The 54,721-nt window shown below is 67.8% G+C and carries 57 protein-coding genes, 5 tRNA genes and 2 pseudogenes; 23 read left to right on the forward strand and 41 right to left on the reverse strand.

Annotated features, from left to right (window positions below; translation table 11 throughout):
* Window positions 1-79: 79 nt before the first annotated feature.
* From ACFV15_RS11115 to ACFV15_RS11140, 6 genes and pseudogenes are all read right to left on the reverse strand, one after another.
* Window positions 80-1,072 carry an ArsR family transcriptional regulator gene (locus tag ACFV15_RS11115; RefSeq protein ID WP_378350061.1) on the reverse strand — a complete coding sequence of 331 codons (993 nt, stop codon included), beginning with the start codon at window positions 1,070-1,072 and terminating at the stop codon, window positions 80-82.
* A gap of 187 nt (window positions 1,073-1,259) precedes the next feature.
* Complete coding sequence (locus tag ACFV15_RS11120; RefSeq protein WP_378350062.1) at window positions 1,260-1,868, reverse strand: L,D-transpeptidase; 609 nt, start codon at window positions 1,866-1,868, stop codon at window positions 1,260-1,262.
* 151 nt (window positions 1,869-2,019) lie between these two features.
* Complete coding sequence (locus tag ACFV15_RS11125) at window positions 2,020-2,868, reverse strand: mycofactocin-coupled SDR family oxidoreductase (protein WP_378350063.1); 849 nt, start codon at window positions 2,866-2,868, stop codon at window positions 2,020-2,022.
* 121 nt (window positions 2,869-2,989) lie between these two features.
* Window positions 2,990-3,151, reverse strand: a complete 162-nt coding sequence (locus ACFV15_RS11130) for a hypothetical protein (protein ID WP_378350158.1) — start codon at window positions 3,149-3,151, stop codon at window positions 2,990-2,992.
* 80 nt (window positions 3,152-3,231) lie between these two features.
* A pseudogene (locus ACFV15_RS11135) lies at window positions 3,232-3,378 on the reverse strand (alkaline phosphatase family protein); the annotation flags it as partial.
* Window positions 3,348-3,737 (reverse strand): annotated as a pseudogene (locus tag ACFV15_RS11140) (alkaline phosphatase family protein); the annotation flags it as partial. The pseudogenes ACFV15_RS11140 and ACFV15_RS11135, both read right to left, overlap by 31 nt.
* Window positions 3,738-3,893: 156 nt before the next feature.
* Here ACFV15_RS11140 and ACFV15_RS11145 point away from each other — a divergent pair.
* From ACFV15_RS11145 to ACFV15_RS11175, 7 genes are all read left to right on the forward strand, one after another.
* The gene (locus ACFV15_RS11145; RefSeq protein ID WP_378350064.1) at window positions 3,894-4,133 is read left to right on the forward strand and encodes a hypothetical protein; all 240 of its coding nucleotides are present in this window, start codon (window positions 3,894-3,896) and stop codon (window positions 4,131-4,133) included.
* A gap of 31 nt (window positions 4,134-4,164) precedes the next feature.
* Window positions 4,165-4,407, forward strand: a complete 243-nt coding sequence (locus ACFV15_RS11150) for a hypothetical protein (RefSeq protein WP_378350065.1) — start codon at window positions 4,165-4,167, stop codon at window positions 4,405-4,407.
* A 36-nt stretch (window positions 4,408-4,443) separates the two neighbouring features.
* Window positions 4,444-4,528: transfer RNA gene (locus tag ACFV15_RS11155), tRNA-Ser, on the forward strand.
* Window positions 4,529-4,763: 235 nt separating this feature from the next.
* Window positions 4,764-5,024 (forward strand): hypothetical protein, encoded by a 261-nt coding sequence (locus ACFV15_RS11160; protein WP_091288392.1) that lies wholly within the window; start codon window positions 4,764-4,766, stop codon window positions 5,022-5,024.
* On the forward strand, window positions 5,021-5,278 hold the full coding sequence (locus tag ACFV15_RS11165; RefSeq protein ID WP_378350066.1) for a hypothetical protein: 258 nt from the start codon (window positions 5,021-5,023) through the stop codon (window positions 5,276-5,278). The genes ACFV15_RS11160 and ACFV15_RS11165 overlap by 4 nt, the downstream gene beginning before the upstream one ends.
* A gap of 6 nt (window positions 5,279-5,284) precedes the next feature.
* A complete protein-coding gene (locus tag ACFV15_RS11170) occupies window positions 5,285-8,017 on the forward strand; it encodes an FtsK/SpoIIIE domain-containing protein (RefSeq protein WP_378350067.1) in 2,733 nt (910 codons plus the stop codon).
* A gap of 2 nt (window positions 8,018-8,019) precedes the next feature.
* Window positions 8,020-8,388 carry a hypothetical protein gene (locus ACFV15_RS11175; protein ID WP_378350155.1) on the forward strand — a complete coding sequence of 123 codons (369 nt, stop codon included), beginning with the start codon at window positions 8,020-8,022 and terminating at the stop codon, window positions 8,386-8,388.
* A 52-nt stretch (window positions 8,389-8,440) separates the two neighbouring features.
* Here ACFV15_RS11175 and ACFV15_RS11180 read toward each other — a convergent pair whose 3' ends face one another.
* Window positions 8,441-10,912, reverse strand: a complete 2,472-nt coding sequence (locus ACFV15_RS11180; RefSeq protein WP_378350068.1) for an endonuclease/exonuclease/phosphatase family protein — start codon at window positions 10,910-10,912, stop codon at window positions 8,441-8,443.
* Between the two features lie 162 nt (window positions 10,913-11,074).
* Here ACFV15_RS11180 and ACFV15_RS11185 point away from each other — a divergent pair, with 162 nt between their 5' ends.
* A complete protein-coding gene (locus ACFV15_RS11185; RefSeq protein WP_378350069.1) occupies window positions 11,075-12,388 on the forward strand; it encodes a BNR-4 repeat-containing protein in 1,314 nt (437 codons plus the stop codon).
* Between the two features lie 187 nt (window positions 12,389-12,575).
* Here the strand turns inward: ACFV15_RS11185 and ACFV15_RS11190 are convergent, their stop codons facing one another.
* From ACFV15_RS11190 to ACFV15_RS11215, 6 genes are all read right to left on the reverse strand, one after another.
* A complete protein-coding gene (locus tag ACFV15_RS11190) occupies window positions 12,576-12,737 on the reverse strand; it encodes a hydrophobic protein (protein WP_378350070.1) in 162 nt (53 codons plus the stop codon).
* A 16-nt stretch (window positions 12,738-12,753) separates the two neighbouring features.
* Window positions 12,754-13,251 (reverse strand): hypothetical protein, encoded by a 498-nt coding sequence (locus ACFV15_RS11195; protein WP_378350071.1) that lies wholly within the window; start codon window positions 13,249-13,251, stop codon window positions 12,754-12,756.
* Between the two features lie 5 nt (window positions 13,252-13,256).
* A complete protein-coding gene (locus ACFV15_RS11200) occupies window positions 13,257-13,859 on the reverse strand; it encodes a hypothetical protein (RefSeq protein ID WP_378350072.1) in 603 nt (200 codons plus the stop codon).
* Window positions 13,860-14,045: 186 nt separating this feature from the next.
* A tRNA-Ser gene (locus tag ACFV15_RS11205) sits at window positions 14,046-14,136 on the reverse strand.
* Window positions 14,137-14,225: 89 nt separating this feature from the next.
* Window positions 14,226-14,690 carry a nucleoside deaminase gene (locus tag ACFV15_RS11210; protein WP_378350156.1) on the reverse strand — a complete coding sequence of 155 codons (465 nt, stop codon included), beginning with the start codon at window positions 14,688-14,690 and terminating at the stop codon, window positions 14,226-14,228.
* Entirely contained in the window at window positions 14,687-15,169 is a 483-nt protein-coding gene (locus tag ACFV15_RS11215; protein WP_091288401.1) for a tRNA adenosine deaminase-associated protein, read from the reverse strand. Before ACFV15_RS11215 ends, ACFV15_RS11210 begins: the two co-directional genes overlap by 4 nt.
* 76 nt (window positions 15,170-15,245) lie before the next feature.
* Between ACFV15_RS11215 and ACFV15_RS11220 the strand changes: the two genes are divergently transcribed.
* Together ACFV15_RS11220 and ACFV15_RS11225 are read left to right on the forward strand one after the other, a co-directional pair.
* Window positions 15,246-16,475, forward strand: coding sequence for a M20 family metallopeptidase (locus tag ACFV15_RS11220; RefSeq protein ID WP_378350073.1), 1,230 nt, complete (start codon window positions 15,246-15,248; stop codon window positions 16,473-16,475).
* 8 nt (window positions 16,476-16,483) lie between these two features.
* Window positions 16,484-17,461 carry a prephenate dehydrogenase gene (locus tag ACFV15_RS11225; protein ID WP_378350074.1) on the forward strand — a complete coding sequence of 326 codons (978 nt, stop codon included), beginning with the start codon at window positions 16,484-16,486 and terminating at the stop codon, window positions 17,459-17,461.
* Here the strand turns inward: ACFV15_RS11225 and ACFV15_RS11230 are convergent, their stop codons facing one another.
* Together ACFV15_RS11230 and ACFV15_RS11235 are read right to left on the reverse strand one after the other, a co-directional pair.
* On the reverse strand, window positions 17,462-17,662 hold the full coding sequence (locus ACFV15_RS11230; RefSeq protein WP_378350075.1) for an antitoxin: 201 nt from the start codon (window positions 17,660-17,662) through the stop codon (window positions 17,462-17,464).
* Window positions 17,663-17,670: 8 nt separating this feature from the next.
* Window positions 17,671-19,572 carry an FUSC family protein gene (locus ACFV15_RS11235; protein WP_378350076.1) on the reverse strand — a complete coding sequence of 634 codons (1,902 nt, stop codon included), beginning with the start codon at window positions 19,570-19,572 and terminating at the stop codon, window positions 17,671-17,673.
* A 73-nt stretch (window positions 19,573-19,645) separates the two neighbouring features.
* On the opposite strand from ACFV15_RS11235, the gene ACFV15_RS11240 reads away from it, so the two are divergent.
* Together ACFV15_RS11240 and ACFV15_RS11245 are read left to right on the forward strand one after the other, a co-directional pair.
* Window positions 19,646-20,095 (forward strand): SRPBCC family protein, encoded by a 450-nt coding sequence (locus ACFV15_RS11240; protein ID WP_378350077.1) that lies wholly within the window; start codon window positions 19,646-19,648, stop codon window positions 20,093-20,095.
* A gap of 97 nt (window positions 20,096-20,192) precedes the next feature.
* Window positions 20,193-20,957 (forward strand): polysaccharide deacetylase family protein, encoded by a 765-nt coding sequence (locus ACFV15_RS11245; RefSeq protein ID WP_378350078.1) that lies wholly within the window; start codon window positions 20,193-20,195, stop codon window positions 20,955-20,957.
* Window positions 20,958-21,085: 128 nt separating this feature from the next.
* On the opposite strand, the gene ACFV15_RS11250 is transcribed toward ACFV15_RS11245, so the two are convergent.
* The 6 genes from ACFV15_RS11250 to ACFV15_RS11275 all read right to left on the reverse strand — a co-directional run bounded on the left by ACFV15_RS11250 (window position 21,086) and on the right by ACFV15_RS11275 (window position 26,781).
* On the reverse strand, window positions 21,086-23,653 hold the full coding sequence (locus ACFV15_RS11250; RefSeq protein ID WP_378350079.1) for a CHAT domain-containing protein: 2,568 nt from the start codon (window positions 23,651-23,653) through the stop codon (window positions 21,086-21,088).
* 72 nt (window positions 23,654-23,725) lie between these two features.
* Complete coding sequence (locus ACFV15_RS11255; RefSeq protein WP_091288409.1) at window positions 23,726-24,196, reverse strand: hypothetical protein; 471 nt, start codon at window positions 24,194-24,196, stop codon at window positions 23,726-23,728.
* A complete protein-coding gene (locus tag ACFV15_RS11260; protein ID WP_091288410.1) occupies window positions 24,193-24,798 on the reverse strand; it encodes an RNA polymerase sigma factor in 606 nt (201 codons plus the stop codon). Before ACFV15_RS11260 ends, ACFV15_RS11255 begins: the two co-directional genes overlap by 4 nt.
* Window positions 24,799-25,096: 298 nt before the next feature.
* Window positions 25,097-25,276, reverse strand: a complete 180-nt coding sequence (locus ACFV15_RS11265; RefSeq protein ID WP_378350080.1) for a hypothetical protein — start codon at window positions 25,274-25,276, stop codon at window positions 25,097-25,099.
* A gap of 160 nt (window positions 25,277-25,436) precedes the next feature.
* Window positions 25,437-26,135 (reverse strand): SGNH/GDSL hydrolase family protein, encoded by a 699-nt coding sequence (locus tag ACFV15_RS11270; RefSeq protein ID WP_378350081.1) that lies wholly within the window; start codon window positions 26,133-26,135, stop codon window positions 25,437-25,439.
* A 10-nt stretch (window positions 26,136-26,145) separates the two neighbouring features.
* Window positions 26,146-26,781, reverse strand: coding sequence for an NAD(P)-dependent oxidoreductase (locus tag ACFV15_RS11275; RefSeq protein WP_378350082.1), 636 nt, complete (start codon window positions 26,779-26,781; stop codon window positions 26,146-26,148).
* Between the two features lie 90 nt (window positions 26,782-26,871).
* Here ACFV15_RS11275 and ACFV15_RS11280 point away from each other — a divergent pair, with 90 nt between their 5' ends.
* The gene (locus ACFV15_RS11280) at window positions 26,872-27,468 is read left to right on the forward strand and encodes a TetR/AcrR family transcriptional regulator (RefSeq protein WP_378350083.1); all 597 of its coding nucleotides are present in this window, start codon (window positions 26,872-26,874) and stop codon (window positions 27,466-27,468) included.
* Here ACFV15_RS11280 and ACFV15_RS11285 read toward each other — a convergent pair.
* Window positions 27,443-27,943 carry a GbsR/MarR family transcriptional regulator gene (locus ACFV15_RS11285; RefSeq protein WP_378350084.1) on the reverse strand — a complete coding sequence of 167 codons (501 nt, stop codon included), beginning with the start codon at window positions 27,941-27,943 and terminating at the stop codon, window positions 27,443-27,445. The two genes, ACFV15_RS11280 and ACFV15_RS11285, sit on opposite strands and share 26 nt — an antisense overlap.
* Before the next feature lie 95 nt (window positions 27,944-28,038).
* Between ACFV15_RS11285 and ACFV15_RS11290 the strand changes: the two genes are divergently transcribed.
* Both ACFV15_RS11290 and ACFV15_RS11295 read left to right on the forward strand, forming a co-directional pair.
* Window positions 28,039-28,935, forward strand: a complete 897-nt coding sequence (locus tag ACFV15_RS11290; RefSeq protein ID WP_378350085.1) for an ATP-binding cassette domain-containing protein — start codon at window positions 28,039-28,041, stop codon at window positions 28,933-28,935.
* Entirely contained in the window at window positions 28,932-30,566 is a 1,635-nt protein-coding gene (locus tag ACFV15_RS11295; RefSeq protein ID WP_378350086.1) for an ABC transporter permease, read from the forward strand. Before ACFV15_RS11290 ends, ACFV15_RS11295 begins: the two co-directional genes overlap by 4 nt.
* A 43-nt stretch (window positions 30,567-30,609) precedes the next feature.
* On the opposite strand, the gene ACFV15_RS11300 is transcribed toward ACFV15_RS11295, so the two are convergent.
* The 4 genes from ACFV15_RS11300 to ACFV15_RS11315 form a co-directional block, all read right to left on the reverse strand.
* Window positions 30,610-31,083 (reverse strand): hypothetical protein, encoded by a 474-nt coding sequence (locus ACFV15_RS11300; protein ID WP_378350087.1) that lies wholly within the window; start codon window positions 31,081-31,083, stop codon window positions 30,610-30,612.
* On the reverse strand, window positions 31,076-31,642 hold the full coding sequence (locus ACFV15_RS11305; RefSeq protein WP_378350088.1) for a SigE family RNA polymerase sigma factor: 567 nt from the start codon (window positions 31,640-31,642) through the stop codon (window positions 31,076-31,078). The genes ACFV15_RS11300 and ACFV15_RS11305 overlap by 8 nt, the downstream gene beginning before the upstream one ends.
* Window positions 31,642-31,926: a hypothetical protein gene (locus ACFV15_RS11310; RefSeq protein WP_378350089.1), complete on the reverse strand. Its 285-nt coding sequence runs from the start codon at window positions 31,924-31,926 to the stop codon at window positions 31,642-31,644. Before ACFV15_RS11310 ends, ACFV15_RS11305 begins: the two co-directional genes overlap by 1 nt.
* A 156-nt stretch (window positions 31,927-32,082) precedes the next feature.
* On the reverse strand, window positions 32,083-33,288 hold the full coding sequence (locus tag ACFV15_RS11315) for an Ig-like domain-containing protein (protein WP_378350090.1): 1,206 nt from the start codon (window positions 33,286-33,288) through the stop codon (window positions 32,083-32,085).
* Between the two features lie 396 nt (window positions 33,289-33,684).
* Here ACFV15_RS11315 and ACFV15_RS11320 point away from each other — a divergent pair, with 396 nt between their 5' ends.
* Window positions 33,685-33,888: a cold-shock protein gene (locus ACFV15_RS11320; RefSeq protein ID WP_020669570.1), complete on the forward strand. Its 204-nt coding sequence runs from the start codon at window positions 33,685-33,687 to the stop codon at window positions 33,886-33,888.
* 85 nt (window positions 33,889-33,973) lie between these two features.
* Here ACFV15_RS11320 and ACFV15_RS11325 read toward each other — a convergent pair whose 3' ends face one another.
* Window positions 33,974-34,396: a hypothetical protein gene (locus tag ACFV15_RS11325; RefSeq protein WP_378350091.1), complete on the reverse strand. Its 423-nt coding sequence runs from the start codon at window positions 34,394-34,396 to the stop codon at window positions 33,974-33,976.
* Between the two features lie 635 nt (window positions 34,397-35,031).
* Between ACFV15_RS11325 and ACFV15_RS11330 the strand changes: the two genes are divergently transcribed.
* From ACFV15_RS11330 to ACFV15_RS11355, 6 genes are all read left to right on the forward strand, one after another.
* Entirely contained in the window at window positions 35,032-35,283 is a 252-nt protein-coding gene (locus ACFV15_RS11330) for a hypothetical protein (protein ID WP_378350092.1), read from the forward strand.
* A 79-nt stretch (window positions 35,284-35,362) separates the two neighbouring features.
* The gene (locus tag ACFV15_RS11335) at window positions 35,363-36,127 is read left to right on the forward strand and encodes a hypothetical protein (RefSeq protein WP_378350093.1); all 765 of its coding nucleotides are present in this window, start codon (window positions 35,363-35,365) and stop codon (window positions 36,125-36,127) included.
* Window positions 36,128-36,272: 145 nt separating this feature from the next.
* A tRNA-Glu gene (locus tag ACFV15_RS11340) sits at window positions 36,273-36,345 on the forward strand.
* Between the two features lie 22 nt (window positions 36,346-36,367).
* Window positions 36,368-36,441, forward strand: a tRNA-Asp gene (locus ACFV15_RS11345).
* Between the two features lie 40 nt (window positions 36,442-36,481).
* Window positions 36,482-36,555: transfer RNA gene (locus ACFV15_RS11350), tRNA-Phe, on the forward strand.
* Window positions 36,556-37,558: 1,003 nt separating this feature from the next.
* A complete protein-coding gene (locus ACFV15_RS11355; RefSeq protein ID WP_378350094.1) occupies window positions 37,559-38,380 on the forward strand; it encodes an SAM-dependent methyltransferase in 822 nt (273 codons plus the stop codon).
* Here ACFV15_RS11355 and ACFV15_RS11360 read toward each other — a convergent pair.
* From ACFV15_RS11360 to ACFV15_RS11405, 10 genes are all read right to left on the reverse strand, one after another.
* Window positions 38,361-39,233 (reverse strand): UbiA family prenyltransferase, encoded by an 873-nt coding sequence (locus ACFV15_RS11360; protein WP_378350095.1) that lies wholly within the window; start codon window positions 39,231-39,233, stop codon window positions 38,361-38,363. The genes ACFV15_RS11355 and ACFV15_RS11360 overlap by 20 nt on opposite strands.
* A complete protein-coding gene (locus ACFV15_RS11365; RefSeq protein ID WP_378350096.1) occupies window positions 39,221-40,399 on the reverse strand; it encodes a cytochrome P450 in 1,179 nt (392 codons plus the stop codon). Before ACFV15_RS11365 ends, ACFV15_RS11360 begins: the two co-directional genes overlap by 13 nt.
* A gap of 41 nt (window positions 40,400-40,440) precedes the next feature.
* Complete coding sequence (locus ACFV15_RS11370) at window positions 40,441-41,883, reverse strand: prenyltransferase/squalene oxidase repeat-containing protein (protein WP_378350097.1); 1,443 nt, start codon at window positions 41,881-41,883, stop codon at window positions 40,441-40,443.
* Between the two features lie 124 nt (window positions 41,884-42,007).
* Window positions 42,008-42,142 (reverse strand): hypothetical protein, encoded by a 135-nt coding sequence (locus ACFV15_RS11375; RefSeq protein ID WP_378350098.1) that lies wholly within the window; start codon window positions 42,140-42,142, stop codon window positions 42,008-42,010.
* Window positions 42,143-42,172: 30 nt separating this feature from the next.
* The gene (locus tag ACFV15_RS11380; protein WP_378350099.1) at window positions 42,173-42,475 is read right to left on the reverse strand and encodes a ribbon-helix-helix protein, CopG family; all 303 of its coding nucleotides are present in this window, start codon (window positions 42,473-42,475) and stop codon (window positions 42,173-42,175) included.
* Window positions 42,472-42,795: a hypothetical protein gene (locus ACFV15_RS11385; RefSeq protein WP_378350100.1), complete on the reverse strand. Its 324-nt coding sequence runs from the start codon at window positions 42,793-42,795 to the stop codon at window positions 42,472-42,474. The genes ACFV15_RS11380 and ACFV15_RS11385 overlap by 4 nt, the downstream gene beginning before the upstream one ends.
* A gap of 46 nt (window positions 42,796-42,841) precedes the next feature.
* The gene (locus ACFV15_RS11390; protein ID WP_378350101.1) at window positions 42,842-45,622 is read right to left on the reverse strand and encodes an EAL domain-containing protein; all 2,781 of its coding nucleotides are present in this window, start codon (window positions 45,620-45,622) and stop codon (window positions 42,842-42,844) included.
* 94 nt (window positions 45,623-45,716) lie between these two features.
* A complete protein-coding gene (locus tag ACFV15_RS11395) occupies window positions 45,717-45,917 on the reverse strand; it encodes a hypothetical protein (RefSeq protein WP_378350102.1) in 201 nt (66 codons plus the stop codon).
* Entirely contained in the window at window positions 45,914-46,801 is an 888-nt protein-coding gene (locus ACFV15_RS11400) for an SPFH domain-containing protein (protein ID WP_378350103.1), read from the reverse strand. The genes ACFV15_RS11395 and ACFV15_RS11400 overlap by 4 nt, the downstream gene beginning before the upstream one ends.
* A gap of 37 nt (window positions 46,802-46,838) precedes the next feature.
* Complete coding sequence (locus tag ACFV15_RS11405; RefSeq protein ID WP_378350104.1) at window positions 46,839-47,495, reverse strand: rhomboid-like protein; 657 nt, start codon at window positions 47,493-47,495, stop codon at window positions 46,839-46,841.
* A gap of 233 nt (window positions 47,496-47,728) precedes the next feature.
* On the opposite strand from ACFV15_RS11405, the gene ACFV15_RS11410 reads away from it, so the two are divergent.
* A complete protein-coding gene (locus ACFV15_RS11410; protein ID WP_378350105.1) occupies window positions 47,729-48,241 on the forward strand; it encodes a serine/threonine protein kinase in 513 nt (170 codons plus the stop codon).
* 13 nt (window positions 48,242-48,254) lie between these two features.
* On the opposite strand, the gene ACFV15_RS11415 is transcribed toward ACFV15_RS11410, so the two are convergent.
* The 4 genes from ACFV15_RS11415 to lanKC form a co-directional block, all read right to left on the reverse strand.
* Complete coding sequence (locus ACFV15_RS11415) at window positions 48,255-49,997, reverse strand: ABC transporter ATP-binding protein (RefSeq protein WP_378350106.1); 1,743 nt, start codon at window positions 49,995-49,997, stop codon at window positions 48,255-48,257.
* Window positions 49,994-51,661: an ABC transporter ATP-binding protein gene (locus tag ACFV15_RS11420; RefSeq protein WP_378350107.1), complete on the reverse strand. Its 1,668-nt coding sequence runs from the start codon at window positions 51,659-51,661 to the stop codon at window positions 49,994-49,996. The genes ACFV15_RS11415 and ACFV15_RS11420 overlap by 4 nt, the downstream gene beginning before the upstream one ends.
* Window positions 51,662-51,771: 110 nt before the next feature.
* Window positions 51,772-51,921 (reverse strand): SapB/AmfS family lanthipeptide, encoded by a 150-nt coding sequence (locus ACFV15_RS11425; protein ID WP_378350108.1) that lies wholly within the window; start codon window positions 51,919-51,921, stop codon window positions 51,772-51,774.
* 39 nt (window positions 51,922-51,960) lie between these two features.
* The gene (lanKC, locus tag ACFV15_RS11430) at window positions 51,961-54,513 is read right to left on the reverse strand and encodes a class III lanthionine synthetase LanKC (protein ID WP_378350109.1); all 2,553 of its coding nucleotides are present in this window, start codon (window positions 54,511-54,513) and stop codon (window positions 51,961-51,963) included.
* Between the last annotated feature and the right edge of the window lie 208 nt (window positions 54,514-54,721).

The raw sequence follows: 54,721 nt of genomic DNA on the forward strand, positions 1-54,721 counted from the left end.
GCTCAGAGCTGACGAACGCCACATTGGGAGGCTGAAACCTGACGAAAGCCACATTGGGATTTTTTTCCCAGGCCGCGGGCTAGGCGACGATCGTCGCGCCGAGTGAGGCCTGGCGGGTCAGGAGTTCGCGGCCCAGTTGGGAAAGGGTGTGCTTGACGGCCGTGCCCGCGCGCTGGGTTTCCAAGAGGCCCGCCTCGCGCAGGATCGAGGCGTGGTAGCTCGCCGAGGCGAGGGAAATCCCGGCTTCCTTGCTCAGCTGGGTGGTGTTGCAGCCGGTCGCGGCCGCGCACAGGACTTGGGCGCGGGTCGGGCCGAGCAGGGCGGCGAGTGCGGCCCAGTCGAACTCGCGGCGGGCGGTGCCCGCGGGGTCGAGCCAGGTCGGGTCGTGTGCGATCGGGTAGACGAGCACCGGGGGCAGGCCGGGGTCGGCGAGCAGGGTCGGGGCGCCCTCGCAGAAGAAGGCGGGGACCAGGCGTAGGCCGCGGCCGTTCAGGTAGAGGTCGCCTTGGACGTGGTCGCCGCGCAGTTCGAGGATCGGTGCCTGCCAGCGCAGTGCCGGGTGGAGGCCGCTGAACAGAGCCTCGACGCCACCGTTGAGCAGGACGCGGGCGCGCGCCGCGCGGTCGCCGCCGACCTGCTTTTCGATCTGGGACCAATGGGGCTGGATGGCCGTCCGGTGATACTCGGCGAGACCGCCGACGAGGTCACGCAGCGTAGCCGAACGCGGTTCGCCGAGCGCCTTCGTCCACGATGGACCGTTGAGCAGTGAGAGCTCGGAACGCAACCGCGGCACCGGCGTCGTGAGGACGGCTTCGAGCCCGGCGTCGAGGCCGCGAGCGCTTTCACCCGGCGTCAGGAAGTCCGGCGAGTAACCGCGCGCCGGGGCGATCCGGCACAGCTCGCGCACCTGCGCGGTCAGTGAAACATCGGCTGCCCAACGGCCGAACAGCGGATGGTCGACAGGGCCCTGCAAAGCATGCAGGCTGAGCAGCAGCTCCCACAGCGGATCAGGGGTCTCCGCCAGCGTCACCCGCGCGAGGTCGGCACCGCTGAAGTGGATCCGCAGCGACATGTGTCCCTCCGCAGGTCAGACCCTTTCAAGCCAGGTCGAAAGGCTTGCCACCTGGCAATGTCGACTATTGAATCATGCGCGTCGGGTGGCGGGCGGTGGTGACTACTGGGGGGCATCACCACCGGAAAACAAAACGGCGCGCCCGGGACCGCGAGGATCGCCGAACGCGCCGTTTCAGGGTCTGGGGTTACGGGACGACCTGCACCACGTCACCGACGCTCAGGCTGCTGAACAGCTTCGCGGAGGCCGCGGGCGACAGGTGGACACAGCCGTGTGAGTACACCGACAGGCTGCCGGTGTGGAACGCGATCCCCGGTGAGAAGAACACCGAGTTCGGCATCGGGGCGTCGAACTGCTTCGAGTGGTAGTTCTTCACCTTGCTGCTGACGTGGAAGGTGCCGATCGGCGTCGGGTTGCCCTTCCGGCCGCCGAGCGCGCCGACCGGGCCGTAGACGACCTGGCCATCCTTGAGAAGCCAGACCTTCTTCGCCGAGACGTCGAAGCAGACGTCCACGTTCGCCGCGCACGGCACACCGGCCGCGGCCTGCGGCTTGGGTTCCGGCTTCGGCGCGGGCTTCTTCGAGGTGGTCGGCGCCGGCTTCTTGGACGAGCTACTCGACGTAGGCGAAGGCGTGGGCTCAGCCGACGATGAGGACGACGACGGAGCCTCCGTCGTCTGCGGCGCGGCGTTCGCCGCCACCGGCACGGTGTCGACATTGCTGGGCGCACCGCCCGAACACGCGGTCAACACCACGGCCGCCAAAGCCGCCGCCACCCCCGCCAAGATCTTCTTCACGACGTCGTACCCCCACACTCAGAGTTGCTCTCCCTGTTCACACCCCAAGACGGGTGTAGCCCATTCGGGGTTGATCCACAAAGGTCACGATTCGGCGACGCACGACAAAGCGGGCCTTACCCCAGTGGGATAAGGCCCGCTTCACAAGCCGTTAAAGGCCGCGCTGGACCAACGCGCCACCGTCAACCTTGAGGTGCAAGGCCGTCACGTAGCGGGACTCGTCCGACGCCAGATAGGTCACCGCGTGCGAAACGTCGCTCGACTCCACGTACGGGATCGGCATCGCCTGGAACGTCGCGAAAGCAGGCTCCGCGTCCTCGCGGGTCGGGTTTTCCAGATCCGGCCGGAACGTCTCGTACATCGGCTGGCTCTGCAGCAGCGGTGTGTTGCAGTTGGTCGGGTGCACCGCGTTGATGCGCCTGCTGGTCGGCGCGAGCTGCACCGCGAACGCGTTCACGTACTGCACCAGTGTCTGCTTGGCGAAGGAGTACGCCGCGCCGCCTGGCCCGGCGGGCCCGGTGTCGCCGTAGCCGGGGATGAGACCGGCCGCGGAGCCGATCATGATGATCGAAGCGCCCTCACCCAGGTGCTGCATCGAGGCGTGCACGGTGTTGATCGCACCGTTGAGGTTGATGTCGACGGTCTCGGTGAAGTTGATGATCGGGCGCCCGGCGCCGATCGGCGAAATGCCCGCGTTCGCGATGACCACATCGAGCTTGCCCAGCTCGGCGACACCCTCGTCGATGGCGGCCTGCAGCCCGACGCGGTCGCGGACGTCCGCGACCTTCGCGACGATCCGCTGACCGGTCTTCTCGACCAGCCGCACCGTCTCCTGCAGGTCCTCTTCCGTCGCCAAGTCGTATTCGGGGGATTCGACGTTCGCGCAGATGTCGATCGCGATGATGTCCGCGCCCTCTTCCGCCAACCGCACAGCGTGGCTGCGACCTTGCGCCCGCGCCGCGCCGGTGATCAAGACGACCTTGCCTTCCACCCGGCCCATCGGCCCTCCATCTGCTCTGTTCTCCGGCTTCTTCGCATGCATCATGTGCCTTGCCCCGACCGAACTCCGAGGAATCAGGCGGCTTTAAGGGGCCCCTAAAAGCAAATCGGGGTGGACGGCGTCAAGAAGCCGGGTCAGTGACGCTCGCCGCCCCGTTCTCGACGTGCCCGGTGAAGCGGCGAAGGAAGCCGTCGGAGGTGTTCGCGGAGGCGGTGAGGTCGTACCACCAGTCCGCCGCGCTGATGGTGAAGAGGTCCTCGGCCGTGTACCGCCACGGGGGCACCCGGAAGCCCAGCCCGATCGGCTTCCCCTGGACAACTCGCCCGTGGTGACCACAGTGGACAGTGCGTCGCTCGACGAGGTCGGCGGCATCGGCGGCGGGACGTGGTCGAAGAAGCCGCCGCCCTCGTCGTAGTTGAGCAGGAACACCGTCTTCGCCCAGACGCCGGGGTTCGCGGCCGGCCCCGGTGGTCGGCGTGCTCGGACAACGCCGCGGGCGCGACGATCCACGAGACCTGCGGCAGTGTCCCGACGGCGATGTCGTCGCCGAACGCCTTCACCAGATCGGGAACGGTCGCGAGCCCCTTGTCGTACAAAGGGTTCCCGGCGCGCAGGCCCTTGAAGTTCTTGAACCAGGCCAGCGCGTTGTCCTCGAAGTTGCCGGTCTCCTGGTGGACCTTCCAGCCGACCCGGCCGACCGCAGTCGCTCGGCGTAAGTAGTGGTCGCAGATCGTGAAAGCGTTCGCGAGCTGGTGGTAGAAGTCGAGGTCCTGGCGCTGCAGTAGCCCATGCCGAGCGCGGGCTGGCGCGCGATGGAACGGCAGGATGTGCCCGCCGAGGAAACGGCGACGGCTGATCTCTTCCGCCATGAGAGGCCTCCGATCGTTTGGTAAAACATCCGGACCAATTACTTACCGTCAAGGTGACCCCGACCAGGAATCCCCGATGAGCGGGAGGTGAACATCAGCCGACACGCCGGACGTGCCTTCGCCGAGCGCCACCGGGCAGCGCCGTAAACTCGCGCCATGCCGAAGCGCCTTGGCCTGAACCTCTCCGATGACACGCACGCCCAGATCAAGCAGCGTGCCGACGCCGCGGGCATCTCGGTGAACGCCTGGATACTCGCCGCCATCGAGCGCGAGACGTTCCGGCAGCTCTGCCAGGAGACCAACGCCTGGTGGGCCGAGCGCCCTGAGCTGGCCGAACGCGAGCACCGGGACTACTTCAAGCGCCTGAACGGTGACCGTGACTCGTCGGCCGCGTAGGGGTCAGATCCGGACGGTCGACGCTTCCCGAATGGTGCTCATCTACTCCGGCAACATGTTCAACGACCTGCCGGACGTGCCGTACGTGCTGACCATGGAGGTCTCCACCCGCCGCGACCCGATGGACGTCGAGCTGCCGGACGGCAACCGCGTCGCCTACACCCGCCTCGACCGCGTGCCCAAGTCCGCGCTCGGCGACCTCGTCGGTGAAGTGTCCGCCGAGCTGCTCGAAACCATCAACACCAGGCTGTTCATGGTGCTGACGACCCAGTAGCCAGAGCGCCTGACCCCGTCCGGTAAGCTTCTCCACGGAGGATTGGCCGAGCGGCCTAAGGCGCACGCTTGGAAAGCGTGTTGGGTTCACGCCCTCGCAGGTTCGAATCCTGTATCCTCCGCAGCCGCAAGGCCCTGGATGTTCCGGCATCCGGGGCCTTGTCGCATTTGCTTGAAAAGACAGGTGACGGACCGTATGGCCCTATGACCCGGTGATCCACCCCGACCTGTACCCTCCGCATTACCGAGGCACACCACGGCCCCCGACGTAAAAACGTCAGGGGCCTTGTTTGATTCCCCCTATATCCTTGCCATACCGAAACATTCGGTCGACACACCACTAGGAGACCCGCCCCCATGGCCGGAGTGGAAGAGGTCCGCGCTGGTATCGCGCTCGCGAAGGACAAGGCATCGGCTGGTATCGCGGCGCTACAGCAGGCCAAAATGGCACTAGAGGAAGCCCAGCAGACGCTCCAGCAGGCCACTTCCGGCAGCAGCCAGTCCGAGGTCACCCAGTCGCTGGGACTGTTCGCCGAGGCGATGAACCAGATCGACGGGATCGCGAGCACGATCGAGGCGGCGAACTCCTCGGCCGAGTCCTACTCGGCGCGGCTTTGACCGGCGCGGGCGGGATCGAAGAACTACACCAGCTGCTCCAGGCCGTCCAGGCAGGCGTCGTCGAGGCCTCCGCGCAGTTCGAACGGGCGAAAGCCTTGCTCGAAGACGCTACGCGAGCCATCGTCGAAGCACAGGCGAAGGCCGAACCTTGGCTGCCGCCTGAGCTCGCGAAGGCCATCGAGGGACTGGACGCCCAGCTCACCAAGATGGCAGGCGTGAACGAACTGCTTACCGCGTACCAAAGCCGGTTGTAGGGAGACATGGCGAACAGGGCCGAGGAACAGCGCAACCGTGTCCGTACCGCGTTGGAGCGGGTCCGGTCCCAGATCGCGTTGGTGCTCGGCGCCGCCGCCAACGCCAGGCAGGCGGCGGAGGCCGAGCTCGCCAAGCTGGAGCTCGAACGGGTGATAGTGCGCGCGGGCATCAACCAGGTGACCCCGCAGCAGCAGGCCGAATGGAGCCGTCACCCCGCGTCCGCCGAGGTCTTCTCCGCGCTGCGTGCCATTCGCGGGCAGTTCTACACCGACTGGACCGCCGGGCCCAACGCGTTGCGGGAACTGGTCGCCGCGAACGCACCGGGCCCGGCCGGGCGGCCGCCGGGTGATTGGCTCGGCCGCGTCGGCGCGAATCCGGGATTGTCGGCTCCGGGGTTGTGGCGAATCGGTTCGGCGACCGCGGAAGGTCAAGACATTTCACGGGTGTTCGATGTCGCCGTCCCCCTTTTGGACGAAGCGCACCTTTCGATCACTTCGGCGCCGAAAACGCGGGAAGCGGTCGACGCGATCGTCGAAAACCTGCTGATGCGGGTGCTGAGCACGTTCGAACCCGGCGCCGTGCGCATTCATCTCTGGGATATCGGGCAGCTGACCGCGATCCTGCCGAGCCTGTACCCGCTCAGCCGCACCAGCGCGCTGACGCTGTACGACCCGAGCAGGCTCGAAGACCTGCTCGACGAACTCGCCGGGCATATCCGGCGCATCCACGCGACCGGCATGCAGGCCGGATACACCACGCTCAGCGAAATCCGGCGCGAGACCGGGCAGCGCACCGAGCCGTGGCGCATCGCCGTGCTCTACGGCAACGGCGAAACCCTTGACCACGAACAAGCACGCGAGCTCAAGCGGGTGGCCAGCGGCGCGCTCGCGGCCGGGATCTCGCTGATCCTGATCGACGTGCCGACGGCGTTGAGCACCTCGGTCGAGACGATCGACCTGCTCGACTCGCGGCGCGCGATGAGCAGCATGACCGGGCACGACCTGGTCGTCGACCTGGACACGCCGCTGCCGTCTTCGCAGGTCACGCGGGCCGCACGGGCGATCGCCGAGGCGCTGATCGCCAAGCAGGGCGGGCCGCGCTCGTTCGCCGACCTGCTGCCGACCGAGTTCGGCAAGGAGAGCTCCGCACGGGAGCTCCGCGCGCCCGTCGGGTTCTACGAGGGCGAGCCGGTCGACGTGGTGATCGGCGACGCCAGCCCGCATGTGCTGATCGGCGGGCCGAGCGGGTCGGGCAAGACGAACTTCCTCTACGCGCTGCTCGGCAGCATGGCCGCGCGGTATTCGCCGAACGAGCTGGCGCTGTACCTGCTGGACTTCAAGGAAGGCGTGTCGTTCGCCGGGCTCGCGCCGGGGCGCAAGGACGCGAGCTGGCTGCCGCACGCGCGGCTGGTCGGGATCAACGTCAACACCGACCGCGAGTTCGGCTTGGCGCTGCTGCGTTTCCTCGCCGAGGAGCTGCGGCGGCGGTCGGCCGCGGCGAAGGAGCACGAGGTCACCAACCTCGCCGACCTGCGCGAACAGGACCCCGAGGGGCACTGGCCGCGGATCGTCGCGGTGATCGACGAGTTCCAGTACCTCTTCGCCGGGCGTGACGCGGTGACCGCGCAGGCGACCCAGCTGCTCGAGGACATCGCGCGGCGTGGGCGTTCACAGGGCATCCACCTGGTGCTCGCGAGCCAGGACGTCGCGGGCATCGAGGCGTTCTGGGGCAAGCCGGCGGTGTTCGAGCAGTGCACGCTGCGGATCGCGATGCCCAAGGCGCGCCGGGTGCTGGCCGACACGAACAACGCGGCCGTCGCCGCGCCGAAGTGGCACGCGGTGATCAACCACGATTCCGGGGTGGCGCACGGGAACCAGCTCGCGCACGTGCCGGACGCGAGCAGCAAGGACGTGTTCGTCAAGCTGCAGCACAAGCTGTGGGAGCGGCATTCCGACGGGCCGCGGCCACGGCTGTTCGACGGCGCGCATTCACCCGAGCTGGACCGTTTCCCCGCGTTCACCCGCCTGAAGCCGAATTCCAAGCCGCGGGCGCTGGTCGGTCAGTCGATCGACGTGACCGAGGCGGCCTGCGGGGTGGAACTGCCGTCCGCGCCGGGCCGCAACATCGCCGTGCTCGGTTCCGCTGCCGCCGAGGCGTTGTCCATTATGGACTCTTCGGCGCGGTCACTCGCTCGCCAATACCGGCATGGCGCGGTCGAGTTCATCCTGAGCTGCCCGATCGAGTCGTGCGTGCCCGCGGTGACCGAGCTGCTGCATCAGCTGCGGGCGGAGGGCCACAGCGCGACGTTGCTCGACGAGTTGTCGCCTCGGCTGACCGAGCTGTCCGAAGGTTTGTCCACTTTGGATACTCCGAAAGTCTTGCTGCTCTACGGTGTCGACGCCTCCTTGCCCGCTCTGGAAGCCAAGGCGCCTGGCGTCATGAAGAGCGGCCTCGATCACCTGCGGGTGCTGCTCAAGCAGGGTCCTGGACATGCCGTGCACACCATCGGCTGGTGGCGCAGTGTTTCCCGGCTCAAGGACACGCTCGGGTTCGCGGGCACCGACGACATCGGCACCTGGGCCGCGCTGGACGTGCAGGGCAACGAGCTGGCACCGTTCGCGGCAGGCATGGTCGTGCACTGGTCGCCGCGGCCTGGTCGCGCGTTGTTCTTCGACCGCAGCACGCATGGCGCACCGGAAGTGATCATCCCGTTCCAGCGGCCGGATGGTGGAGCATGACGATCGACGACAACGCGACCGCGGCGATGCGCTACAAGGAGATCGTGAGCATGGCTCGCGGCTCCGCGGAGCAACTCCGCAACTGGGAACTCGCCAGGGCGGACGAACTCGAGTACGCCAAGGCCGAAGCGGCGGCGGCCGTCACCGCCGCCACCGAACGCGAAGCCTGGGCCTCCGAGCGCGCGATCCGCTGGTGGCGCATGGCGATCCACAACGTCAACCGCCTGCCATGGCTGGAAACCGGCGGAGACCCGGAGCCCGCGTCCAACGCCCGCCCCCAGTACCTGGAGCGCTACCTCGAAGAGGTCAAGCCCTCCTACCAGGAGCTCGTCCAGGCGGTACTGGCCCTCGGCTGGCGCGCCAAACGCTAAAGAGGTCGTGAGTGGTATGGCCGGTTAGAACCGGCCATACCACTCACGAGCACTACGGCTTGGGCAAATACTTGCCGAGCAGCTGGTCCAGGTAGTCGAGCAGGTCGTAGAACGCGTCACCGATCGCGTTCCCCGTGCTCGGCCGAAACCGCAGCACCTGCGGGTCGTGGTCACTGGCCTGCTGGACGAACTCGGCGTTGATGTGCACGACGTCGTAGTCGAGGCCGCGCGTGGCCTTGGACGCCAGGATGTGGTCGAGCACCTGGGACTGGCCCTCGAACACGTAGCTGTACCGCTCGCTTTCCGGCACCGTCGCGATGAGGTCGGTCAGCGCGCCACCGGCGGTCAACGTCTTCACCGCGGGCGAGAACGGGTAATCGTTCAGGTCACCCGCGACGATGATGTTCGCATGCTTGTCCGCGGCCAGCAGCTGGTCGACGAAGCCACGCAGCACGGTCGCCTGCTTCGCACGCTGGACCTCCGAGCTGCGCGTCGGCGGCTGGAAGCGGCCGTGCGTCGGCTGGTCGCCGCCCTTGGAGTTCATGTGGTTGGCGATGACGAACACCGTGCGGCCACCGAAGACGAACTCGCCTGCCAGCGGCTTGCGGCTCGACGTCCACGCCTCGTTGGCCGGGTCGACGCGACCGGGCGAGAGCGTCAGCTGTGCCTTGCCGTGCACCTTCTTGACGCCGACCGGCGTCACCGCGTCACCGCCCGGACGGTCCACAAAGGACACGCGAGCCGGGTTGAACAGGAAGCCGACCCGGATGTTGCCGCCGGGCTGGCCACCGTCGGTCAGGTCCTGCGGGTCGATCTCGCGCCACTGGTAGCGCGGGCCGCCTGCCGCGACGATCGCGTCGGTGAACTTCTGCAGCGTCTGGTCTGCCGCGACGACACCGTCGCCGTTGCCCTTCGGGCCGTTGTTGTCCTGGATCTCTTCCAGCGTCACGATGTCCGGCGACGCGAGGCTGTCGACGATGCCGTGCGCGAGCTGGTCGAACTTGGCCTGCGTGTCCAGCGGCGAGAGGTTCTCGACGTTGTACGTGGCGACCGCGAGCTCGCCGGTGCGCTGCCCGCGGGTGGTCTCGCGCTGCAGCTTGTTGTCCTTCTCGGCGCCGAGCACCGAGGCCTGCAGCGTCGGGCCGCCGAAGTTGCTGTACTCGATCGGCCCGGAGGTGACCCCGGTCAGCACGTCACCGGTGTTGACCACCGGGAACGGGCGCTGGTCGAACGGGATCAGCGACTGCACCTTGAGCACGCCGGAGTTGAGCTTGTCGTAGTCGAGGTAGACCGAGCCGCCGCGCACCGACGGGTGCTGCTCCGGCTTGGCGGTGATGTACAGCTCGTTGAACGAGGTCGTCGGGCCGACGACCCGCGCGTCCGTGAAGCTGACGATCTCACTCTCGTGCGACTCCCAGAAGTCGAGCGAGTACTTCGACGGCTCGAGCGGCAGCGCCTCGATGTTGCCGCCAACCTGCGGCGCGACGGCGTCCGGGACCATGCTCGACACGACCGGGGTCGCGCCGGGCAACGGGTTGCCGCTGGAGTCGACCGTCCAGGTGGCAGGCGAAAGCTCGGTCAGCGACTGGAAGTTCGAGGTGGTGGGCGCGTCGGGGTAGAACTCGCGCACGGTGCCCGCGACGGTCACCGCGTCGCCGACGGCCACGGCCGGGGTGGTCGAGCCGGTGAAGACGAACAGGCCCTCGCTGGTGCGCGGGTCGGCGTCCGGCTGCGAGTCGGTGATCCAGAAACCACGTACCGAGCCGAACGGGCGGACGGCGGTGACCACACCGGTCACGTTCGCGACCTTCTGGTCCTTCAGCGGCGAAATGCGCGTGGTGCCCTGGATGTCGTGGACCTTGGCGTTGGTGGGAGCCGGTCCGGGGTCGCCGCCGGTGCTCTCGCCCTTGGTGTTGGTCGGGGTGGGCGCGACGGCGGTGAAGTCGGCCGCGTTGTCGTCGGTGTCGGCCAGCGAGACGGCACGCGCGACGGCGTTGGTGTTGCTCGGCGCCGGAGCCGGCGAGGTTTCGCGGACGACCGCGCCGCCGAAGCCGACCAGGTCCTTGATGCGGGTGTCCGCCGCGCAGTCGGCCGCGGTCTTGCAGGTCAGCGCGGTCGTGCCCTGGACGAGCGCGATCGTGCCCGCGGTGGCGGACATCGCGATGGCGCCGGTGGCGTCCGGGGTCGGCAGCGCGACGGTGCCGCCGGCGCCCTTGCCCTCGGCGACCAGGTAGCGCTTGCCTGCGGCGACGCTGCCGGTGAGCGCGGTCGACTGCCAGGTGCTGGACGCACTCGGCGAACCCGGCAGGTACTGGACGCTGAAACCGTCGAGGCTCACGGGCGCCGCGCCACGGTTGGCCAGCTCGATGAAGTCGTTGGTCAGCGTCGCGCCGCTGTTGCCGCCTCCGCCGTAGACCTCGGCGATCACCGCGTCCGCGCTGGGTGCCGCGATGGCGGTGGAGGCGCCCAGGACAAGGCCGCTTGTGACGGCAAGAACTAACAGACTTCGTCGGGAGTTCGTCACCCTGAGTCCCCTTATTCACTCGGACGGTCGACGAATAATCCCCCGAACAAGTGAGTAGCGGGAGGCCAATAAGGCAACAATTCGTGACTACTTCCCTTGGCTCCATCCATCGTGGAAGGATGAGGGTCCGCCGCCTGGGACCTGTTCAGGAGGCGTTTCTTTATGCCCATGCTGCCTTGGCTGGTGTCGCTCGTCACAGCCGCGACCGTCCCCGTCGTGGACCCCCAACTGCCCGCCGATGGCTTCAGCGTGATGACACCGGCGACCTCGGTGGCCTCCCGCAGCGACCGCAGGCCGGTGGCGGGCGGGGTATATGACCCGGTCGCGGACCAGACATTCATCTCGTGGTCGGGCAAATCGGCCGACACTTACGTGCAGGCGTACGACCACAAGAAGAAGACGTGGACGTCGCCGAAGAAAATCTCCGGCGGCGAGTCCGATTCGCACAACTACCCGACGATGGTCTTGGCCGCCGACGGGCATCTCCTGATCTTCCGCGGCATGCACAACACACGGACGGTGATCAACCGCGCGCCGAACGTCCATTCGCTGGACGGCACCTGGACCGAGACGAAGGTAGCGGCGGGTAATGCCGCGAGCTACCCGATGCCAGTCAAGCTCAACGACGGCACGCTGTTCCTGTTCTACCGCGAGACGACCAACCAGATCGATCCGAAGGCCGCTGCCGACTTCCGGCCGATGAAGTACATCGTGTCCAAGGACAACGGCAAGACGTGGAAGAACTCGGTCCAGCTGACCGGCAAGCCATGGGCGTTCGGCTCGAAGGGCCGCGCCGACCACATGGACGAGATCTACGTCGGCCAGCTGCGCCTTGTGCCCGAGACGGGCCGCATCCAGTTCGCCTACACCCTCGCGGGCGGCGGGCCGACCCAGCACAAGCACGACGTCTACCACCGCAACGTCTACTACGCGTCCTTCGACCCGGTCAGCCTGAAGTTCTACTCGGCGGCCGGGCGCGACCTCGGCACGCAGGTCGACGACAGCGAGCAGGAGCAGTACCTCAAGGTCGCCGACACCCCACTCGAACTCCCCGGCGGCGCGAAGTCGCCGGACTACATCCTGCAGGTGGGTTCCCAGTCCGGTAAGCCGTTCGTCCTCTGGTTCCAGTTCGACTCGAAGGGCGTCCCCCTCGACTACGCGGCAACCTGGAACGGCACCTCATGGGACCGCAAGCAAGTCACCACAGGCCTGCGCCTCCGCGAAGCCGAACCGCTCGACGCTCTCACCTGGCGCGTCTACGGCACCCGCGACAACAAGCCGAACATCGAGACGTTCCTGCTCACCCCCGGCAACACCTGGAAGCCGGAAACCACGATCACCACAGCGAAACCGGTCCAGCGCATCGAGGTCATCACCGGCTTCCACGACCCGGCGCGCATCCTGATCTCGGGCGCCTCGACCGACCGGGACGTCTCCGTCGCCGACGGCGACATCTACGTGGCCGGGTACAACTAAAAAAATCCCAATGCGGCTTTCGTCAGCTCAGAGCTGACGAAAGCCACATTGGCGTGCTGAAACCTGACGAATGCCGCATTGGGATTTTTTCCAGGTACCCAGAGCGCCCGAAAGTACCGAAAGACGCATTGGGGCAAAAAGGTGGAGGAGCGGACCGCGTTGTCCGCTCCTCCGGGTCTCGTAATGGTTACCAGCGATACCAGCGGCCGCCGCCGGTGGCCGGGCGGATGAAGAAGCCCAGCAGCCACAGGATCAACACGATCCCAGCTATCCACCAAAGCGCGTGCACCGCGAATCCGGCGCCGCCCAGTACCAGTGCCAGCAAGAGAACTACGATCAGCAGACCCATTTTACTAACCTCCCGGTTACGCGCTCAGCAGCTGGTTGAAGAAGGAGCGGTAGCTCCGCAACGCCACCCGAAGGTCCTCGGTGGGCGCTTCTCCTTGCTGCCATTGGGATTCGAGCTCACGCTTGTGCTCGGCGAAGGTCGCGGCCAGCGACTGCATGATCGCCGCGACCAGCTGGTCGGCGTCTTCGACGGCTCGTCTCGGGTCGTCGACGAAGGCGGCCTGCAATTCCTGCCACTGCGCACGGAATCCTTCGACTTCTTCCTGGCCGAACAGTTCCCTGGCGGGTTCGTCCTGGCGGGTTTCGTTGATGGGCGCGTTCTCGTCGGAACCGGCCTCGACTTCACCGCGCTCGGAGACTTCGCCTACCTCCGAGACTTCACCGTTCCCCGAGACTTCATCGCGCTCCGAGACCTCACCGCGCTCCGACTCGTAGTTGTCCGGTTCGACCTCACGCGACTCGTGTGCGTGACCGGCGTCCAACAGATCCTGCGTGTTCAATCCGCGTTCTTCCATCTCGTTCACCTCCGCTGCTCGTCGGCGTGATGCGCCTTGTCGTGATGCCCGTTGTTCTGGTGCCGATCGTCGGCGCCGTCGGTCAGCAGGTCCTCGAAAACGTTGCGGTAGCGCACCATCGCCTCACGCAGCCGCTCCGTCGAGGCCTGGCTGTGCTCGTGCTCGGACAGCGTGTCGTGCGCCGCACGGTACTGCTCGAGCGTGCGGGCGTGGCGCACGGAAAGGTCCGCGGCCTGCTGTTCGTAGCCGCCATCGGTGGGATAACCGCGCTCGGCCATCAGTTCGCCCAGCACCCGGTCGGCTTCGGTGAGCGCACCGGAGGGCCGGTCTACGAACTGTTCTTGGATCAGAGCCCAGCGCTGCGTGTACCGCTCACGCGCGGAGGCCGACAAGGGCTTGATGTCGAGCTCCTTGTGCCGCTTCTCGCGCTCGACGAGCTCACGCTCTGCCGCACGCGGGCTTTCCTGCTCCTGCACGGCCCGCTCGTACTCCGGGCCGAACTGCTCTTTGAGGTGGCGACGACGCGTCTGCTTTTGGAACAGGACTGCGACCAGAGCCACAATCACGACCGCCGCGACCACGAGGATGACAACCACTGTCGTGGACATCGGTTTCTCCTTGGGTTCTTTTACCCCTACTCCAAAGAGATTCCCGCTCGCGGGCTTCGGAAACTACGCCAGACGGCGCAACCCTGCTCGGCATCCGCCGCGACCGTCCACAAGCGACAGTCACGGTGAGACGCGTACGAAAAACGCCGGGTGGGTCACTTGGACTCACCCGGCGTTTCGTACCGCTGGCGGTGGCGGTGGGATTTGAACCCACGGACGGGGGTTACCCGTCACACGCTTTCGAGGCGTGCTCCTTCGGCCGCTCGGACACGCCACCGCCAAGAAATATACCCGACCGCCTGAGTGCGCCTCGAAGGGGTCCATGTCTTGCTCATCCGGCGCTCTGAACAGCGCCGATGCGTGAAATCAGGCGTGGCCCCCGCCACGCTGGCCCGCGAAAAACTGCCCCAGCAGCGCGGCGCACTCGCTCTCGAGCACACCGCCGAACACCTCGGGTCTGTGGTTCAGTCTTCGATCGCGCACGACGTCCCACAGTGAGCCGACCGCGCCAGTCTTGGGCTCCCAGGCGCCGAACACGAGCCTGGCGACGCGGGCGAGCACCAGCGCCCCGGCGCACATCGTGCACGGCTCGACGGTCACCGCCAGTGTGCAGCCCTCGAGGCGCCAGCCGTCGCCGTGTCTTCGGGCGGCGGCGCGGATGGCCAGAATCTCGGCGTGGGCCGTGGGGTCTTCGAGCTCTTCGCGCGCGTTGCGGGCGGTGGCGAGCACCGAACCGTCCGGCCCGAAGACGACCGCACCGATCGGGACGTCGGCACCAGAACCTCGCGCCACCTCCAAGGCGGCGCGGACGGCGTCTTCTGGGGCTCTCAGATCTCGTCCAGCAGCTTGGTGAACTCGCTGTCGAAGCCACAGCGCTGGGCGATCATCTGCAGTTGCTCGTCCGGATAGAGGTCCACCTCTCCGACGATAACCTCAAGCTCGACGCCCGGCAGGCCGAGATCGGCGAGAATCTCGAGATCGCCCTCCGGCCAGACCGACTCGTCGTCCTCGTCCGGCGGATCGACGCGCAGCAGATCGAGCACGTCGGCCGCGATGTCGTAGTCGAGTGCCGCCGCCGCGTCGGACAGCAGCAAGGATGGACCTCGCGGGCTGGGCCGGACGATCACGAAGAACTCGTCGTCCACCGCGAGCAGCCCGAACGAAGCACCGGTCGACCGTAATTTCCCGAGTTCCGTGATCGCGGCATCGAGCTCGGACAGCGCACCGGAATCCAGCGCACTGCACCGCCACTTGCCGTCTTCACGGACCACGGCCACCGCGAACCCCGTGATGGGCTCTTTAACCGCCATGCGCACACCGTATTCCCGTCTCCGGATGAGCGCACACACGGTGCGCCGACAGGCCGTCAGGTGCCACTATCGGGACATGACCGGACCCACCGACCTGCCGACCCTCCCGGACGCCCGCTTCGCCGGTTTGCTCGACGAGGCCAAGGCGCTGCAGGACAAGACCGTCTCGCTCCGCCGCGAGATCCACCGCCACCCGGAGCAGGGCCTGCACCTGCCGAAGACGCAGGAGGCGATCCGCAAGGCGATCGAGGACCTCCCGCTCGAGATCACCCCCGGCAAGTCGACGACCTCGCTCACGGCCGTGCTACGGGGCGCGAAGCCCGGTCCGGCGGTGCTGCTGCGAGGTGACATGGACGCGCTGCCGCTCCAGGAGGACACCGGTCTCGACTTCGCTTCGGCGACCGACGGCACGATGCACGCCTGCGGCCACGACACCCACGTCTCGATGCTCGCCTCGGCCGCGCGGCTGCTCGCCGCGCACCAAGACGAGCTGGCAGGCTCGGTCGTGTTCATGTTCCAGCCCGGCGAAGAGGGCTATCACGGCGCGAGGCACATGATCCACGAAGGCGTGCTGGAGGCGGCCGGTGAACGCGTCGAGCGCGCGCTCGCGCTGCACATCTTCAACAGCGCGAAGTCCGGAGTCATCCAGACCAGGCCGGGACCGCAGCTGGCGTCGGCCGACAGCTTCGTCGTCCGCGTGACCGGCAAGGGCGGGCACGGCTCCGCGCCGCACGACGCCATCGACCCGGTGCCCGCCGCGGCCGCGATGGTCGGCGCGCTGCAGACGATGATCACGCGCAAGGTGAGCGTCTTCGAGCCTGCCGTGCTTTCGGTCACCCGGATCACCGCGGGCACGACCAGCAACATCATCCCGGAGACGGCCGAGCTGGAGGGCACGATCCGGACGCTGTCGGAGCAGACCCGCGCGTTCGTCCGCGCCGAGCTGCCCAAGGTCTGCGAGGCGATCGGCGCCGCGCACGGCTGCCGGGTGATGGCCGATGTGGAACCGGGCTACCCGGTGACGGTGAACGACGACCACCTCGCCGAGCACGTGCTGTCACTGGCCGCGGAGGTGCTCGGCGCGCGGTACGCCGAGGAGATGCCGTACCCGGTGATGGGCGCAGAGGACTTCTCCTATGTGCTGCAACGGGTTCCCGGCGCGTTCGCGTTCCTCGGCGGCTGCCCGCCCGATGTCGATCTCGCCGACGCGGCGCCCAATCACTCCAACCGGGTGATCTTCGACGAAGCCGCCATGGCACACGGTGTCGCCTTGTACGCCGCGTTCGCTCTGGACGCCTTGCGCTGAGTGGCAGGATGAGCGGCGTGCGAGACGTATGCGTCATCGGTCTGGGCTTGATCGGCGGATCGCTGCTGCGCGCCGCGACGGCGGCCGGCAGAACGGCGTTCGGTGCCACGGCGTCCGAAATGGACGCGGACGCGGCGAGCAGACAGGGCTTCGACGTCACCGCCGACGTGGCGGTCGCACTGCGCCGCGCGGCCAAACAGGACGCGCTCGTGGTGCTGGCCGTGCCGCTGCCCGCGGTCGAGGACGTGCTGCGCCAGGTGTACGAGTACGCCTCGAACTGCCTGCTCACCGACGTGACCAGCGTCAAAGGGCCGGTATTGGACTCGGTCAAGCGGCTGGCGAAGTGGAACAAGTTCGTCGGCGGCCACCCGATGGCAGGCTCGCAGGAGTCCGGCTGGACGGCCACCGACCCCGAGCTATTCCAAGGCGCACCCTGGGTCGTCTGTGTCGAAGAGGACACCGACCTGCAGGCGTGGGCCGAGGTCGCGCAGCTGGCGATCGACGCCGGCGCGCACGTGATCCCGCTGCCCGCCGACTCGCACGACGAGACGGTCGCGCGCATCTCGCACCTGCCGCACCTGTTCGCCGCGATCCTCGCGACGATCGGGGCGCAGGGCGGGCCGCTCGCGATGGCACTGGCCGCCGGCTCGTTCACCGATGGCACGCGGGTGGCGCAGAGCCGTCCCGACCTGGTGCGCGCCATGACGGAGGGCAACAGGGCCGCGTTGCTGCCGATCGTCGACGAGGCGCTCGGCAGGCTCGGCGCGACCCGCGGCTCGTTGGCGTCGACCGGCGGGCTCGCCGCGACGATCAACGCCGGTCACGAGGGCGCGCAGATGTTCCAGGCCAGCAAGAACGTGCAGCGGGCCGGGGTGCGGGTGAGCCTGACCGCCGATGACGCCAGGGACGGCCTCATCGCGCTCGGCGAGCGCGGTGGCCGCATCACCGCCTTCGACGGGGACACGGCCATCGGCGAGGTCAGCTAGCTACTTCGGCTCGTCCGGGGTTTCGTCGTACTTGTTGATGAAGTCCTTGGCCTTCCCGGTGACCGAGTCGATCTGGTCACCGTGGCCGAACTTCGACTTCGCGAAGTCACTGGCCTTGTCGAGGCCGTCCTCGATCTTGTCGCCGTGCTCGCGAAGAGCTTCCTCTGCCTTGTTCTTCAACGCGTCGAAATCGATGCCCATGGCCCCCATCAAACCCGATCCGGCTCCGGACCGCGCACCGCGTCGAACGCGGCGGACACCTGATCCGCGACCCCGGCGAGCCGCTCGCTCTCCGGGAGCGGCATCGTCACCGGCCAGCGCTCCTCGCGGATGGCCGCCGCCAGCTCGGCCAGCGCTGCCTTGACCAGCTCGACCTCGGCGGGATCGGGCAGGTCACCGCTGTGCACGACGACCTGGGTGACGGCGTCGGTCACCCGCTCGAGCCCGGCGATGACCGGCCACCACGCGACGGCCTGGCGCCCGTTCGGCGACGGCTCGACGACGACCTGCTGGAACGCGGTCCGCAGATCGGCGAGTGCCCGGTAGGCCTTGCGGCGGGCGCGTGAGCGTTCCAGCCGGTCTTCACCCGAGACGGTGAGCGCGCGCTCGACGTACTTCGAGACGACGCCCATCGCGTCCGCGAGCAGCCCGCCGACGCGCGGCCTGCGGCTGCCAGGCCAGAGCAGATAACCGAAGAGCAGCACGATCGCGCAGCCGAGCACGGTGTCGACGAGCCGTGCGGTGGCGACCGACCAGGTCCCATTGGTGGACAGGTCGGTCTGCAAGATGATCAGCGGGGTGACGAACGCGCTGAGGATGCCGTAGTTGCGGACCTTCCCGATCGCGACGCCGCCCGCGAAGAGCCCGATCAGCACCACCAGCGCCCAGCCGTGCACGCCGAACCCGAGCGCCACGGCGCCGATCGCGACCCCGGCGACCGTGCCGATCCCGCGCAGCACCGCGCGGCCGAACACCGAGCCGAAGTCCGGCTTGAGCACCAGGCCGACGGTCAGTGTCAGCCAGTACGACCGCTCCAGCGGGATGAGCCAGCCGACCAGCTCCGCCAGCGCGACGCAGTAGGACAGCCGCAGCGCCGCGAGCCAGGTCAACGGACCGGAGACCAGCGAAGACGCCCACTCGCGCAGGCGGCGCAATGGTGAGGTCGGCGTGCCGCGCTTGCGGTCGTCGCCCTTGCCGATGCGGATCAAGCCGTTGTAGAGCGCTTTCGTGCCGGAGTCCGCGTCCGGCGGCGGCTTCGGTGCCTGTGGCAGCGGCTGGTTCGCGAGCACGGCGGCCGCGGCGGTGGTGAGGTAGTCGATGACCTCGGCGGGCGCGCGGCGTCCGGTGTGGACGAGCGCGACGGCGGCTTCGACGGCCTGTGTCGTCGCCGACAGCAGATTGAGCAGCTCGCGGTAGGCGGCGTCACGGCCGGAAAGCCAGGAGCGCGCGGTCAGCAGGCGGTCGTAGCCGGTGTTCATCGCGGTCGTGAGCTGGTTGCGGGCGACGCGCGCGGTCGCCTCGTCGGCCGCGGAGAGCATCGCGGCGAGTTCGATGTAGACGTGCGCGACGGCGTTGCGTTCCGGGCTGGTCGCGCGGAACGTCCAGCTGGCCAGCGCGACGACCAGGCTCCACGCGGCGCCGAGCAGGAAGAGGCCGAGCGCGTGCTCGACGCGGACCCCGGTGGCGTGCTGGCCGGTGCCGAGCACGCAGAAGACGAACATCTGCAGCCCGGCGACGGACGCGTTGCTGCCAGCCGCGCTGATCAGCGCCGATATCCCGGCTACGAGCACGACGGCGATCGCGGACGCGGCGACGCTCGGTCCGGTCAGCAGCCCGACGAAGTAGCCTGCGGCGGCCGCGCCGCTCGCACCTGCCAGCCGGATCGCGCGGTAGCGGTACGGGCCTGCCGACTCGGAGAGGACCGCGGGCAGCGCGCCGGTCGAGAGCATGGTGCCGACGGTGATGTCGCCGATCCAGAATCCGACGGCGAGCGGGACGGTCAGCGCGAGCACCGCCCTGACCACCATGTTCCAGGGAATGGGAACCGGCTTGCTGCGCAGGAGCTGGACCAGCCAATGCGGCGCGGCGAAATCGGGGCGCGTCGTGCTCACGTGACCATCTTGACCTATCGGCGGGCGGCCGGATTAATTATCGTCGCGTCAACAACCGTTTCGGGAGGCTCAAGTGGGCAAGACGTTCGGCTTCGAGGTCAACCGCACGAGCACGGCGACGGCGGCGACGCTGTTCCGGCTGGAGACCGACGGCGGCCGCTGGTCCGATTGGGCGAAACCGGTGATCGTCCAATCGAGTTGGGAACGCGAGGCCGCACCGGTCGGCGGGGTCGGCGCGATCCGCCGGGTCGGGCTGTGGCCGCTCCTGATGCGCGAGGAGACGATCGAGTACGAACAGGACCGTCGCCACGTCTACGCCTTCGCGGGCCCGCCGGCGCCGGTGAAGGACTACCGCGCGGAAGTGTTCTTCACCCCAAGGGATGACGGCGGCACCGACCTCCGCTGGACCGGATCATTCACCGAATCGTTGCCAGGCACCGGAAGTGTGCAGCTGGCCGTCCTCAAGACCGCGATCCGAGTCATCTCGGCACGTTTGGTTGCAACAGCGGAACGTAACTCATGATCACCTGAGACAACCCACGATCGCGTGACACGTCCTCCTATCGGGTAGTTCTTGCCCGACAAGGGCTGTTTCTTTTTAAAGAACCAGGGGACGTGTCATGCCAAAAAGGACACGAGTGGGGTGCGCACTCGTAGTCGTTCTGTCGCTCTTGGTGAGCTGTTCGACGCCGGATCCACAGCCGGACAGTCAACAGCGCAACCCGGCGCCCGGAGCGGCGCCCGCGCCGGTGAACGCGGCGCCGTACCCGTTCGGCCAGGTGCAGCAGAAAGCGCCGCCGGTCGCGGACGGCAAGGTGCCGGTGGTGCGCAGCATCAAGACCGACAAGCCGTACGTGTTCATCACCATGGACGACGGCGCGGTGCCGGATCCGCAGGCGCAGCAGCTGATCCAGCAGTCGGGCGCGCACCCGGTGCTGTTCCTGAACCAGAAGCACGTGAAGGGTCACGAGGCCTACTTCAAGGGCCTGCTCGACTCGGCGGGCGCGTCGCTCGGTGACCACACGGTCACCCACCCGAACCTCAAAGGCAAGCCGTATGACTTGCAGCACAAGGAGATCTGCGACGACGCCGACGACTTCGCCCGCGAATTCGGCCAGCGCCCGAGCCTGTTCCGCCCGCCGTACGGCAACTACGACCAGACGACGCTGAAGGCGGCGGCCGACTGCGGCATGCGCGTCGCGGTCCTCTGGACGGCCGCGGTCAACGACGGCGTGGTCCAGTTCCAGGTCGGCGACAAGCTCCGGCCGGGCGACATCGTCCTGATGCACTTCCGCAAGACCTTCGCCGAGGACTTCAACGCCTTCATCGCCCAGGCCAAAAAGGACGGTCTCACCCCCGTCCCGCTCCCCGACTTCCTAGGCTGACCCGCCGCCTGATCCGGCGAAAAAAATCCCAATGTGGCTTTCGTCAGCTCTGAGCTGACGAAAGCCACATTGGCGTGCTGAAACCTGACCAATGCCACATTGGGATTTTTTTCCCAGGGTCGGCGGGGTCAGCCGGCGCCCAGGCAGAGGAAGGGGCGCCGGAACGGGTCGACCGCTGTGGCTTCGGCCAAGGCGGTGGCCGGGGGAATGCCGGCCGCGAGTTGGCGGTGGAGGTCGGTCATGGCTTCGGCCGCGGCGCGGTCGCCTACGCGGGCGATGGCGCCGATGACCGTGCGGGAGCCGCTCGCCAGCAACGTCCCCGCGAAACCCAGTGCTTCTTCGCCGGGGCGGATGTGGCTCATGGCGAGTTCGCACGCGGCGAGCACGACGCGCTCGGGTGGGTGGGTCAGGCGGGAGGTCTCGTGGGCGAAGAGCGGGCCGTCGACCAGTTCGAGGCGGGAGAACAACGCGTTCGCGGGCTCGTGGGCGCCGTGGGCGACCAGGTGCGCGGTGCCGGAGCCCTCGAGCGCCTCCAGTACCGCGGCGCTCGTCGCGGACGTGCCGTCGATCAGCTGGGCGCCGGGGTAGACCGCGCGCAGCTGGCTCACCTCGCCGATCGCGCCCGGCACTCCGGGACCGCCTGCCAGCAGTACCGGCGAGGCGTGCGGGCGTTTCATCGCGGACAGCCAGGCCGTCGCGGACGGCGCGACCGTGAGCGGACGGCCGCGCAGCGACGGCAGCACCGCCCACGGGAGCACGTACAGCGGTCCGATCGGGATGATCACCAGCTCGCGGTCGGCGAACTGTTCGGTCAGTGAGGCGCGAAGCAGCTTGTCGAGCTTCTCCGCGCGCCGGGAAGCGGAACCGGCGACGGCTTCGGCGAGCATCTGGGGCAGGTGGTCGGGCGCGAGTGCGTCGAGGTCGGCGTGCAGCTGCTTCACCGTTTCGATGACCTCGGCGCGGTCGCCCAGCTTGGTGAGGCTGAACTCGCCGTCACGGATGATCACGCAGAAGAGCGTCTCGCCGTCGCTGACCACGCTGGCGAGCACGCGGTCGCCCAGCGCCTCGACGATCTCGTCGTTCGTCGCGACCGGCCGCGGTTTGCCCCACGGGCTTGTGTACCAGCCGAGCCTGCCTGCTTCGCCCTGCAGCGCGCTGTAGCGCTTTTCCAGCGCAGCCACGGATTCGCCTTGCAGCCGCTTGCGCTGGATGGTGCCCTGCACCTGCCGCATCTCGGTGATGTGCCTGGCCAGCACGGGATCCTCGATCACCGGCAACGGCTCGTAACGGTAGACCTGCGCACGCGTGAGCTCCTGCCAGGCGAACAGCTGCCTGGCCTGCGACTGGTCACGCCTGCCGCCGAGCACCAGTCTCACCGCGAGCCTGCCGAGCTCCTGGCCGTGCACGGCGGTGCCGCACACGAGGTCGAGGCCGCCCATGCGGTCACGGATCGCGCTGAGTTCGGTGAGCCCGGCACGTGCCTGCGCGAGCGCCGCGCGCCGCCGTCCGGTGGCGACGGCGAGTTCGGCGCGGCACAGCCGCAGCAGCATCCGGTGGTCGATCGGGGTGGTCTGACGGGGCTTCGGCACCTGAGACAGCAGGGTTTCCGCTTCGTCGACCGCGCCGCGACGCAGGTGCAGCCGAACGGCCAGCAGCCGTGCGGCCGCAGCCTCGTCTCGCAGGCCGAGCTCGGCCAGCCGCGGCGCGAGCTCGCTCAGCTCGCGTGGCAGCCGCGGTCCGGGCTTGCGTGCCTTGTTCGCCAACGCGGCGAGCGCGCCTGCGCGCAGCCTGGCCAGCGAGGCGATCTCGGCCCACCGTGCGTTGCCACGGCGCGAAAACCGCCGTCGCGCGGCGGCCGCGTACTTGCGGGCCAGCGCGAAATCGCCTTCCAGTATCGCCGCGGCGGCGCGGGCGACCTCGGCCTCGGCGATGTCCTGCGCGGCCTTCTTCCTGATCAGCTCCGGCATGATCTCATCGAGCTGGGCAGCCGCTTCTTCGGCGAGACCGGCCGCGAGCAGCGCGCGTGCCTGGTTCAGCCGCAGCAGCGGAAGCCAGCCTGGCCAGATCGAACGGTAGATCTGGCCCGCCTGCTCGTAGTTGCGCAGCGCCTCGGGGATGTCGCCTTCGAGCTGCGCGAGGTCACCCAGCCCGTGCTTGGCCTTCCCGGCGAGGCCGTGGTGGCCGTGTTCTTCGGCCAATTCGAGGCAGCGCCGCAGATCCGCGCGCGCGGATTCCGGGTTGCTCATCAGCACATGGACGTACGAGCGGTTGAGCAGGTCCGTGGTGAGCAGGAGCTTGTCGTCCTCGACCTCGGCGTCGACGCTGGGCAGCAACGCGTCGAACAGCGCGACGGAGTCGGCGAGACGACCGATGCGCGCGAGCATGATCGCACGCTGGAGCCCGACGGTGAACCGCAGCGTGCTGCGTTCCTTGCAGTCGGGCATCCGCAGCCGCATCGACTCGGCCGTGTCCAGGTGCTTCAGCCCCGACGCCGGCGACTTCGTCTCCGCTTCGGCCGACGCCAAGGAGATCAACACCTTCGTGCTGATCTCCAGCCAGTTCACGTCATCCTGGACCTGCTGGCCGAGGACCCGCAGAGCCTGGTGCAACAGCTTCGCGGTGACCGCGGGCCGGGAGTCCGCCGACGCTTTCTTGGCACGGTCGTAGAGATCACGTGCCGCTTCCACGGCTCTCATGAGTTCACAAAGCGGCCCAGGCACGCCCTATGGGAGCACACCTGTGCCTGCATCGGGAACGACCGTCCGGGTCTACAGGACCACTGTGGGCGTCACCACTGTCCGACGGCTCGCGAGATCCCCCAAATGCACGAGGATCTGCGTCGTTCCGCAGGGCACGTTGTCCAGCACGAACCGGCCGCCCTCATCGGCGGTCGTCTCCGAAGAGCCGTGCTCGGCCACCCGTACTTCGACGCTGTACTCGCCCGCGGGCACCAGCCACCCGTCGATCCGGTTCTTCCGCCCGACCTTGGTGAGGTTGATCATCACGGTCAGGTCACTGACGGTGAAGGTGATCGTGCCCTGGTCGCCGCTGCCACGGACACCGGCGAGCGCGTCCATGCTCTCCCAGCGCGCGACCTCGACGTCGAGGTTCTCCAGGTCTATGGCGAACTGGACCCGTTCGACCAGCCCGGCCGGTGGCGGGTCCATCTCGTCGAGAAACCTGTCCAAATCGGCCAGCAGTTCCTCGTCGCTCGGAAAGATCCTCCCGATCTCGTTCATCGGCTGCCCCCTTCACTGGCAAGCAATTCGCGCATCGTGTTGAGGCAACGCCCCCTGGTCGGTCCAACGCTTCCGCGCGGCATGTGCATGGCCTCGGCGACCAGTTGGTATTCGGCCCGTCCGGAAAGGACGGTCAGTCGGAGCAGTTCCTGGCACCGGTCGTTCAGCTGGAGGAACGCCTGCCAGAGGCGGCGGTCCCGGTCGGCCCTGATGGCTTCTTCCTCAGGTGCGGGCTGCGTGCTCGGCATCGACTCGGCGAGCTCGTCGCTCAGCGGGATGGGCGGTGTCTTGCGGCCGTGCGGACGCTGAGCCTCCCGCCGCGTCGTGGTGATCAGCCACGCGGCGAGCGCCCTGGGATCCTTCATCCCTTCGAGATGGCTGAACAAAGCCAGCCATACGGTCTGCACGACGTCCTCCGCGGTGTGCCGGTCCAATCCGTTGCCCCGCGCCACGTGCCAGACCAGCGGGGTCAGATCGGCGACCAGCCGATCCAGCGCCGATCGGTCGCCGGCACGGGCGGCCTGCATGCAGGCGGCATGCAACTCCGGGCCGGTCAGGCCTTCCCATGGCGGGTCCACTTCGGCTGTCTGGACGTCGGTCACCGTATCTGCCTCACTTCGAGTTGCTCTTCAAGTCGGCGTTGGCAGTATCGCGGGCTCTTCATCAGAGAGGAGCAGGCAGGTCACTCTGGGATACACAGGTCGCTCAACTGTCGTAGTGGTTCATGGAAGCACGGAAGGCCGGCCCGCGTCGACAGAGTCAACGCCGGACCGGCTCCCGCTTCCTCTTTTCAGCCCGCTCCCCAACGGGCCATCCCCGAAATCCCCTCCCCCGAGCGAGACTTCGAGGAGGTGGCATCCGGCGGCCCCCCTCGACTGCCGGACACCACCTGCCTGAGGCTTAGTTGACCGGAGGCGAGTGCGGGTGCCAGTTCTCCGGCGAGACCAACGGCTGCGGCTTCCGCGTCTCCGGGTCCGTCGGCTCCGGGTCCTCCGGCGGCGGCGAATGCGGGTGCCAGTTGTCGAGGCCGTCGGTGGTCGGATCCTCCGGCAGCTGTTCTGTCGTGGTCTCGGTCGACATCGCGTTACCCCATTCCCTCTCGGCTACTCCATAAGACGCAGTTATCTCGTCTGCAGATACACGGAGCGCAAACTTTTTCAGGGAAATTCAGGGTTGCGGAAGAACCGCAGGTCATGCGTCACCCTATTGCGGCTCGATGCCAACAGCGGGTGACCGGCGACTACCGCGCGGTAGCCGTTTGCGCGAGTTGTGTCGCCCAGTCCCGATAACCGGTTGGACCTGGGTGGAAACCATCTTCCGCGAAGAGGTCGCCGGAGAGGATCTCCGACGGCATGGGCGCGTGGCCGACACCCGGTACGCGGGTGAGCCGCGCGGCGGCCTCGTCGAGCGCGGCCGACCTGGCGCCGAGTACCGCGCGCAGTGGCTGCGGGAGCACCGGGAACCGGTCCATCGGCGGGACGCCGGCGAGCAGCACCGGAACCGGGCCGAGTTCGCGGCGGACCGCGACGACGAGCCGCAGCAGGTCGCGGCGATAACGCCCGGCCGAGTGAAGCTCGATCGTGTCGTTGACGCCGAGCGCGATCACCACCAGATCGGCCGGCTCGGCGGCGGGCAGCAGTTCCGCCAAAACGACGCGAGCGTTCGCGCCGGTGCGGCCGACCGCCTGCCAGCGCACGCCGCGTCCGGTCCGCTCGGCCAGTGCCAAGGCCAGCTGACCGGTCAACGCCTCTTCGTGCGACGCGGCGCCGACGCCGTCCACGGTGGACTCACCGAGCACGAGCAGCCGAAGTGGATCGCCGCCCGGCACGGACCCGGTCACCGGGCCGCTCGCACCCGGCAACTTCGGGGTCACGCGGCGCACGTGCAACGCCTGCGCGAACAGCACCGGGGCGAGTAACACCGCCGTCAGTACACGCATGGAGCGGACTTTAGCCGTGCGCGATGGAAATAGTGGCCTTCACCAGGGAGTCGTCGGCCACAGTCCGGAGTAGATAGTCGGCGACGTCGGCGCGCGCGATGCTGAACGACCCGCGTACGTTGCCGTCGGCGCTGCTCCTGATCCGCCCGGTGCGCTCGCCGGCGGTGAGCCGGGGCGGCCGCACGATCGTCCACGCGAGGTCGCTCGCGCGAACCAGTTCTTCCATCTCTTGCATGTCGCGATAGCTCTCCCTGAGCACGCGCCACAGCAGCGGCTTGACCAGCGAGCGCGTGAAGACGCCGTCCCCGTCGGTGACCAGCCCGCTCGCACTGACCACGACATACCGGTTGACGCCTGCCTCGCGCATCGCCGCGATCGCGGCGCGCGCGCCGTTCGCGCACACGGTGGTCGGACGGCGGTCACGCGCGCCGAGCGTGGAGATGACCGCGTCCCTGCCGGTGACCGCCGGGGCCAGCGTGCTCGGGTCGAGCTCCTTCGCTGTTACGACTTCCAGGCGAACCTGCGGCTCGACGGCGAGCCTGGAAGGATCTCTGACGACGGCCGTGACATGGTGATCCGCCGCCAATGCCTGCCTGACGAGGTGGGTGCCGACCCCGCCGGTGGCGCCGAGAATGGTGAGTTTCATGACCGGACTCCAGGGGTTAGTAAACACTCACCCGCTATAGTGGGTAAGTGGTCGCCCACCCGTCAAGAAGACACTGAGGGGGCTCTCAGCATGGGTAGTCGGGAAGACATTGTCGCGGCGGCGGCCTCCATCATGCGAGAACAGGGCTACGCCCGCGCCACCACCAAGGAGATCGCGCGCGCGGCAGGCTACTCGGAAGCCTTGCTGTACAAGCACTTCAAGGACAAGACCGAGATCTTCCTCTGCGTGCTCACCGAAGAGAACCCACCGCTGGCGGCGATCGTCGAGGAGCTGATCGAAACCGCGGGCGAGCAGCCGATCGAGGCCAACATCACCAGGATCGTGCGCGGCGCGCTCGATTTCTTCCTCGGCAGCTTCCCGATCGGCGTCTCGGTGTTCTCCACCAAGGAGCTGCTCACCGCGCACCGCGAGCGCCTCGCTGAGGTCGGCGCCGGGCCACGCAACCCGATCGACGGGGTCGCGCTCTACCTGAGCAAGGAGATCGAGCTCGGCCGGATCAATCCGGACGCGGACCCGGAAGCCGCCGCCTCTCTGCTGCTCGGCGCCTGCTTCCACCACGCGTTCCTGTGCACCTACGAGGCCGTCGAGCCCGAGAAGTCCACATTGGACGAGCTGGCGACCACGCTGGCGAGGACCGCGCTCAGCGGGCTTCGGCGGCTTCCTTAGCCTTCTGCAGCTCGTGCCAGCGGTCGAACATCGCCGGGATCTCCTTGATCACATAGGCGAGGAAATCGGCCATCACCGACAGCCGCTTACCGGCAGGTGTCTCGTCGCCCAGCGTTGAGACACCCTCGGTCGCCGCGTCGCGCCACATGATCATGAAGCGGTCACGCTTGAGGAACGCGGCGTACCACATGTCGTCGAACACCCGGTAGTGATCGCGCCGCCCGCCGGGTTCACGCTCACGGGCGACCATGCCGACCTGGTCCAGGTACCGCACGGCGCCGGAGATCGCGGCAGGGCTGACCTGCAGCTGATCCGCCAGCTCCGCGGCGGTCAGCTTGCCGCTGTCGGTCACCATCAGCGCCGCGAACACGCGCGACGGCATTCTGGCCAGCCCGATCTGGGTGAGGATCAGGGCCAGGCTTTCCACGTATCGGCGGACGGCGTCTTCGTCTCGCTCATGCTCAGGCGTCGTCATCGAGACCCATCCTTCCGGAACCGGCTACCCCCGTCACTCGTTCCATACGTTTTCTTAACTTCACAACTTTGTGAAACGAGTGTAGCTTCCGAATTATGGAAAACGCCATCTCCATCTCCGGCCTCCACAAGTCCTTCGGCCGGACCAAGGCTCTCAACGGCCTCGACCTGCAGATACCCGTTGGGGAGGTGCACGGCTTCCTCGGCCCGAACGGCGCGGGGAAGTCGACCACCGTCAGGGTGCTGCTCGGGATGCTCCGCGCGGACTCCGGTGACGTACGCCTGCTCGGCGGCGACCCGTGGAAGGACGCCGCGAGCCTGCACCGCCGTCTCGCCTACGTGCCAGGCGACGTCAACCTCTGGCCGAACCTCTCCGGCGGCGAGGTGATCGACCTGCTCGGGCGGCTGCGCGGCGGGCTCGACCAGAAGCGCCGCAAGGACCTCATCGAGCGGTTCGACCTCGACCCCAAGAAGAAGGGACGCACCTACTCCAAGGGCAACCGGCAGAAGGTCGCGATCGTCGCGGCGCTGGCGTCCAATGTGGACCTGCTGATCCTCGACGAGCCGACCTCCGGGCTGGACCCGTTGATGGAGGCCACCTTCCAGTACGCCATCCAGGAGGAGCGCGAGCAGGGCCGCACGGTGCTGCTGTCGAGCCACATCCTGGCCGAGGTGGAAGCCTTGTGCGACAAGGTGAGCATCATCCGCAACGGGGTGAACGTGGAGACCGGCACGCTCGCCGACCTGCGCCACCTCACCAGGACCTCGATCACCGCCGAGCTCGCCGGCCCGCCGAACGGGCTGACCAGGCTCGAGAACATCCACGACCTCAAGGTGGAGGGCAACCGCGTCCGCTTCGACGTGGAGACCCGCTCGCTCGACGAGGCGCTGCGGCAGCTGACCCAGGTCGGCGTGCGCAGCCTGGTCAGCCAGCCGCCGACGCTCGAAGAGCTCTTCCTGCGCCATTACACGAACGAGGCGAGCGCGAAATGACCGCGACACTCGACCGTCCCGCCGTGTCCGCCCGGTCGCACGGGCTGACCGGCACCTGGCAGCTCACCCGGCTCGCGCTGCGCCGCGACCGGCTCACGATTCCACTGTGGATAGTCGTGCTCTCGCTGTCGCCGATGAGCTCTGCCAAGGCTTACGAAACGTTGTACCCCACCGCCGTCGAACGCGCCGGACTGATCCACGGCGCCGGCGCGAACCCGTCGATCGCGGTGATCTACGGTCCCGCGTTCGACCTGTCGACCGCGGGCGGGTTCACCGCATGGCGGCTTGTCGGGTTCATGGCGCTGATGGTCGGCTTGATGGCCGTGTTCACCGTGACCAGGCACACCCGCGCGGAGGAGGACAGCGGCCGCGCCGAACTGCTCGCCTCCGGCGTGGTCGGCCGTTACGCCGCGCTGACCGCCGCGGTCATCGTCTCGATCGGCACAAGCGTCGGCATCGGCCTGGTGACGACGGCTGGTCTCATCGGCACGAAGCTGCCCACCGAGGGTTCGATCGCGTTCGGCGCGGCCGTGGTGCTGGCCGGGCTGGTGTTCACCGCGATCGCTGCGGTCGCCGTCCAGGCGGCCGAGTACTCCCGCACCGCCAACGGAATCGGCTCTGCCGCCGTCGGCATCGCGTTCCTGTTGCGCGCGATCGGCGACTCGACGACCGACGCGAAGTGGATCTCCTGGCTCTCCCCGATCGGCTGGACCCAGCAGATGCGCGCCTACGCGGGCGAGCGCTGGTGGGTGGCGCTGATCGGCGTCGCCGCGGCCGTGGTGATCGGCGGAGTCGGCTACGCGCTGCTGCCGCGACGCGACGTCGGTGTCGGCATCATCCCTGCCAGGCCTGGACCGGCCGAAGCGGCATCGAGCCTGCGCAGCCCGTTCGCGCTGGCGTGGCGGCTGCATCGCGGCCCGTTGATCGGCTGGACCATCGGCATGGCCGTGTGCGGTGCGGTGTTCGGGTCGATCGCGAGCGGCATCGGCGAACTGGTCGGCGGAAACGGCCAGGCGCAAGAGATCTTCCAGCGGATGGGTGGTTCCGCGGCACTGGTCGACGCGTTCATGGCTGCCATGGTCGGGATGTTCGGCATGGTCATCGCGCTCTACGGGGTCCAGGCGGCGCTGCGGATGCGCGGCGAGGAGACGGCCGTGCGGCTCGAACCGCTACTGGCAACTCAGGTCGGCAGGCTTCGCTGGGCGAGCAGCCACTTGGTGTTCGCTTTCGCGGGGTCGGGCGGGATGCTCCTGCTCACCGGCGTGATGCTCGGCCTCGGCAATGGCCTGCGCGCCGGCGACGTCGGCGGCTCGGTCGCCGACACCGTGGCGGGCACGCTCGCGGTGCTCCCCGCGGTCTGGGTGATCATCGGCGTGACGGTCGCGATCTTCGGCCTGCTGCCGAAGTACTCGGGCGCGGGCTGGGCCGTCGCCATGGTGGCCTTGCTGCTCAGCTTGTTCGGCCCCGTGGTCAACCTGCCGCAGGCGGTGCTGGACATCTCGCCGTTCTCGCACGCGCCGAAGATCCCCGGCCAGGCGTTCACCGCGACCCCACTGATCTGGCTGACCGCGATCGCGCTGGCCGCACTGGTCGCCGGCCTCACCGGCTTCCGGCGCCGCGACATCGGCTGACGCGATAAAGCGGGCTTTGTCCCACACCGGGATAGAGCCCGCTCTATCCCGGGCCGGGCCTGGTGGGCTTGGTCGTCGTCGCCGACGGCGCTTCGCCGGTGTTCGGGGTGGGCACGTTGGTCGCCTCGGTGGTCCGCTTCGGCGTACTCGTCGTCGTGCGGGACGGGCCGACCGGGCCGCCCGGCCTGCCTGCCGAAGGCGAAGGCTTCGACGTCTGCCGCTCGGGCGTCGTGACGTCGGGACCCGGCGCCTCCGAGGGGGACGGCGGCACGCTGGTCGTGCTCAGTCCAGGACCGGCGGGCTGGACGGGAACAGGAGTGACCGGCGATTGGGTGAACACGACCGCGACGGCGATGATCGCCGCCGCGGTCGTCGCGGTCGTCCCGGCCACCGCCCACCGCTTGCGGCGAAGACGGACCTTGGTCCCGTGCTCGATGATGTCCTGGGCGGTCATCCGCAGTTCCGGGCCGTGCACAGCACCGGCGCCACTGATCGCCGCCTTGAGGTCGTCATCCATTCCGGCTCACCTCCTTTCCACACTCCTGCAGTGCCAGTTCACTGAAATGCGGGCCCAGCCGCTTGCGCAACGTCTGCAGGCCGCGTGCGGCCTGGCTCTTCACGTTGCCCGTCGAGCAGCCGAGCGCCGCCGCCGTCTCCTCGACACTCAGATCGTCGAAATACCGCAACACCAGCACGGCACGCTGTTTCGGCGCGACCGCCGAGAGCGCGTGGCGTACGAGCATCGCCTGTTCGCCGCCGGAGTCCTCGACCGGGAGTTCCGGCGGCTCGTCGGTGAGCCGTTCCCGTTTACGCCAATGCCGCCGGTGCTCCGAGAGAAAGACCCGGAGCACGATCTTGCGGGCATAAGCGTCCAGCGCGTCGTGCTTGGACAGCCTCGGCCACGCCAGGTAGAGCTTGAGAAGCGCTGCCTGGGTGATGTCCTCGGCCTGATGCCAGTCGCCGCACAGCAGGAACGCGGTGGACCGCAGGCTGTGCGCACGCGCGCCGAAGTACCGGGCGAACTCGCCATCGTATGGCGAGCCCTGCCCGGTCGACGGTTTACGGCTCAAGACCACTAGGCCGCCGTGATCGCCGGCAGGTGGAGGTCACCGGTGGGGCCCGCGGGAACGGCCTTCGGGACACGCGGCTTGCCGGGAGCGGGCACGACCTCGGGCCTGGTGGCGCGAGTCGGCTCGGCAGGAGCGGGCTTGGTGGTGGTGCGGGTCGGCTCGCCAGGCGCCGCCGTCGGCGCGGGCTTGGTGGTCGAAGTCGATGGCTGGTCGGCGAAGGCCGCGCCCCCGGTGATCAGCCCGCCAGCGAGCAGGAAACCGCCGAGCGCCACTGCGATACGGATACGCAAAACATCTCCTCGGGTGCTGGCGCCGCGCTCTGCTCGCGACGCCTGTGCGTTAGACATGCTTCGAGGTCACCGCCGGGTTGCATCGAGTTTTCGGAGTGAAAAGACAACGGCCGGGAAGTCGAGGTTCGACTTCCCGGCCGCGGCGCGAAACATCGCTCAGCTGTTCAACGCGGAGAGCTTGGTCCACTCTTCCCAGGTGTAGGTCCAGTCCGAGTAGTCCCCGTCCTTGGACGTCAGCTTCTGCGTGCTGCCGGAGATCTCGACCGGGTCGCCGGTCATCGTGCCGTCGAAGTACTCCTTGGCGTTCTTCGGCGACAGGTTCAGGCAGCCGTGCGAGACGTTCTTCTTGCCCTGCGCCCAGATCGACGCGGCCAGGCCGTGGATGAACTCGCCGTTGTTGGAGATGCGCACCGCCCACGGGACCACGACGTTCTCGTAGCCGTAGCGGGGGTTGCTCATCGCGTACGAGGACTGCTTGCCCATGACCACGTGCGTGCCGCTCTTGGTGACGCGGCCGGGGTCGGAGTCGAGGCCGTAGCTCACCGGGTACTCGGCGATCTGCTGGCCCTCACGGATGACCTGCATGGTGTGCTCGGTGGTGTTGCCGGTGACGACCTGCTTGCGGCCGATCTTGAAGTCGGCGGTGACGTCTTCCTTGCCATAGGTGCCTTCGGCGAACTTCACGCCGTAGAGCTTGGCTTCGACCTTCACCGTGGTGCCGGACTTGAAGTACTCCTTCGGCCGCCAGTGCACGGCGGTGTCGCCCTCGAGCCACGCCCACGAACCCTCGGTCTTCGGGGTGGTCTCGACCTTCAGTGCCTTCTCGACGGACTGCTTGTCCGCGACCTTCCCCTTGAACGACAGCACGATCGGCATCGCGACGCCGTACTCCTGGCCGTCGCCCACGTTGATGCTCGCGGAAACCTGGCGCTTCGGCTTCACCGTGGTGAAATTGCCGGAGATGTCGACCTTCTTGCCGTCGGCGCCGGTCGCGTCGCCCGCCCAGGTGTAGGTCTTGCCGTAGCCGAGCTGTTCCCCGACGGTCCACGACTTCTTGTCGGCCGAGAGCTCACCCTTGACCTGTTTGCCCTCGGGGTTGGTCAGCGTGACCGTGCCGATGGTGCCGTCCGCGACGGTGATCTGGGCGGGCTCACCCGGCGCCACATCCTGCGCGCCCCCAGCGGGTTTGACCGTCACCTTGGCCGCCTGCGGCGTCTGGCCCCCGCCAGACTGCTGCTGCCCCGTGCCCGTGTTGTTGGTTTGCGGTTCACTCCCGCTGCACGCGCTCAACGCCAGCGTCAGAACCAGTCCAGCGACGATGGCAGGCGCCCACCTACCACGTGCGGAGTTTTTGACTATCACCCGAATGCCCCTATTCTCCCCATCTACCCACCAATGACGTCCGACCCGGCACGGGCGTTGATCTGAATTCATGTGACGAACGTCACGCAATGATCGGGGTCGGCGACGCGTCAGCTTAACGGGTGCGTCGGGTGTGAACGGTGGGGCCATACGACGTTCCGGTGACCTTGGCCCGGAGCATGGTTCATCCAGCGTTCATGGGGTTCAAATTTGGCCTGATCCCGGTACTCTGCACTCAGGCCGTCGTTTTGCGTGTTCGTGGCTTCACACTCGCGGAACTTCTGACGCGAGCCATGAGCCGTGACGTGCTCTTTGCTCACTCGTTGGAACCGCCCGGGACGGTCTGGGTGTCGCTTCGGTGGCACTCGAAGCGGATTTGCAACGAGGAGTACAGCGGTGGCGCAAGGCACTGTGAAGTGGTTCAACGCGGAGAAGGGCTTCGGCTTCATCGCGCAGGATGGCGGCGAGGGCGACGTTTTCGTGCACTACTCGGAGATCGACGGGCGCGGTTTCCGCACCCTCGAAGAGAACCAGCGGGTGGAGTTCGAGGTCGGTCAGGGCCAGAAGGGCCCGCAGGCCCAGAAGGTTCGCCCGATCTGAGATAAGCCCTTCGGCGTCTTAGACCTGATGAAAGAAGCCCCCCGGCTCGCCGGGGGGCTTCTTTGTTGTTGCGGTGTCCGTGGGTTCAGCTTCGGGCGGCCGGCTCGCGCCACAGCTGCTCGTCGAAGCGGAACTGGTCGGTGTGCGCCTCTTCGTGCCGGCGCTGCTGGGCGGAGTTCGCCTGGCTCTCCCAGGAAAGCCGCTCCAGGATCCAGTCCTGCGCGAGCGCGCCCGGCGTCATGCCGCGCTCCTCGGCGGCGGCCTTGAGCTGCTCGCTGGCGATGAGGCTGACGCGGAGCTGGTACACCTGGGCTTCGCCGAAGCGCTTGCCGCTGCCGGTGCTCTCTTTGTCGTTCTCGGGCGCGAGCGCCGCGAGGTAGCTCGTCAGCTCGTGGTCTTCGGCCACCGCGGTCTCCGCTTCCTTGACTGCGGAGTTGCGGTGACGACCATTGCCGACGGCCTTGAGGTTCGTCCGGGTGCTGAGTCGTCCAAGCGAAGGAAGGGGCACCCGGCCACGATAACGGTTAGGTCTCGGCAAGCCAACGACTGTGGGCTACGACACACGATTTTTCTGCTCGATCGGAGCAACCACCCACCCCATTGGCGCAATCGTCCCATCACCCCACGGAACAGTCCCTGTTCAAAAGCCCAATATCAACTTCACTGAAACGGCTCGCCGACTGCAGCGGAAGCGCTTTGAACCCAACGTGAAGTGCTTTGAAACTGAACCACGCTGGGTCGAGACGTGCCGCACCGTGGGGGGTCCGGGGGGCTCGGCCCCCCGGGATAAACAAGGACTCTGCGAAGGCGCGAAGCGCCGAGCAGAAATGGAGGGGCCCCCGCGCCAGGGGGAGGAACGCGGGGGCCGGAGGGGATCTCCACAGGCGCTGACCGGGGGTGTGTCAGCACGTCGATTGTTGCACGAGTTCGGCGGGTCTGCGAGTGGTGCGTGAGAAAAATGCAGATGAGGTGTCACTTACGCGTTGCCTCTGATTCATGTTGCCGATTTGCGGGAAGCACGTTGGTTAGTCACCTAGCGTCGAACACAGCGTGGTCAAAGGTTCACTCTGCGGGGGGCTGCGAGCGAGCGCGTCGGCTAGCTAGCCTCGCGGCCAAGCAACCGCGAACCGCATGGAGGAGCCAATGAGCGGGTCTCTCGAAGTTCGGCAGTTCCTCATCCGGTATGAGGGTGGCGATGGCGGCGGCCAGGCCGTGGGTGGCGTGCCCGCCCAGCGGACGAGCCAGGCCGACGCCCAGCGCGTTTCGGACGATCAAGTGCGCAGGGCGCGGCTGGCGGTCGCGCACGGCGCACTGGACGTCGACGACTGCATCCAGTTGCTCGACATGCTGGGCCTGACGCTCGACGACGACGGGCAAGCACCCGTCCAGCGCTGATCAAGATCTACGAGAAGGGCCCGCTGGTTCGCGCGGGCCCTTCTTTGCACGCGTTGAATAACAGTGTTATGTTCGGGGCATGCCGACCGCCGAAATCGTCAAAGAGATCCGCCCGATCGTCCAGGTATGGGGCGGCAAGTTCATGACCTCACCGGAGCTGGCCGAGATCGAAGCCGAGAAGGGACTCGGCCAGCACTCCCTCTACCTGCGCGGCCGCTCCGCGATACTCGGCGACCCGTCCCCGCAGGTCGCCCGCGCCCTGTTCGGCATCTTCCCGCCGTGGCTCTTCGACTTCGCGCTGCCCGCGGCCACCGCGGCCATCAGCGCCCCCGACGCCGTCCGCGCCTACCTCGACGCCAACGCCCGCTGGTCCCGTTCCCACCTCGCCGACATCAAAGAGCCGGAGCGCTTGGCCGAACTCCTCTTCCGCCTCACCCACGCAGCCGACCCCGGCGGCCTCGCGCTCTTCGCGGGCTGGCAAACGGCCGACCGCCCCGAAGACCCGTACGAGCGAGTCGGCCTGGCACTGATGATCCTGCGGGAGTACCGCGGCGGCATCCACTTCACCGCGCTGCGCGCGGTCGGCCTCACCATCCCCGAAGCCGTCGTCGCCGACCCGGAAGGCGGCCGCGAGCGCCTGCTCCGCACCGCGTGGGCCCCGCACGACACCGACGAGCTCATCGCCGCCGCGAACAAGAAGCCGGACCTCACCGAACGCTGGCAGCAAGCCGAAGACCTCACCGACGCCCGCATGACCGAACTGCTCGACTCGGCACTCGACGAACCCGAGCGCGAGGACCTCCTCTGGCTCCTGCGCGGACTCGACGCCGCCGCGAAGCCGTGAAACACTGTGTTTGCGCTGCTCTCAGCCTCGGGAACACGTTAGTGACCCCCAGTGGAAAGGGCCCAAATGCCGGTGCCCTATAGTTAACCTCGCTCCCAGGGGAGACCTTGAGAGCGCGGTCGGTCGGCTTGCCGAAGCAGACCGGGCTCCCATCGTCCAGCGGCCTAGGACTCCGCCCTTTCAAGGCGGCAACGCGGGTTCGAATCCCGTTGGGAGTACGCAGTACAGTAAGACAAGTAAGGCCCTGTGGCGCAGTTGGTTAGCGCGTCGCCCTGTCACGGCGAAGGTCGCGGGTTCGAGTCCCGTCAGGGTCGCAAGATTGCTTGACTCGAAAGCTAGGCGCTTCGGCGTCTCGCCCAGGTAGCTCAGTTGGTACGAGCGCTCGCCTGAAAAGTGAGAGGTCGCCGGTTCGACCCCGGCCCTGGGCACCCGCTCATTGGCTCGCAATGTTCGCGCTTACGCGCTCCCATTGCGAGCCGGTGCTGTTTCTTGTGGGGGCCGAGCCCCCACACCCCCGCCGGAGGGGCTGCGCCCCCCGGACCCCCTCAGTTGTCCATCGGATTTTCGTTGGTGGCTGGGGTTTTTCTTTTGGTTGGTGCTTTGGTGGGGCGGGGGTTGGGGGTTCGCTCCCCTTCGGGATCGCTACCCACTCGCCCTCACCTTCATATGGTCGCGCTCGCTCGTCCCGCGCCGACTACGCCCGTGCTTGGCCGTCCCGCTCTGGCTCATCCCTGCGCTCGGTCGTCCTGCGCTGCCCACGCCCGTGCTTGGCCGTCCCGCTCTGGCTCGTCCCGACGCTCGGTCGTCCTACGTGCCGCGCCCGTGCTCGCCGTCACTGGCGACTGCCCCCGTCGGTCGTGCACCTCCGCCTTCCCCGCGGCCGTGCTCGCTGTACGTCCTGCTTCGCGGGGCCGCGGTCGGCCACTTCTGGGGCTACCGTTGTCGCTCGCGTGCCCTGGCCCGCTCGCCTACGTTGGCCTGGCCGGGTGCTTGCTCAGCCTCTCGTGTGCTGAGGCCGCGCTCGCGGCCCCCTGGCGCTCGCCCGTCCGCGCTCGCCCGCCCGGGCGTTTGCCCCAGTCCGCCGTGTCCCACGCCCAGGCATCCCTTGTCTCACGCCCGGGTTGGCGTGCGGTGCGCGCGCTTCGGTGTGTCGCCCGCTCGTGGACGCGTGGCGTCCGGCTGCGTACGCGTGTAGTCCGTTCACGTGTGGGTGGTGGGCGGCTGAGGGCGGGGTTTGGGGGTGGGGGCGGGTTTTCGGGGATTTGGGGACTGGGGTGTCAGGGTGGGGTTTACGTGGGGGTTTTACTGGGAGTGGTCGCTGAGCTTGGTTTTATCACTCGTGTGGGTGGCATATGAGGGTTCTGTTGGGGTGGATGGGTTTCGCGGGGGCGGATAGGGTGGCGGCAACTTTGTGCAAGAGGAGTACCTGGAGTGGCACTACCTGTTGCGGCTGCTGACGGCCATGCGCCCGAGCACCCGAGTATCGCGCGGATCAATGACTGCTGGCTTGAAGGCGCCCACCACGGGGACGGCGATCTCCTGTTCGCCAACCACATCGCGGTGTGTGCGCCTCATGTTCCCTACCTGGTAAGAGAAGAACGCGCGTTGCTCGCGCGGATGGTCCGCTACCTCATCGGGCATGGGGTGCGGCAGTTCGTCGACCTCGGTTCGGGAGTGCCCGCCTCGGGACATGTGCATGAGATCGCGCAGGCGCTGGCGCCCGCGACGCGGGTCGTCTATGTGGACTCGGATCCCGGCATCGCCGCCGAGGGGCGGGAACTGCTGGCCGGCAATGAAAACGCCGCGTACCTGTGCGCCGACATCCGTGAACCCGACGCCGTCTTCGGCGCTCCCGAGTTCGGGCAGCTGATCGACCTGGCCGAACCCGTCGCCGTGCTGATGATCGAGATGCTCATCAACTTCCCTGACACCGAAAATCCACGCAGGCTCGTCTCGTCCTATGTCGAACCGCTGTGCCCTGGCAGCTATCTCGGGTTGTCGCACTTCGGGGACCACGAGGAGCTGGACAAGGGGCTCAACATGTTCAGCCGGATGTTCGGGCAACCGCCCGCGGTGACCCTGCGGGGACGCGAACAGTTCGCGAAGTTCTTCACTGGGATGGAAATCGTCGAGCCTGGTGTCGTACCCGTGCCGCTGTGGCGGCCGTCGGAAGACGAGGTCGGGCACAACCCGGACCGCGCGCACGTGCATGCCGGCCTCGGGCGGAAGCGGGCTATGCGATCAGTGGGATGACCACGAGCGCGACGTCGCCGAGCATCACGATCGGCATGGTGTGCTTGAGCATGTGCCGCGGATAGATGCTGGAAGTCATCCGCAGCAGGAAGATCACGTGCGCAGCCATGCCGATCGCCGCCCAGGCGGGACCGTAGAACCACCACAGCGACCAGCCGAGCAGCGCGGTGCCGACCAGCACCGAAAGGCTCGCCATCCGGAGCGCGCCCGCGCTGCCGAAGCGGACCGCCGGGGTGGTGAAGCCGGTCGCCGTGTCGACCGCGTGGTCCGGCACCGACCACCAGATCGTCCGGCCGACGCTGAGCGAGCAGACCCCGAGCAGGAACGGCCACAGCGCTGGCTCGAAGTCCACGCGGAACGCGCTGTACGCCAGCAGGCAGGGCAACGGGACCATCGAAGCGCCGAACACGAACGGCCCGGCCACTTTCCGCTTCAACCGGAACGGATCGATGTTGTACAGCTGGTGCAGCAACGCCGTGGTGCCAGCGAACACCACCACCGGCCAATGATTCGTCCACACCGCGACGAGCCCGGCGAGCACCAGCGCGACCGTGGTTTCGGCGATCGAAAACTGCAGCACCCTCGTTCGGCCGAGCCGCAAGGTCGCGCCGGCGAGATAGTCCTTTCCGGGCTGACGCCGGTCGGTTTCGAGGTCGACGGCGACGTTCAGCGCCAGGCCGCCGACCATCAGCAGCAGATTCACGAGCAGCGTCACGTAGACGAGTGGTTCGGTGAAGATCCCGATGTCGCCGCGCGCGAGGCAGGCTCCCCACACGGCGTAACACAGATAGCTGACGGGGAGCGGGAATTCCAGGCGGTGCACCACCAGAACCGCACCGGCTACGCGTGACACGCGACGACCTTCATCCGCAGTTTCGGCGACGGCGCCATCGCGTGACCACGCAATCTCGGCACACCCGCCGCCGGATTGACGCAGCGCAACTCGCGGCAACGCAGCACCGCGGCGACGACCATCCTGGCCTCCATCAGCCCGAGTTCACTACCCAGACAATGCCGGATGCCGCCGCCGAATGGGAAGAAGTCCTTCTGCGCCACCCTCCGATCGAGGAACCGTCCCGGTTCGAATCCATGCGGGTTCGTGAACCGGTCACGGCGATGATGTGCCAGGTAGATGCTCGGTGTGAGCACCGTTCCCCGCCGCACCGGCGTGCCGCCGACCTCACCCGTTTCGGTGCACACCCGGTTTCCGGCCGCCGGAACGGGTGGAGTCAACCGCAGCGCTTCAAGCACGGCCGCGTGCAACAAGGGCACCTCGGCCGCCGTCGCGCCGTCATCCACTGTGGACTCCAGTTCGTCCACAATGTCCTGCCGCACGCGAGGATTACGGTCGAGCCAGTACAACGTCCACGCGATCGCGGACGCCGTGGTCTCGTGGCCCGCGAACAGCAGTGAGACGAGCTGATCGCGTAACTCGTCGTCGTCGAGCGGGCCCAGCGGCGGTTCGCCAGCGGTGAGCAGCGATGCCAGCGAACCCGAAGAATTTTTCGCACTCCGCACCAGAAGCCGGTCGAGCTCGTCTCCGGACGACGGGAGACTTCCGCGTAGGTAACGGTAGGCGAGCGTGCGGCCGCGCGAGCCGAGCGCCTGGTCCATCCAGGCGGTGAACGGCGCGAGCACGGCCTCGCCGTCGCGCCCGACGGTAATGCCGGCCATGACCCGCAGCGCGACCGCGCGAGTCCAGTCAGCCAGCGCGATCACCCGGCCTTCGGTCAGCGCGCCGATCGACGACTGCACGATTTCCGAGATGAGCCCCCGATAGCCTGCCAGCCGCTTGCCGCGCAACGCCGGTCCGAGCGCGCGACGGTAGGCGAGATGCCGCGCGCCTTCGGTCCACAGCAAGGATTTATGGCCGAGCACCGATCGCATCGTCCGGCTACCTGGATGTCCGAGTCTCTGATCGGTGTGGAAAATATCGTCGATGGCAGCGGGATTCCAGACCAGCAATCGGGCAGGCGCGAGTTCCAGCACGCCGTCCTTGTTGTCCGCGTGCGCGTTCAAGAAAGGCAGCGTGCGAAAAGCCAACCGGAATTCGGCGGTGTTCATCTCGCGAACGCCAGCAATCGCGCGACGCCGGCATTGGCGAGCCCGAGGTACATGGCCGCCAATCCCTCTGCTCGCACGATCCGCAATGGCGTGTAGAGATCCTTGTCATGCCACAGGGGCGGGTGCTCGGCGTCCTGGTTCAGGAACAGGAATTCACAGCCACGCGCGGCGGCCGCCGGGATCGCGTCGTGTGAAACGTTGGTGCGCAACAGGATCTGCACCGCGTACGCGGTCTCCTCGAAGGTGCCCGCCCAGCGTCCCCACGAGCCGTCCGCCCGCTGGTTCGCCAGCACCCATTCGACGGCGTCGCGCACCGAACCCGATGTGACCTCGTCGCCATGCTCGGCGAGCGCCACCGCACAGCAAACCGTTGCGTAGTAAGGAGAAGCATGCCACTTGTCCTGCCAGCTGCCGTCACGTTCCTGGCGGTCGCGCAGCCACAACGCGAGCTTGGCCATGACCTCGTGGTGACCTTCCCGCGAAGCGCCGAACGCCTGCAGGACGTGCGCGTTCGTAGTGGTCGACGGGGTGCGCTCGTCGACAAAGGTGGCGAAATGGTCCTCGACCCGATAGCCGCGCAACGTGTCCGCGGAGCGCGGACGGCCCAGCTTGGCGAGCGCGTGCAACGCGGCCGCGGTGTCGTCCGCGTCCGGCGGCAGCCCGACCCCGCCGGCGACACCGGATTCGCCGAACTCGGCGGCCAGCCAGTCGACGACATCGCCGGGTACCGTGCAGGGAACGCCGACACCGGCCAATGTGGACAGCACCCAGGCACGTTCGAACACCGCGAGCGGTGCGGCGACCGGGACCGCGCGGGTTTCCGGGTGCTGCACGGCGGACAGATACGGGTGCGCCTGCCCGTCACCCAGCCAGCTCGCGGTGGCCGCGGGCGAACAGCCGACCCCGTATTCGGTCGCCTCGACGAAATCGGCGCCGCGCGCACGGGAACCGAAGGCCTCCAAGGAATGCAGCAGCTTCGCCGGCAGCGCGAGGCCGCGGTCCATCATCTCGCGCAGCTTCGCGAGCGTCTCGACGGTCATCCCGCCCGGCACGGCGAGCGCCTTGCCGAGCTGGGCGTTGATCTCTTGCACGAGGCCGGGAACGATGATCTCGACGGCGACCGTGTCGGGCACCATTCCGTTGTCCACCAACGATTCGAGCCCACGCTGCGCGGCGTGACGCGCAGCATCACCGGGCTGTCTCAGCAAAGCTTCGATGGCACTGAGTGTGGGCGCGAGCCCGTACAGCCCCGGCCCGCCCCAGCCACCGTCAGGACGCTGCTGCCGCAGCAAATAGCGGACTCGCTCGTCATGTCCGTCGAGCGACGGCATCAGCGAGACCACCCGCCCGGTTTCGTAGACCGAAGCGGAGAAACTCCCGAAAGGATCGCCCGTCATCTCGGCGACCAGAGCCGACGCCTGCTCCCGTACCCACGTCATCGTGCACGGACCCACGACGAGCCTCCCCTGAGTTCAGCTTGATCTATCCGTAATCAGGCTAATACTCAACGTAGTATTCGAGGCAAATGGCAGAGCCCTAGATGAGCCATTTGGAGCAGCGAATTCAGCCTTCTCGTAACTCCCGGAAGACGCGGCGGACGATCGCCTCGACGCGCTCCTCGGTGAGCGGCGCGGCTTCAATGGTCTCAGCTTTGGCGGCCGCGGCTTCTTCTTCCGCATACTCCTCGCGGATCGACACTCAGCGTTACGACACGTGACAGCGGCGGATTCAGCCTTCTCGCAACTCACGAAAGACGCGACGGGCGATCATCTCGACGCGCTCCTCGGTGAGCGGCGGCTCTTCAAGGCGAGCATGGATAGTCTTGGTGAGAATCTTGCGAACCAGCGCCGACGTGCCGATGTGCTCGGCGGCGGCTTGCTCCTTCAACTCTTCGGCGAGCTGCTTCGGAATCCGCACGGACAGCACAGTCTGCGCGCTCTCGAGTGCTTCAGCTTCGCCAGCCTCGGCTTCCTCTTCGGCATACTCAGCACGGATCGCCCTCCGGCGCGCCCGATCTGCTTCGTCAGTCATGCTCGACCAACTCCTTCCTCATACTCACGAAGATCGGCGCCCCGGGTCTTCCAGGCAGTGATCCCCGCATGGTCGACCGCGTCGAGAATCACGGTCAGGACGACCCCGGCTGTTGCCGAGAACCCGATGAGCCGGACAGCACCACGCGTACTTTTCGGATCAGGATCACGAACAACCCGGCACGGGTCGGCCGCTGCCTCGACCGTCCGCTCCGGCTCGATGTTCAGTGCGCCGGGATAGCGGATGTCTCGGGTTCGAATGTGCTCAGCTTCTTCGTCAGGCCACCACAGCTCGTAGCTCCGGTATACATCGTCACACAAGCACCTACAACCCTGACGCCCAGGGTAGCAGTAGTGATACTCAGAGTTACGACACGTGACAGCGGAACGAGGCGACGTTCGGGAAGAGGTCGTCCGCGGGCGACGGCCTGCCCAGGTAGAAGCCCTGGGCCTGATCGCAGCCGAGGTCATGCAGTATCTCGAGCTGATCCTGGGTCTCGACGCCCTCCGCGATGACCGTCAGGTCGACCGCGTGCGCCATCGCGATGATGCTGGTGACGATCGCTTCGGCGTCACGGGAGGTGCCGATGCCGGTGATGAACGAACGGTCGATCTTCAACGTGTCGAGCGTCAGGCGCTGGAGCTGCGCCAACGACGAGTAGCCCGTGCCGAAGTCGTCGATGGCAAGGCGGACACCGACTTCGCGCAAGGAGCTCAGTATCTCCGCGGCCGCGACGTGGTCGCGCATCAGCGCGCTCTCGGTCACCTCGAGGCACAGTGCGTTCGGGGGCAGGCCCGTGGTGGCGAGCGCGTCTTGGACGACCGGGACGAGCTGGGGGTCGTCGAGCTGGCGGACCGAGAGGTTGACCTTGAGGTGGATGTCGATGTCGTGCTCGGCGCGGCGGGCCGCGAGTTCGCGGGTGGTGCTGCGGAGCATGTGGGTGCCGATGACGTTGATGAGGTCGCTTTCCTCGGCGAGCGCGATGAACTCGACCGGGGAGATCGCGCCGTGCTGGGGGTGGTTCCAGCGCATCAGTGCCTCGACCGCGACCATGCGGCCGGTCTGCAGGTCGACGACCGGCTGGTAGGCGGTCCACAACTGCTCGTTCGGGAGCGCGTCGCGCAGGTCCTGCTCGAGGCGGAGCCTGCGTTGCATGCGCTCGCGCAGTTCGACGTCGAAGAACTCGTAGCGGCCTCGGCCGAGGGTTTTCGCCTGGTACATGGCGACGTCGGCGTCGCGCAGCAGGTCCTCGGCGGTGCGGCCGTCGCAGGAGTCGGCCATCACGATGCCGATGCTGGCGTCGATGTGGAGCTGCCTGCCGTTGACCGTGATCGGCTCGGTCAGGTACTCGCGCAGGTGCTCGGCCAGCGCCCTGATCTCGGCGGGGTCGACGATGCCGCTGGTGACCACCACGAACTCGTCGCCGCCGAGGCGCCCGACGAGATCCTCGCGGTGGACGGCGCGGTGCAGTCGCTCGCCCGCGATCCGCAGCACCTTGTCGCCGACGCTGTGCCCGAGCGAATCGTTGATGACCTTGAACTTGTCGAGGTCGATGAACAGCACCGTGGTGATGTCGGCGCGGCCGGGCCGTCGCAGCGCCGCGCTGAGCCTGGACAGCACGAGTGTGCGGTTCGCGAGCTCGGTCAGCGGGTCGTGGGTGGCTTCGTGTTCGAGACGCTCGCCGATCGCGCGGCGCTCGGTGATGTCGGTGAACGAGGTGACCACCGAGGCCGGCGCCGTGTCGCCGAAATCGAGCAGGCGGGAGGTCAGCGACAGCCAGACGTTGCGGCCGTCAGGACGCCGCACGCGGACCACGCGGCGGCTGCGCGAGGTCATCTTGCACTGGGCCTCCTGCGCCGGGTAGGACTCGGGCGGGATGCGTTTGCCGCGTTCGTCGTACAGCTCCAGTGACGTCGACTCGATGCCGACGAGGTCGCTTTCGCGCATGCCGAAGATGCGCTGCGCGGCGGGGTTGGCCGACTCGATGAGCCCGGTCGGGCCGACCACCACGACGCCTTCGTCGAGCGACGCGACGACCGTCTTGAAGTGCTCCTCCGCCCGCCTGCGCGCGGTTTCGTCCGCGCAGACGAGCACGTACCCGTCGTTCATCTCGGCGGCCGAGACCCTGACCTCCAGCGCCCTGCCGTCGACGTGCCGGTGCGTTGCCTGGATGACGCCACCTGCCAGCAGCACTGCCAGCGGATCCAGCGCGGCGCCGACCACCTCGTCGACCCGGCGGCCGACCGCTTCGGCGGCCGAGCGGCCGTACACGGCCTCGGCGGCCGGGTTCCAGCTGGTCACGACCCCGTCGACGCTGGTGGCGATGATCGCGTCACTGACATGGCTGACCAGAGCGGCCTGGTAGCGCAAGGTGGCTTCGGCCGCGCGCTGGGCCGACATGTCACGCATGATCACCTGGAAGGCCGGCCTGCCCTCCCAGGTGGTGCGCACCGAAACCGTCTCGATGCTCAGCGTGCCGCCGTCCAGCCGCTTCAGCACCGCCTCGGCAGGCTGGGTCATCGAACCGGGCGCGACCAGTGACTCGAGCCGTTTCAGGATGCCGGGGATCGACGCCTGGTCGGCGATCTCGGTGATCTCCTTGCCCAGCAGCTCGGCGGCCGAGGTGGCGCCGAGGAACCGGATGGCCGCGGAGTTGACGTACACCAGCCGCTTGTCCTCGTGCACGATGATCGCGTCGGGACTGAGCTCGACCAGCAGCCGGTAGCGGTCGGTCAGGTCCGCCATGGCGCGCTTGTCCTCGTGCCGCGCGGTGGCGTCGGCCGCGATGCCGAGCAGGTTGTACGTGCCGCCGGTGCGGACCGAGCGGGCGCGGAAACGCACCCAGCGCGTCGCGCCGCACGGGGTCTCGAAGCGTTGCTCCAGCTCCAGGTCCTGCTCGTCGTCCTGCGCGCGGGCCGCGCCGACCAGCGGCTCGATGAGCTCGAGCAGCCGCGCGCGTACCTCGTACTCGGACGAACCGGGCATGCCGAGCACGAGTTCGAGTCCCGGCAGCCAGGACACGGTCCCGTCGGTGAGGCCGAGCGACCAGATCACGGCCGACTCGGTGGACAGGGAGAGGTCCGCGACGATGCCGCGGCTGAGCCTGCTCCCGACGGCGAGCTGCCCGTCGGGGAAATCAGCCTCCATAGCCCATCCGATCCATTCACTTCGCCCAAGAGGTCCAGACCAACACCTGGCTCAAGGGTCCAGATTAGGGGTTCGGCATGAATCAGGACATCCTCTAGTCAGAATCCTTCGGCGGCCTGCCGGGACCTCGCATCTTTCCCACATCCTTGGGCAGCCTGCCCGCCTCCGCCAAGGCCCGGCGGAGGAGGAACTCGAGATGCGCGTTCGTGCTGCGCAGCTCGTCCGCCGCCCACCGGGCCAGAGCGTCGTGTACCGCGGGGTCCAGACGCAAGAGGATCTTCTTGCGCTCCGTCACTGGTACAGGGACCCCGCGTTGACGACGGGCTGCGTGGAGCGGTCACCGCACAGCACCACCAGGAGGTTGCTGACCATCGCGGCCTTGCGCTCCTCGTCCAGCTCGACGACCTGCTGCTCGGAGAGCCGCTGCAGGGCCAGCTCGACCATGCCGACCGCGCCTTCGACGATCTTGGTGCGCGCCGCGACGACCGCGCCCGCCTGCTGACGCTGCAGCATCACCTGCGCGATCTCCGGGGCGTACGCCAGCCGCGTGATGCGCGATTCGATGATCTTCACGCCCGCCGACTCGACACGCGCGGAGATCTCGGCCGACATCTTCGCGGTGATCTCTTCGGCGTTGTCACGCAGCGAAAGCTTGTTCTCCTCGTGCGCGTCGTACGGGTAGCTGCCCGCGATGTGCCGCACGGCCGTCTCGGCCTGGATGGCGACGAACGCGCCGAAGCTGTCGACCTCGAACAGCGCCTTCGCGGTGTCCTCGACCTGCCAGACGACCACGGCCGCGACCTCGATCGGGTTACCGTCGGCGTCGTTGACCTTGGCCTGCTCGGTCTCCAGGTTGCGGATCCTGGTCGAGATCGGCCGCCGCACGGTGAACGGGTTGACCCAGCGGAGCCCATCGGCGCGGATGGTGCCCTGGTAGCGGCCGAACAACTGCAGTACCTGCGCCTGACCTGGCGCGACCATGGTCAGTCCCCTGGTGCAGAACAGCGCGACGCCCGCGATCACCGCGCCGATCACGGTCGTCGGCACGTTGATCTGCGCGGCGATCAGCAGCCCGCCACCCGCGATGACGAGGAGCGACAGCCCCAGCGCAGGCAACCCCGGCATGCCGCCTGCCTGGCGTTCGTGGATCTGCGGGCGTGGCATCGAAACCTGGCTCATGATCTTCTTCCCCTCAGTTGGTGATAGCAAAGTGATATCACTTTTTCGGGGAACGCGCGAGCCCTCTCTTCAACCACGGCCCGCAGCAGAGCAGCCCGAAGTGCGCCGCGATGGCATGACCGGCCAGCGTGATGCCGGCTTCGAGGCTCGACGGGTCGTCGGCCAGATAGATCTCCAGCACGAACAGCTCGAGCGCCGCGACCGCCAGCCACCGCCGCCGGGCGAGCAGGAAAACGAGCGCGCCTGCCGTGGTGAAGAAGCCGTAGCTGACGCCGATGTCCAGCCAGTGCGCGTCGGATTTCGGCAGCAGGCCGACGCTGATCGCCCACATCACCGGCAGCTCGGTGAGCAACGTCGCGAGCACATGCCCCGCGAAGAAAACGCCCGCCGTGCGGCGCGCCTTGAAACGCCGTTCGAGCGGCGCGACCAGGAAACTGAAGATCAAGAAATAGGGCAGCCAATGATCACCGCCGACCCACAAAGCGCTGGCGAACAACGCCAGGAACGGGCGGCGCCAGAGGTTGTGCGCGTCGGTGCTGGAAAGCGCGAGCAGCTGTGCGGTGAGCGCCGGATCGGCGAGGCGGACCACCAGCGTCGTCGCGAGCAGTACGACGAGGTAGCAGAAGGTGAACGGGGTGCCGCGCGGCGTGGGGACGAACTTGGCGAGGCGCGGGCGTTCCAGCTGGTCGAGCACCTATTCAGAGTGGCTGGTTCCACCGTGAATCCACTGTGATGTCACCCGGCCGGTGGACGTTGATTGTGGGGCCTGTCACCCACGGGCAGAAGGACTAGTTATTCTTCACCCGTCCGGGTGAGCTTGGATCTTGGTTAATCTTGGCCGAACTACTCCCACGACTCGGTGTTTTTCGATAAAAAGGCGTGTCGCGCCCGCAGCAACGATGACCCATCGGCTGGAAAGGACTCCGCGTGAAGCACGAGGTGTCGGTTTCCGAGTTGCTCGCGCGCGAGGGCTGGGCGCAGGTGCCGCCCCCGCCGCCGTCGCGGTCACGCTGGCGGGTGGTGGCCGTGATGGTCGCCGTGGTCATGGGCTGCGGCACGGCCGCCGTGCTGGTCGGCCTCGGCTCGGCCTCCGAGAAGGCCGACAACACCGAGCACATCACCATGGTCGAGATGCCGTCGCGCACCTCGGGCGTCGCGGGCGGGGACGCCACGCCGATCAGCGAGACCACCACGACGGACGACAACCCGACCGGCGCCGGGCACGGCTCCGGCCCCAGCAGCACGCACCCGACGTCGTCGAGCAGCTCGGCCACCACGACCTCGGTCCCGACGAGCGGCACGCCGACCACGGGCACCACCAGCACTCGCAACGACGACCCGTCGACCACCGGCTCACCGACACCGTCCTCGCCGAAGCCGCCGTCGAGCTCGCCGACGCCGACCACCAAGCCGTGCATCCTCTGGCCGCTGTTCTGCTGAAAAACGGCGATCGCTACCGAGCGAGCGGCACTCCGGCGCGCGGCCGGGGACTCGGGCTCGGCGCGGTCCACGCCTGCATCATTTCGGCGTAGCGCGGGGAATTCCTGAGCAAGTCTTCGTGACGGCCCAGCGCGGTTTCACGGCCGTCCATCACCAGCACGCGGCGTGCGCGCAGCGCCGACGAAAGCCGGTGCGCGATCACGAGAAGCACCCCGCCGCGTGCGGCGAAGGCCCGTTCGACCCTCGCTTCGGCGCGCGGGTCCAAGTTGGACGTCGCCTCGTCGAGCAGCACGATCCGCGCGGGCGTCGCGTAGACCCGCGCGAGCGCGAGCAGCTGGGCGCCACCGGCGGTGACACCTTCGCGGCCATGGCCGATCTCGCCGTCCAGCCCACCGAGCCTGGCCAGCAGGTCACCGGCACCGACGGCGTCCGCGGCGTCGAGCAGCTCGTCGTCGGTCGCGTCGGGGGCGAACAGCGCGAGATTGTCGCGGACGGTCCCGGCGAAGACGTACGCCTCCTGCGGGATCAGCGCGATGAGCCGGTGCCGCAGCTCGGCCGGGGTGTCACGGACCGGCGCGCCGCCGAGCAGCACGCGGCCTTCCTGCGGTTCGAGCATGCCGGTGATCAACCCGGCCAATGTCGACTTGCCGATACCGGACGGGCCGACGACCGCGAGATGGTCACCGGCGGCCAGGTCGAGGTCGAGCCCGCGCACGATCGGCTCGGCGTGCTCGCCCCAGCCGAAGGTCAGCTCACGCACGCTGACGACGGCGTCCGACGGCTCCTCGCGGCCGTCGACCGGCTCGGGGATCTCCGCCGTCTCGGCGAGGCGCCGCAACGCCACCAGCAACCTGAGCACGACGGTCGCGGCCGTCGCGGCGAGCCCGCGCAGCGCCGGCTGCATGGTCGTGGCCAGGTAGACGAGCGCGCCGAGCGCGGCGCCCGCGGTCATCGTCCCCGCCGCGACCATGCCGGGCGCGACCAGCAACGCGAGCAGCAGCGGAAGGAAGCCGCCGATCGAGATCACGAGTGTCCGCAGCGCGCTGGACCTGGCGACCGCCATCGCCGCGGCCGCCTGCGCGTCGACCGTGTTGTGCAACGCCATCACCGCGGTCGCCTCCGCGCCACACGCGACGACGTCACGCATACCGGCGAGCGTGGTGCCCGCGGTCTCGGCGGTCCGTTCGTCGGCCAGCGCGAGCGCGCGCTGGCGCCGAGCCAGCGAAGGCAGCAGGCAGGCGAAGATCGCGATGGAGCCGAGCACCGGCGCCGCGACCAGCCAGGCGAGCCCGCCCGCGACCGTGAAGAGACCGGCGAGCGCGGCGAACGTCGTCACGATCATCCCGCGTGCCTGCACGAGCAGCCCGGCCGTGGCGTCGCGGACGACCTCGACATGCTGGGTGATCCGCGCGACCCCGCTCGCGTCCGGCTGGTTGCGCGGCGGCGCCGGATCGTGCAGCACCCCGCGCACCACGGCCTCGACCAATGCGTCACGCAGTGGTTCGACGACCTTGCCGAGCTGCTGCCACACCAGCCGCGAGCCGATCGCGCCGAGCAGCGCGACCGCGCCGAACACCGCGAGCCAGGCCATGCCGACCAGCGGCGCGCCCGCGCCGAAACCACGGTCGACGGCCAGTTCGACCAAACGGCCGGAGAAGAACGCGGGCACGCCTTCGAGGATCGAGCAGCCGAGCAGGATCAGGCCGCCGCGCCACTGCTTGCCGAGCGCGGTGCCGTACAGCTGGTGAACGGTCACGAGTCGTCCTCCGTGAACACCGCGCGATACCCCGGTTCCCGCATCAGCGTCCGGTGCGGCGCGACCGCGCGCACCCGGCCGTCTTCCAGCCAGGCGACGAGATCGGCGCGGGCCGCGGTCGTCGCGCGGTGCGTGACCACGATGCGCGTGCGGCCGGGCAGCGCGCTCTCGATCGCCTGCTCGACGGCCGCTTCGGTGACCGTGTCGAGGCTGGCGGTCGCGTCGTCGAGGATGAGGATCTTGGGGTTGTGCACGATCGCGCGGGCGAGGCCGAGCCGTTGCGCTTCGCCGCCGGAGAGCGGGGTTTCGGTCAGCGGCGTGTGATAGCCGAGCGGGAGCCGGACGACGACGTCGTGCACCTGCGCGCGGCGGCAGGCGTCCTCGACCGCGCCGTCACCGGCCCACGAGCCGTAGCCGACGGCTTCGGCGACGGTCGCGCCGAGCAAAGCAGGCCGTTCGAAGGCATAGCCGACGACCGCGCGCAGTTCCTCGGTGCGCAACTGGCTGAGCGCGACGCCGTCGAGCAGCACCTGGCCATGGTCGGGTGGCCGCAGTCCGCCGAGCACCTCGACCAGCACGGACTTGCCGGAACCGGATCGGCCGACCACCGCGAGATAGGTGCCGCCGAGCACGGTCAGGTCGAGTTCTTCGAGCGCGCCGGCGACCGTGACCTGCCGCAGTTCAACGGTTCCCTGGCCGTTTCGCGGGCGTTTCGTGCCGGGTTCCGGCACCGGGGAGTCGAGTACCTCGGCGAGCCGCTCGCCACACGAGCGAGCGCGCGCGAGCGTGGTGAGCAGCGGGATCCGGGTGATCATGGCCATCCCGAGCGCCACGTAACCGAGGGTGGCCAGCACGTCGCCGATGGTCAGTCTTCCTTGCAGCACACCGAATCCGGCCGCCGCGAGCGCGCAGATCTCGACGGCGGGGATGAGCAGCGACGACCGCCAGACCATCCGCGCCTGCGTACGCCACATGCCGCGGCCGGCGCCGCTCAGCTCGGGCAGCGGGCGGAGCACACGCTCCGCTTCACGGTCGGCGATTCCGGCGGCCGCGATGGTACGCAGCCCGCCGACGGCGTCGAGCAGCCTGGCGGCGATTTCGCCGGAGACCTGTTGATAGGTAAGGACATCATCGGCTGTGTGCTTGAGATGCGTGCGCGCCAGCAACAACGCGAACGGGATGCTGCCGAGGAACACGACAGCGAGCCGCCAGTCGAGCAGCGCCAGCAGCGTCACCGCGCCGCCGGAGATGAGCACGGCGGTGCAGAGCTGGATGACGATCGCGGCGATGGCGCCCGCGCCGGTGCAGTCGCTCGTGAGCCTGCTGATGGCGTCGCCCTCGGCGAACGGGGAACGGGTGCCGAGCGCGAACAGCCGATCGGTGAGCTTGCGGCGCAGCCAGGCGGTCGCGGAGCTGGTGACCCGAATGGACCAGATGCCGCCGATGACGTCAGCGAGTATCTCGGCCGCGCCGAGCGTGAGCAGCCAGAGGACCTCGGGCCAGCTGGGCCTGCCGGAGACGGCGGCGTCCACGGCGGCCGCGAGCGCACCGGGCAGCAGCAGCCCGGCCGCGGTGGCGACGAGCGAGGCCAGAACGATGAGGAAGAGGCGGGTCCGATCGAGCCAGGCGACCTCGGCGAGCAGCCGATCACCGGGTCCCGTCATCTGAGAACCTCTCAAGAAGGTGCCGTTAAGCTTTTACTTAAAGCAGAATGAAGGCGCGGGAGCGGCGCACTTGGCCTGTGCCGCTCCCGCGCCGGTTACCTACACCAGGATCAGTGGCAGGTCAGCAGCGAGATGGTGCTGTTGGTGCAGGAGGCGAGCAGCGACAGGTTGCTCGGCTCGCCGCCACCGTGACCACTGTGACCCATGCCCTCGGAGAGCTCGGGGGTGGCCAGAGCCTGCAGGTCGAGAACGAGTTCCATGGTGGTTCCCTTCGTTGATCCTTTTTCCACCGGCCACAATTAGCCGGCAGTTCGTGAGGACGGGGTGCCGCTGAAGAACGGCAGCACGGGTTTCCCGTCCAAAGTGGCGGCGAGCGCGAGAAGCACGCCCGCTCCGCCGGTGTTGAGGTCCATCGACAACCGGAGCAGCTGGTTGCCTGGGAAGGCCAGCCCGCCCTTGTACGGCAACGCATACCAGGACAGCCTGGACAAGTGCAGGTCGACGGCATCGCGTGAACCGCCGGTCTGGTCCATGGCCAGCGCCGTCATCAGACCGCACCGCCCGAGCACCAGCCCTGGATGGATGACGAACTCGCCTCGGCAAGCCATCCGCAAGCCTGGCAAGCTGGCCAGGCTTTCCGCGTCGGGCGCATGCCTGGCCAATTGTTCGGCAACCATCAGAATGCCCGCACTGCCGACACCGACATAAGGCAGTGTCCGCTTTTCACCGTCACGGACCTGAAGCGATCCGTCGTCGGTGGTCGCGCATTCTTCGAGATCACGTTTCAAAGCTTGATCGGCGAAGGAAAGCCAGGCCTTTTCGCCGGTTCGTTCGTACAGCCGGATGAACAGCAGAGCCGATCCGGACCAGCCGTTCATCAACCCGGCCCGACCGAACTTTCCTGGTGGCTCAGCGACTTCCAGTGCCTCAGCAAGTTTAACAGCAGTGTTGAGCGCCTGCCTGCCGAACTCGTTGTCTCCTCGACTGGTCGCGAAATGAAGCTGGGTGAGACCGATACCCGCGAGCCCGCCTTCGAGCGCGTGATCATTGGTCTCGTCCACCATTTTCGCCGACCAGGCAAGCAGTTCGCTTGCTTGTTCGGTATACCCGAAGTTCTCGAGCACAAACGCGATTCCGTGCGTCCCGTCATAAAAACCGGGACGGCTCGGCGGCTCGCGATTGAGTGACTCGATCAGCCATTTCTCGTGCTCAGGGAATCGGCCTGCGCCGGCGACGTCCAGCGCGTAGAGCACACCGGCGGCGCCGTACGCGAAGCACGCTCCGCCGACACGGAACTGCTCGATGTCACCGGGGAAGAGCCGATCGTGCCGTTCGGGAGTCGCACTCGCGAGGATGGCCGTGGCGATCCGTTTGCGGACGACGGTCCAGTCGGGTTCGGATTGGTCAAGCTCGTTGGCCACGCTGACCGATGGCTGGTCGTCGTGCCTGGCGAGCCCGTCGAGGATCACCTGGCCGTACTCGCCGGGGAGCTGGAAGCGCCGGAGCACGAAGTCGACCAGCGAAGGAAGCTTCGCGGGCAGCAGTTCGAGCAAGGTGTTGATCGGCAAGAACATCCAGAGCCGCAGCGCGGCGAGCGCGTGTCCGTCGATGTCGAAGCCGGTGCGGTCGGCGGGGGCACGGAAACCCGGCGCGCCGAGCGCCGGCCGACCGGAGCTGTCCGCGTCGAAGGCCATCTCGAAGTCGATGAGCGAGATCGCGTCGTCGTGCTCGCTGTCGATCATGATGTTGAGCGGATGCAGGTCGCCGAAGACGATGCCACGCTCGTGGATGGCGCCGACCAGTGTCTCGACGGCGTTGATCACGCCGAGCGCGCGGTCTCGGTAGTCGAGCAGGTCCTGTTCGGACTTGTCGCGGCGGGTGAGCGGGTAGTTGCGGGCGAGCCAGTTGCCCAGCGAGTCGCCCGCCACGTACTGCATGGCGAGGAAGTGGTGCTCCCAGACGGTGAAGTGCTCGTACACCTCGGGTATGCCTGGGATGCCGGCTAGTCGTTCCAGTACATCCTTCTCACGCTGCAGCCGGGTGACGGCGTCGATCAGGTCGCGGTCGAGACCGGCGTGCGGGCGGGCCTCCTTGACGACGACCTCGAGCCCGTCCGACTTGCGGTCGGCGACGTAAACCCCGCCACCGTTCGAGAAGTGCATGGAACTTTTCACCTGGTAGGGGAATTGCGAGGGATCGCCGCTCTTGCGAGCCTCCAGGTGCGGTGCCAGGCAAGCGGGCAGCTCGGCCCAATCAGGGAAGGAGAAGGTGGGCTCCCGCTTATCGGGAACCAAAGTGCCGTCCGGGCGCCGAATGGCGAGCACCCGGCTGCCGTCCTTCTCGACCCACTGCTCGGTATATCCGCCGTAACGCACATAGAGTGGCCCCTCCGCGTAGCGAAGATCACTCAAGATATATGCGCCGTGCTCCCCCTTGAGCTCTTGAGAGAGATCAACAAGAAGTCGTTCCAGCTCGTTGTTGTCCGCCGGATAAATAGTGATCAGCTTACCGCTGCCCTCGCGCGGGGCGTATTTGGAATTCCGCGCGAGCAGGATCGCCTTGCTGCGCAGGTGCTTGAACGCCACCTCGTGCTCGACGCAGTACGCGTACACCTTCCTGAGCACCCGCTCCGCGTTGTCCAGACCAGCGGAAATGTGGATTTTCCAGCCCTGCGAGGGCAAAAATCGGGCGTCCGGGTCCAGCGTACGCCAGATGCCGCGGTCGTACGACGACCACCCCGAGGCCGGCAACGGCAGCAGCGCCGCGTAATCCTCCTCCAGCGTCCCGGATTCTCGCTGCTCGTCGAAGAACAACGGATCGGCGAAGCAAAACGCTTCGTACCGGAGATCCATGCCAACCCTTCCCCGCCCCTTAGCCAAGCGATCAAAGCCGCTCGATGACGAGGAATATTCCCCCACGCCGGAGGCTTCCTGGCCAATCCGCCAACTCGGGGGTTCAGTTGGGCTGATCAGGGTAGACAAGAATGCCTACTACCCATGAGTACATTGCGCTCAGTAATAAATGACAGATCCACAACCACCCGGACGGGGTGTAACAAAA

It is taken from the genome of Amycolatopsis sp. NPDC059657, assembly GCF_042734395.1.
In the GTDB taxonomy this organism is placed as follows: Bacteria; Actinomycetota; Actinomycetes; order Mycobacteriales; family Pseudonocardiaceae; genus Amycolatopsis.

Excerpts from the sequence above, each read along its gene's own strand:
- ACFV15_RS11335 (WP_378350093.1), top strand. The coding sequence starts at position 35,363 with ATGCCGACCGCCGAAATCGTCAAAGAGATCCGCCCGATCGTCCAGGTA.
- ACFV15_RS11215 (WP_091288401.1), bottom strand. The coding sequence starts at position 15,169 with ATGGCGGTTAAAGAGCCCATCACGGGGTTCGCGGTGGCCGTGGTCCGT.
- ACFV15_RS11300 (WP_378350087.1), bottom strand. The coding sequence starts at position 31,083 with ATGGATGACGACCTCAAGGCGGCGATCAGTGGCGCCGGTGCTGTGCAC.
- ACFV15_RS11400 (WP_378350103.1), bottom strand. The coding sequence starts at position 46,801 with ATGAGCCAGGTTTCGATGCCACGCCCGCAGATCCACGAACGCCAGGCA.
- ACFV15_RS11125 (WP_378350063.1), bottom strand. The coding sequence starts at position 2,868 with ATGGGCCGGGTGGAAGGCAAGGTCGTCTTGATCACCGGCGCGGCGCGG.
- ACFV15_RS11255 (WP_091288409.1), bottom strand. The coding sequence starts at position 24,196 with ATGAACGAGATCGGGAGGATCTTTCCGAGCGACGAGGAACTGCTGGCC.
- ACFV15_RS11225 (WP_378350074.1), top strand. The coding sequence starts at position 16,484 with ATGAGCGGCGTGCGAGACGTATGCGTCATCGGTCTGGGCTTGATCGGC.
- ACFV15_RS11370 (WP_378350097.1), bottom strand. The coding sequence starts at position 41,883 with ATGACGTGGGTACGGGAGCAGGCGTCGGCTCTGGTCGCCGAGATGACG.
- ACFV15_RS11185 (WP_378350069.1), top strand. The coding sequence starts at position 11,075 with ATGCCCATGCTGCCTTGGCTGGTGTCGCTCGTCACAGCCGCGACCGTC.
- ACFV15_RS11265 (WP_378350080.1), bottom strand. The coding sequence starts at position 25,276 with ATGTCGACCGAGACCACGACAGAACAGCTGCCGGAGGATCCGACCACC.
- ACFV15_RS11295 (WP_378350086.1), top strand. The coding sequence starts at position 28,932 with ATGACCGCGACACTCGACCGTCCCGCCGTGTCCGCCCGGTCGCACGGG.
- ACFV15_RS11250 (WP_378350079.1), bottom strand. The coding sequence starts at position 23,653 with ATGAGAGCCGTGGAAGCGGCACGTGATCTCTACGACCGTGCCAAGAAA.
- ACFV15_RS11275 (WP_378350082.1), bottom strand. The coding sequence starts at position 26,781 with ATGAAACTCACCATTCTCGGCGCCACCGGCGGGGTCGGCACCCACCTC.
- ACFV15_RS11390 (WP_378350101.1), bottom strand. The coding sequence starts at position 45,622 with ATGGAGGCTGATTTCCCCGACGGGCAGCTCGCCGTCGGGAGCAGGCTC.
- ACFV15_RS11230 (WP_378350075.1), bottom strand. The coding sequence starts at position 17,662 with ATGGGCATCGATTTCGACGCGTTGAAGAACAAGGCAGAGGAAGCTCTT.
- ACFV15_RS11220 (WP_378350073.1), top strand. The coding sequence starts at position 15,246 with ATGACCGGACCCACCGACCTGCCGACCCTCCCGGACGCCCGCTTCGCC.
- ACFV15_RS11425 (WP_378350108.1), bottom strand. The coding sequence starts at position 51,921 with ATGGAACTCGTTCTCGACCTGCAGGCTCTGGCCACCCCCGAGCTCTCC.
- ACFV15_RS11160 (WP_091288392.1), top strand. The coding sequence starts at position 4,764 with ATGGCCGGAGTGGAAGAGGTCCGCGCTGGTATCGCGCTCGCGAAGGAC.
- ACFV15_RS11380 (WP_378350099.1), bottom strand. The coding sequence starts at position 42,475 with ATGACTGACGAAGCAGATCGGGCGCGCCGGAGGGCGATCCGTGCTGAG.
- ACFV15_RS11420 (WP_378350107.1), bottom strand. The coding sequence starts at position 51,661 with ATGACGGGACCCGGTGATCGGCTGCTCGCCGAGGTCGCCTGGCTCGAT.
- ACFV15_RS11280 (WP_378350083.1), top strand. The coding sequence starts at position 26,872 with ATGGGTAGTCGGGAAGACATTGTCGCGGCGGCGGCCTCCATCATGCGA.
- ACFV15_RS11245 (WP_378350078.1), top strand. The coding sequence starts at position 20,193 with ATGCCAAAAAGGACACGAGTGGGGTGCGCACTCGTAGTCGTTCTGTCG.
- ACFV15_RS11150 (WP_378350065.1), top strand. The coding sequence starts at position 4,165 with ATGGTGCTCATCTACTCCGGCAACATGTTCAACGACCTGCCGGACGTG.
- lanKC (WP_378350109.1), bottom strand. The coding sequence starts at position 54,513 with ATGGATCTCCGGTACGAAGCGTTTTGCTTCGCCGATCCGTTGTTCTTC.
- ACFV15_RS11290 (WP_378350085.1), top strand. The coding sequence starts at position 28,039 with ATGGAAAACGCCATCTCCATCTCCGGCCTCCACAAGTCCTTCGGCCGG.
- ACFV15_RS11285 (WP_378350084.1), bottom strand. The coding sequence starts at position 27,943 with ATGACGACGCCTGAGCATGAGCGAGACGAAGACGCCGTCCGCCGATAC.
- ACFV15_RS11270 (WP_378350081.1), bottom strand. The coding sequence starts at position 26,135 with ATGCGTGTACTGACGGCGGTGTTACTCGCCCCGGTGCTGTTCGCGCAG.
- ACFV15_RS11195 (WP_378350071.1), bottom strand. The coding sequence starts at position 13,251 with ATGGAAGAACGCGGATTGAACACGCAGGATCTGTTGGACGCCGGTCAC.
- ACFV15_RS11145 (WP_378350064.1), top strand. The coding sequence starts at position 3,894 with ATGCCGAAGCGCCTTGGCCTGAACCTCTCCGATGACACGCACGCCCAG.
- ACFV15_RS11115 (WP_378350061.1), bottom strand. The coding sequence starts at position 1,072 with ATGTCGCTGCGGATCCACTTCAGCGGTGCCGACCTCGCGCGGGTGACG.
- ACFV15_RS11200 (WP_378350072.1), bottom strand. The coding sequence starts at position 13,859 with ATGTCCACGACAGTGGTTGTCATCCTCGTGGTCGCGGCGGTCGTGATT.
- ACFV15_RS11190 (WP_378350070.1), bottom strand. The coding sequence starts at position 12,737 with ATGGGTCTGCTGATCGTAGTTCTCTTGCTGGCACTGGTACTGGGCGGC.
- ACFV15_RS11170 (WP_378350067.1), top strand. The coding sequence starts at position 5,285 with ATGGCGAACAGGGCCGAGGAACAGCGCAACCGTGTCCGTACCGCGTTG.
- ACFV15_RS11330 (WP_378350092.1), top strand. The coding sequence starts at position 35,032 with ATGAGCGGGTCTCTCGAAGTTCGGCAGTTCCTCATCCGGTATGAGGGT.